The following is a 57,671-nucleotide window of genomic DNA, read 5'->3' as shown; positions in this document are numbered from 1 at the left end:
ATATAAGTTGTGAAAGGGGGCGATACCATGTTGTGTCCAATGAAAGACCTTTTGGAACAAGCGAAAATGGAAAATCGTGCGGTAGGAGCATTCAGCGTAGGGAACATGGAAATGGTGTTAGGTGCTGTAAAAGCAGCAGAAGAATTGAATACACCTATAATTTTACAAATTGCAGAAGTCCGTTTAAAACATTCCCCGCTTGGTTGTATGGGGCCAATGATGGTACAGGCGGCGAAAGAGGCTAAGGTTAAAGTAGCAGTTCATCTGGATCATGGTTTGACCATGGAAACATTACAAAAAGCGCTTGATTTAGGGTTTACATCGGTTATGTTTGATGGTTCCCATTATCCACTGGAAGAAAATATACGAAGAACAAAAGAAGCTGTGGATCTGGCTCGTAAATATGGTGCGACAGCTGAGGCAGAATTAGGTGTAGTTGGTGGAAGTGAAGATGGTAGTGAGGATCACAAGATTAAATATACAGATCCTACAGAAGCTAAGAAATTTGCAGAAGAAACCGGAATTGATGCATTAGCTGTGGCAATTGGTAATGCACATGGCAATTATACTTCAGAGCCCAAGCTTAATTTTGAAGTCCTGCAGAAAATAGAGAATAACGTGAATATTCCATTGGTCTTGCATGGTGGAAGTGGTATATCGGCTCAAGATTTCAGAAAAGGAATAGATTTGGGTATTCGCAAAATTAATATTGCGACCGCAAGTTTTGAAGCTTTGACAAATAAAGCAAAAGAATATTTAGCAACTGAAGGAAAACACAGTTACTTTACATTAAATGAAGATATGATCAAGGGTGTGTATGAAAATGTAAAGAATTGTATTTTGATTTTCAATAATGAGGTGAAACTAGGATGAAATATATAGAATTTGATCAATCAAGGGAAATGGACATTATACTATTGGGACGTGTTACTATTGATTTTAATCCATTAGATTATTATAAATCATTAGTAGAAAGTGAAACCTTCAGAAAATATGTTGGTGGTTCACCGGCTAATATTGCAGTTGGGATGGCTAGATTAGGAAAGAAGTGCGGATTTCTTGGAAAAGTTTCTGATGATCAATTTGGAAGATTTGTCGTAGAATATTTTGAAAAAGAAGGAATTGATACGAGTAGAATTTCAAAATGTGAACATGGTGAAAAATTAGGTCTTACCTTTACAGAAATTTTAAGCCCAACTGAAAGTAGTATTCTCATGTATCGTAATCAGGCAGCAGATTTACAATTATCAGTAGCAGATATTGATGAAGAATATATTAAAAACTCAAAAGCTTTATTAATTTCAGGTACAGCTCTAGCTATGAGTCCTTCAAGAGAAGCTACGTTAAAAGCATTACAATTTGCGAAAAAAAATAATACAAAAGTAATTTTTGATATAGATTATCGCGAATATAATTGGGCAAGTCGTGATGATATGGCTATTTACTATTCCATTGTAGCTCATCAAAGCGATATTATTATTGGTTCAAGAGAAGAATTTGATATTACTGAAGCGTTACTTGATCCGGGCAGAGATGATCATACGACTGCAAAATACTGGTGTGACCAAGGTTCAAGAATCGTAGTTATCAAACATGGTAAAGAAGGCTCAACAGCTTATACTTATGATGGAAATGATTATTCCATTAAACCATTCCCGGTAAAAGCATTGAAAGGATTCGGTGGTGGAGATGGATATGCATCTTCCTTCCTTTATGGTTTGCTAGAGGGATATGAAATCATTGAATGTCTTGAAATGGGCAGTGCTCAGGCAGCGATGCTGATTGCAAGTCATGGATGTAGTGCAGATATGCCGTCTGCAGAAGCAGTAAAAGAATTTATTAGAGAAAGTAAAGAAAAATATGGTGATATGGTTGCAAGAGCTTAATTTTGGGCTACAGACATAGATCAATGAAAAGGTTGACTTCAATAATGGGGTCAGCCTTTTATATTTATAGAAGCACCTATCAATACTTCTCGGAGAGGAATTAGCAAGAATAGAAAGTTTCGTTTCCTGATATTTCTTTTGTATCTATAAAAATCTAGAAAGAATGTTTTTAAAATAACAAGATGATGAATGATATGTTTTAAATAAAATCTTATAATAAACTCATAAAAGATTAACGATTAAAGCAATAACAAGATCAAAAAGATTAGAAAGGATATGAGGATAATGATTAATGGCGAATTAAAGTTAAATCATACAATACGTTGGGCTATGGTTGGGGGAGGAAGAGGCAGTCAGATTGGATATATTCATCGTTCTTCCGCATTAAGAGACAATACATTTCAATTGGTCGCGGGAGCGTTTGATATCGATCCGTTAAGAGGAAAAGAGTTTGGAGTCGGACTTGGATTAGATGAGGAACGGTGTTATCCTGATTATAAGACAATGTTTAAGGAAGAAGCAAAAAGGAGCGATGGTATAGAGGCCGTTTCGATAGCGACTCCAAATGGAACTCATTTTGAAATCTGCAAAGCGGCCCTTGAAGCTAAATTACATGTTGTTTGTGAAAAACCAATGTGTTTTTCTACGAAAGAAGCAGCTGTTTTAAAAGAACTTTCAGAGAAAAACAACCGCGTAGTAGGGATTACTTATGGTTATGCAGGGCATCAATTGATTCAGCAGGCAAGGTCCATGGTTGCGAATGGTGATCTTGGAGAAATTAGAGTAATCAATATGCAATTTGCCTTTGGCAGTTATGCATTTCCGATCGAACAAGAGAATCCCGCAGCAAAATGGCGTCTGGATCCTAATTTTGCCGGTCCAAGTTTTGCTATGGGAGATGTAGGTACCCATCCATTATTCCTGTCCGAGGCAATTTGTCCGGAATTAAAAATAAAGCGCTTGATGTGTTCAAGACAAAGTTTTGTGAAAGATCGTCAGTTAGAGGATAATGCGATTACGATCATGGAATATGAAAATGGAGCGGTAGCAAATGTTTGGTCAAGCGCTATGAATTGCGGTTCTGTACACGGACAAAAGATACGTATTATAGGATCTAAAGCATCTTTAGAATGGTGGGATGAAAGACCTAACCAATTGACGTATGAAGTAGAAGGCAAACCTGTTCAAATTCTAGAAAGAGGCGGCGGTTATTTGTATGAAGAAGCTAGAGAAGAAGACAGAATCAGCTGTGGACATCCGGAAGGGCTCTTTGAAGCCTGGACAAACTTGTATTTAAGATTTGCAATGGCTATGGATAGGATTGATTCTGGCAAGAATATAGAAAGAAAAGATTTCTGGTATCCGGATGTGGAAGCAGGATATCAAGGAGTCAAATGGGTTGAGAAATGTGTAGAATCCGCGGATAATGACTCTAAATGGGTAGAGTATTGAGATGTACTATCTTCTTAAAATGTGATATCCTTTTAAAATAATTTGTAGTAGAAAGGAATATAGTATGAGTACAAATTTTAAAACCAGATATGAAAAATATTTAGAGCAGGATATTCAACTATTGACCGCCTATGAAGCAGGGGGCAGTTATACAAGAATGCCCCGGGTCATGCATATGCATAGTGAGCAAATAGAGATTATTTATATTAAAAAAGGAAATGGTACTCATATTATTGATGGAAAAAGTTATGCAACCAAAGAAGGAGATATTCTGGTATATAACAGCGGGGTATTACACGATGAAAGTTCCGCATCTTCTGTAGGAATGCAGGTATATTATTGTGCGATTAAAAATTTAAAGATTAGAAATCTTCCTCTCAATCATTTAATTCCCAAAGGAAAAGAAACAGTGATTCCTAGTGGGGAACAAAAAGAAACTATAGAATTTTTGTTTCGTTTATTGTGTGAGGCTGTTCAAAATCAGCAGGATAATATAAATGAAATTGGAAATCATATCGCCAGTGTTCTTGTACTTAAGATTTATGAAATGGCCGATACGCTGGGAGGGGAAGTGTCCAAAGTGCAGCAGGACATAGGAAATCGAATAAAAACTTATCTTGATATTCATTATATGGAAGATATGAATTTGCACCAGATTGCTGCTGCATTAAAAATCAGTCCTTATTATTTGGGGCATATATTTAAAGAATATCAGGGAATATCCCCTATGCAATATGTTACCAGGCGAAGGATTGGTGAGGCACAATCTTTATTAATTCATACAGAAAAAGGAATTACTCAAATTGCAATTACTGTTGGATATAATAATTCCAACCATTTTAATACTGTATTTTCAAAAGTGGTCGGGATGTCTCCGGCAAAATATCGTAAGTATTGGAAGAAGAATAAAGAATAGACGAAAGGAAAAATAGTATGAATGTAAAAATTTCAGGAGCACCTTGCTGTTGGGGAGTGGATGACCCAAAGAACCCTTATTTACCGGATTGGAAACTAGTTTTAAGAGAAGCAGGAGAGGCGGGATACAAGGGAATAGAACTAGGACCCTATGGATATCTTCCACTAGATGAAAAAGTAGTAAGTGAAGAATTAATTAAAAATAACCTTACAATGACTGCAGGTACCATTTTCGATGATTTAGTATCAGAAGAAAATATAGATAATTTGAAAAAAGCAGCTCATGATATCTGTGCCCTCATTACGAAACTTCCTCTGAGTGACAGAAAAGAAAAGCAACATTTTCCTACTCCATATTTAGTCATTATAGACTGGGGACATGAGGAAAGAGATTATGAATCCGGACATCCGGATAGAGCACCCAGGTTATCTAGGCAGCAATGGGATGGAATGATGGAGCATATTGTAATATTAGCGAAGATAGCCAAAGAATATGGTGTCAGAGCTGTTATTCATCCTCATGCAGGTGGTTATATTGAGTTTCAAGACGAAATTGAACAATTGGTACAGGATATTCCTTATGAGATTGCAGGATTATGTTTAGATACAGGACATTTGTATTATTCCAAAATGGATCCAGTTGAATTTTTAAAGAAATATATGGACAAATTAGATTATATCCATTTTAAAGATATCGATTTCTCAATATATCAAGAAGTCATGAAGGAAAGAATCCGGTTTTTTGATGCATGTGCAAAAGGAGTAATGTGTCCGATTGGAAAAGGTGTCTTAGATTATGAGGAAATTAATAAGGTGATAAAAGAGATTGATTATGAAGGTCATATTACCATTGAGCAGGAAAGAGATCCAAGAGATGTTGCAGGGAGTTTGGAAGCGGTAATGGAAAGCAGGAAATTTTTAAACAGTATTGGTTTTTAAAAGGAGGTGTAATTATGTGTGGCCGTTATTATATAGATGATGAAACAACGCGTGAAATTGAAAAAATAGTAAATCGAATTGAGAATCGATTGAATCGGCCAGAAAAAGCAAGAGATGTTTATCCATGTGATACAGCACCTACAATTTTGTCAGATAATAAACAAATGGTTATGCAGGAAATGACTTGGGGCTTCCCTCATTTTCAAAAAAAAGGAGTTATATTTAATGCCCGTTCTGAGAGTGTTTTACAAAAGCGGATGTTTCAAGAAAGTACAAAAAACAGAAGATGCGTCATACCAGTCAAAGGATTCTATGAATGGGACCGGGCAAAAAATAAAGTGACTTATGAAAGAGAAGATAAAAACATTATGTTTTTGGCTGGAATATGGAATAGTTATGAAGATAAGAATCGTTTTGTTATTATAACCACTTCAGCGAATCCTTCGGTAAAGGATGTGCACGATCGTATGCCTTTGGTATTAGAAAATAATGAGTTGGAAAATTGGATTTACAATAAGGAAAGTATAGAGTTTCTTCTTCATAAAATTCCGGTACAGTTACAGAATGTCTCAGATTATCATCAACAGTCGCTTCCATTTATACAATAAATTCCCTCTTGAAAACAAACATATGTTCTGTTAAAATTAGTAACAGAGAGGTGGGAACAAATGTTTGAAAAAACTATATTTCATATCGATGTGAACTCCGCTTTCCTATCTTGGGAAGCGGTTTATCGTCTCAAGGTTTTGGGAGGTACCTTAGACCTGCGTGAGATACCCTCGGCCGTAGGTGGGGATATGTCTATGCGTCACGGTATTATACTTGCCAAATCTATTCCGGCAAAAAAGTATGGAATTCATACCGGCCAAAGTATCCCGGAGGCGAAGCAGAAATATCGAAATCTATTGATTGTTCCACCAAATTATGGGCTTTATGAAAAATGTTCGAAAGCATTTATGGATATTTTAAGAGAATATTCCCCGGATGTAGAACAATACTCCATTGACGAATCGTTTCTTGATATGACCGGCACACAAAGTCTTTTTGGTGAGCCTGTAAAGGTGGCGCATGAAATGAAAGACAGAATTTATAATGAACTTGGCTTCACTGTAAATATCGGTATTTCTTCCAACAAAATATTAGCTAAGATGGCTTCAGATTTTAAAAAACCTAACTGCGTGCATACTTTATATCCTGATGAGATAAGAGAGAAAATGTGGCACCTGCCTGTATCGGATCTGTTTTTTTGTGGAAGGGCAACGACGCAGAAATTATTATTAATGGGCATTAAAACAATTGGAGAACTGGCGAATACGAATGTAGAGATTTTAAAGGCAAATTTGAAGAAGCACGGAGAGATTATCTGGGCATTTGCAAATGGAATTGATTTTTCTGTTGTACAATCAGAAACAATTCCGAATAAAGGCTATGGAAATAGCACTACAATCAGTTTTGATGTGACAGATGCATCGACAGCCAAGATGGTTCTCCTTGCATTGGCGGAGACTGTCTGTTCCCGATTAAGGCGAAATTCAGTGAAAGCAGAAGTAGTCAGTATAGGGATCAAAGATTGCAATCTGCATTACACTTCCCATCAAAGGGTACTGATATCTGCGACGAATATAACAAATGAAATCCACAAAATTTCCTGTGAACTTTTTGATGAACTTTGGGACGGGACAGCAATCAGGCATTTAGGCATTCATACAAGCCGCATTCGGGAATTAGATGCGGTTCGTCAATTTAATATGTTTGATCATACGGATTATCAGAAGTGGGAAAGTGTTGATTCAACAATAGACAACATAAGAAATCGGTTTGGGATTGATTCTGTTAAGAGAGCGTCATTTGCATTATCGAAATCAATTGATCATATGTCAGGCGGTATCAGCCGTGAAAAGCGTAGTGTAGATTATACGAAGCTAAAAATTGAATAGAAAGGAACGTTCTTATGGCTTTTGGAATTGGTATAAACACAGAAGTTACGGACAAGGGAGAAATTAGGGGAAGACAGATGGAGGTAGCTGTGGGCTGTTGGTTCACAAGTAAAGGAAACACGATTCCACAAATGGTGAAATGGGAAGATGCAGAAGGGTTTGTTCATACAATTAAAAGTATTAAAGTCTTATACAAAGAACAGAAAAATTATGCCGGGGTCTCTACCATGGAATATATGTGTGAGATTACGGAAGAGGAAATAATAAGACAAGTGAAATTGATTTTTTTTATGGAAGAGAGAAAATGGTGTATGGTCATATAGTGGAAGCAGATAGATTTGACAGAATCTTACTTCTTATTAAAAGTTAAAATTAGATGAAATGAACGAAAGGAAAGTTACGATATTGAAAAGGTAAAATGGGAGTGGAGCAATAATAGCTTAGAGAAGTTTTTAAATAATTTGGTATAGGAAAAATTATTTAAAATATAAGATTTATAAGGTTGTTGGAACTTAATAGTATGATATACTTTAATTATTACAATAAAGATTAAAACATTTCGAATGTTGATAAGTGATCATAGTATTAATTGAAAATAATATTTATATTAGTTAGGAGAAATTAAAATGTGGAAACGTATTATAAATTGGATTAGATATATAGTATTAATCATATTTATTTTTTTCTTGATACCTACATCAGCTACAGTATTAGATTTTGTTATAAGACCAACATTTGTTACCGTGGATAATGTATTACAAGAAGCAAAAGAACTTTTATATAAACAATATCCTTTACTTGAACAATTGCCTGAGAATACTGTTTTTGATAAATATGTACATACTACTTATGATAATCATGATGCTAATTTAGTTATATCTATTTATATTACGGTACCAAAAGAATCTAAAGATGAAGTCATAGCCTTATTTTCAGATGAGAATCAAATAGGACAAGAAAATAAGCTATATGTAAATATTGATGAAAAGTCAGAATTATCAAAAAATACAGTTCATATAATCCTTGGTGGTACAATATATGGTGAATCTTTTGCATATGAATATGCAAAAAATCATCAATCAGGTTCTTCAAAAACGTTTCTTATATGGTTACTATATTTTGGGGGAGTAATTTTAATTATTATTGCATTAGTATTTCCATATGGAAAATTAAGGAAGAAACATTTATGAGTATAAAGAAGCGTTGCTCTATGCATAAAATTAGGAATTGAGCAACGCTTCTTTGATTATTCTAAATTAATTAACTCGTTTATTTTGGTTTCAAAAGCATTTGCATGAGCAAGTCCATAGCTGTTTCCGTCAAATTTACCAAACTTTTCTTCTTGACATAAATCTACCAATGAAATACCTAAACTTTCTCCTTTATTAATTTTTTTTGAAATTTTAGTTTTATAATTATATTGAAACAAGTTATACTCATCTAAGTCACCTGGTTTATCGCATATAAATTTTTTCAAAACATTTGGTTGCTCAAAATAGTTAATTTCTGTTATATCATTTGTAACTTTTATATTTCCGCCGATTTGTAATAAATCACCGGCCCAACCAGCACAAGCATTCACATCATGAACAACAAATATGGTATAGAAAATAATTTAAGAAAAATGTCGATTTAAAATAGTTGAAAATATCACTTCACTATATTACTATCAGTACATTAAGGAGGACAAATTTTTTAATGATTATTATATAAGTGACAAAGTTAATGTTAAAATGCAAGTTAAAAGAAAGGGATTTGACACTACCTGTCATTTTAAGGAAGTTGAAATTATGATAAAAAAATACATTATATTAGGGATAAGAATCGTTTGTTTATTCATATTTGTATTATTTGTTATTCCTTTTTCATTATTTATATTAAGTTTTGAACTAGATGAATCTTTAACTGTAAATACTGTAACAGAAGAAGGAAAAGAACTTTTACAAAAAAAATATCCACTTCTTACGCAATTACCAGAAAATACTATTTATGATAAACTAGTATATGATACACATTTTCCGATTTCAGAATGTTCTATTTTTATTTATATTACGATACCAAGTGATTTTTATGAAGAATTTACTACTGTATTTTCAGACCAAAATGAAGAAAATCATTTTAATGTAACAGTTAAAACGCCTATTAAATCTCAAGAAACAATTAAGATAAAATTGTCTACTGGTGATCGTAAAGATAATTTGAGTGAATTAATGGTTTATGCACAAAACCATCATAATATTAATTGGAGTAATATTATTAAAATTGTTATTTACTTAGTTACTATTATATTGATTATTGTTGCATTAGTGTTTCCCTATGGAAAAATAAAGAAAAAAGGATTTAGATAAATAATTTTGTTCGAGAATTAATATTAGAAGTAATATAATACGAATGCGTAAATTAAAATAGTTAGAACGAAATACACAAAAGTAAATTTGATTTTTTAAAATAACGAAACATTGTTTTAGGTTGTATGTCATCATAAAGCAATGTTTCGTTTTAATTGCATTATTCCATTGTAATTAAATTATTTATTTTTGTTTCAAATGCATCTGCTAGAACACGTCCATAACTGGTCCCATCAAATCCACCAAATTGTTTGTTAAAGGCTATATTTATTGCTTTGTCGCCTTTAGTATATAAATATGCTATATTTGAGAGACTTGTTTCATGATATTCATCTAATAATAGATTTTTAAAAGTAGTGAATCGTTTACGCCAATCTTTATTATAGTATGTTTGTAATATTTCATGAATAGGAATTTCGGCAATATCGTATTTGTTATTCATATTATAGGCATCTATATCTTGACATAAATCAATCCATGAAAATCCTAAACTTTCTCCTTTTTTTAGTTTCTCATTTTTATATTTGTACAGGTTATACTCATCCAATTCTCCTTTTTTATCACCAATTATTTTTTTAAGTAAATCTGGTTGTTTAAAATAATTAACGCCTGTTTGATCATTTGTAACTTTTAAATTTGACCCTATTTGTAATAAATCGCCAGCCCAACCAGCACAAGCATTCATCTCTTGATCAATAAATATGGTATAGTTAATAATTCCTTGTAGAGTGGCAGCCAAATGTGGTGTAGTCATCACAATATTGGTGCCTGGATCAGTAATTGCTATTTTCGAACAATCGTAACTTGGTCGATGTTTCGCTACATATTGATTATATGTGGTATCAATTAATCCTGCAGTAATTGTCCAAGCAAAGCTATTATATTCTATTTGGCGTAAATATCCAAGTACTCGCATATTAGCCATATATATAGTTGGTACATTAGAAAGTTCTTCTATAAAATAATCCTTAACCAAATTGTATAAATCTTCAAAGATTGCAAAGCTTTGTTCGATATCAGGGTGTTTTGGATCTGTGTAAGGAGATAGTGAGGAAGCTAAAACAGCGGAAGCTCTTTGAGAGGTTACGCATTTATCAATTCCAATACCAGCCGCAGTAGTCTCGTTAAATTGATCATAGGCCCAATTAGAAGGCATTTTCTGACCAATATTTCCTGTAAATCCAGATGACATATCTCCTACAAAACTACTCGCAGTTAAGTTTTTGTTTTCTAACGCAGTACATACCATTCTAGGTCCGTATACACCAATCTTGTAGGCTTTTCCCATATTTGCTTTTAAACTTGAAAAGTATGGTATAATACTAGATTCAACTTCAACTGTTAACACATCATAGTCAACGGCAAAATAAATAGTTGTATTAGAAGGAAAACCTAGTTCACGTGCGGCAGTCTTAGCAGTTATGGCATCTTTAGAACCTTGGCTGCTTGTAAAATATTCTACATGATTTCCAATGGTTTGGAATATTGGAAAAACCTTTAAACCAGCATTAGCCATAGCACTGATTTCATCAGCTGTAATTTTCTTATCAAGGGTTCCACCAGCTACATTCACTAAATAACGTCCAACAGTATCATATCCTGCCTTAATTAGTCCCTGTGCGGTTGAAGGTGTAAGGCGAGTAGCGGTATCACAGGCAGATGCTGAACGACTGGTATTTCCGCAGCTTTTTAACAGAGAGGCCCAGGTGTTTTTTCCAGCGACGCCATCAGCACCAATACAAAGGAAATCCTGAAAACTGTAAACGGAGTTATATGTATTGGTATCAAATGCTCCAGAGAAACTTCCAGGATAAAATCCATTTACGGTAAGCGACCATTGAAGTAATCTCTTAGAATTCGTAGATCCACTTGTGGATTTGGATAATGTTGGAGCTTTACTCATTGTGCCAGAACCCCATATACCATCTACACCTGTAATTCCCCATTCTATTTGACAAGATTTAATTAAATTCTTGTGAGCTTTCCGTTCCCAAAGACCACTAGGTGCAGTTAAACCGATTTTAGAACCATAATATTGATTCATACCTCTTTGAACGAGATGCTTATAATGCTTATCAGTTCCGGTATTACCAGTATATTTATACCCGTCTGTATTCATTAACCCCTGTAAAATATATGGTTTGATAATACCGTCAGGAGTGATACCTGCATCCGTTTGAAATTCTTTCACAGCTTCAGCACATTTTGAATTATAGATGCCGTTAAAATAAACGGAATCATATCCCTTACACCATAAAGAACCTTGTACAATATAATGTAAATTAGAGGGTGATGAAGAGTTGCTGACTGGAGAAATATCTGGTAATACATTTAGAGTACCTTTCCCGAAACTTCCATCTACGACAAGAGATGCATGATAGTTTTTATTTAATTCTATTTGCAGTGCCTGTATCAGTCTGAGAAAGGTACCCGCTCCCGTAATTCCATCTAATTGTTTATCTGAAAATCTTTCGTATCCCTTAATTCCATCATAAGTATTGTTAAGCCATTGTTGAGTCGCTAATACCATTCTATCCATTTTTATCATCCTTTCTTAATAACTGTTTTTTAGTTATTGTTATATTGTTTTTAAAGTGTTTTATAAGCGCTTATACTTAATAAAAAGGTTTTTTTTTATTGGATGTAAACAACATTTTTAAAATTTATAACAAAAAATATAATAACGATTATATGATAATACAACGGCTATAAATATTTTACTCTTATGTACATAGATTTTTTGATGATTCAAGGCAAAAATTCTAATTTATTTTAATAAAAAGTAGAATCAAATTAGAATAAATAAGGTTAGAAGCTCCTAGATGTAAGATATCTTACATTAAGGAGCTTTTATTACAATGAAATACTAGGGTTGATTTATTGTTAAATGATCTTTAAGCAAAGAAATATTAGTATTAATTTCATTTAGAATTTCCAATTTCGTTGTTAAATCAGAAATAATAGATTGATATTTTTCTTCCTTTATTGCTTGCTTTTCAGAATTAGTAGCATTAATTTTTATATTATATATAAATAAAAAAATAAATAATACGCCCCAGATTCCTTGAGAGGTTGCTAATTCAAATAATTTATCTTCCATAAATCCCGCCTCCTTTCTAATATTATTAAATTTGCAAATTCATAATATTAAAAAGAATAATTTAAGCTTATTGTAAACTAGTAGATAATACTTTTAATTTGAAATAAAATCTATATCGAATATCTACATAGAATATTAATGATTATCTGATAGCAATACATAAAGTGTAATAGTATAATTAAATAATCAAAAAAAGGTAGGGTATTTGACACTACCGATTAGAAAAAGGATGAAAAAATAATGAAGAAAATAATGATTGTTTTAATACTTTTAGTTACGTTATGCATAGGTAACACACTATCTGTATTTGCCCAAACTGATGCATCTACACATTTGAAGGGGAAAGAAATAAGTTCAGATTCAGTTCCTATATGTGATGATTCTAGTTCTTCAAGAAATTCTAAATTATCGTTAAATGTAACTGCAAGTAATGTTTGGTACGGATGGCAAGTACATGCAGAAGGACGTCTTCTTTGTATTGAAGGTTCTGTAACTGCTAGTGCGAAACACTATACGAGAACATCCATGGAAAAAAAGTCAACAGGTTATGTTTATAAAAGTGCTTATAACACTGGAACAGGAAAAGTATCTGTCAATAAATATGATATAACACCACCATCTGATCCAGGTTCTTACACGGGGCGTGTACACTATGGCTCTCTTTAAAAAAGTTACTTATAAAAAATTAAATTGTTATGTTAGTATATTTCTTATTGGATCAGTCACTTTAATGCTATCAGGTTGTTCTTTTAAGTCAGCAATTTCTAAGAAGGATTCCAGTGATTATGATCAAACCTATGATTTAAGCGATTCACAAACAGAAGAATCTTCTGATCCGGGATATGTGACTTATGATAATAATTATGAAAAATCAAAAAAAAGTGGATATAATTATTTATGTATTTCAGACAGATATGGTATGAGCAATAATATTAGTCTTAACGAGTTTCGCAATCAAGATGATTGTATAGAAAAACTATACTCGTTTCATGAATTAATTAGTAAAAAGTTAGATTATCTGGAATTTTATGAACAATCTGCCCAAAAAATTGGTTATTATGAAGGAGCACTTAATTTTGTCTTAGAAGAAAATGAAGAATATTTAAATCAGGTTGTAACTTCCGAAAATGGGAAAAAAGAATATGTTACGACATTAAACACAATTGAAATTGGTAAAACTCTTAATGAGCAGTTAAAAGATGTTATCTTAGAGGGGCGCTGTTTTAATGATGATGATTTTAATTATCAAAACAACAATGCAATACCTGTTATTTTGGGGGCAGATTATAAAGAATCATATAAAATTGGTGATACTTTATCATTATATTATATCGCTGATACATTCAATTTTAAAGTTGTAGGTTTTTTTCCAGCAGATTATACGTTAAAGCACAATATAGCAATATATTCTCTAAACAATTTTATTTGCATTCCTTTTTTTGATATAGAAGCTATTTCAAGTTGTGGTTTAGATAAGGATTTTTTGTTTTCATATTATCTAGAAAAGAATAATTGTTATGTAGCTTATGATGCTAAAAATAGTGATGATAAAAAAGCAAAAGAAGAAGTAATTAATGATATTATTAAACGAACAAATATTTGTTATGGCATTGATGAAGCTATTTATAGTCAGTTTGAATTTTCAGATTAATTAGGTGTGGCCAAATATTTGGTTCATGTAAAACGATCCGTTAAATTAAAAAAAGGGTACTCTTTAAATTCTGATCAAGTTTTAGAGTACCCTTTTTTTTCTTCCTTTATAAATTTATAATTTCATTTTTATATAGTGTTATAAATATATTCTTTTTCACTCTATTAACATATTGTCTTGATACGTTTAAGTAATTTGCTAATTCTAAATCTGACATTTCTTTAAAAAGTTTTCCTTCTAAAATAATACGTTTATTAGTAGATAAATCCTTTGTTTTTTCTTTAAAATCCGTAAGAAAAATACAGTCTTTTAGATAGTTTTTGGTTTGATATATTTTATCTAGTTCTATATTTGATAAGCTTAAATAAAATGTATCGTATTCAACAGAATCTCTATATAATTTCATAAATTTATATAAGATGGCATTTTTTATATAATTAAAGCATTGCCTTTCATCACTGTACGTATGAATGTTGTTTATAGATTCTATAATTGAAATATAAAATTCTTGTTTAACATCTTCAGGTTCTAAATGAAATAATTTTTTTGTATACTTATTAATCAAAGGATTCATTTTTTTTATTATAGGATAGAGTGCTTCTTTCTCTCCTTTTCTGTATTTGCTTATATTAGTAACTAAATTTCCTATCATGATAAATACTCCTTTTTATTTTTAAAAAAGAAATATTTATTAAAATATGAAACAAATTTTTCCAAACAAAAGGATAAGATTAACGACAAAGGATATGTGCAATAGAGAAATAATTAGTTATGGTATTACACAAAGAGCATCAGCTGAGAATAAAAACTGAAAGAAAATATTTCCAACGTATGTCTCGGAAAGGAAACTGCCATGATAATTCGGTAATGGAAAACTTCTTTGGAATTATGAAATAAGAGATGTATTATGGTTAATATATCTCTTCGTTTTCCCCCATTCTGTATCTGCTTATACTAGTTACAAAAATCCCTAACATCAAATAATACAAACATTTTTCTTTAAGAAATGATAAAATTAACGATTAAAAATAATATGTAAACAAAGTATGTGTTTATTATAAAATAAATTTAAAAAAATTTCAATAAATGAAATTATACATTATAATTAATAGTACCAATACTTATAAGTATTGACATACGGAAAAGTAAAGTGTAGAGTTAGGAAAAACAGAGTTTCAAAACTATATGTCAAAGTAAAGTATTAAAATAAGTTCAATGAGGATGATTTTATGATTTTCAAGAAGCATTTTCAGGAGTAAAAGATGATTTTTTTAAATCATCTAGAAAAGCTTCAGGAAGTAAACAATCCACATTTTAAACATAGGAAGAGGAGATTTTGAATGGCGATAACAATAAAACAAATTGCAGAACTAGCCGGTGTATCAAGAGGCACTGTTGATAGAGCGCTATATGACCGGGGACGTGTCAGCCCAGAAGTGGCAGAACGTATAAAGAAAATAGCAAAAGAGCATGGATATAAACCTAATAGAGCCGGTAGAGCGTTGGCTTTGTCAAAAAATCCTATTAAAATTGGAGTTATCATCCAGTCTGTTAAGACACCATTTATGAAACAGGTATTAGAAGGAATCGGCCGGGTACGGGAAGAGGTCGGTAATTTGGGTTTACAGATAGAGTTGAGACAAATCCCTACCCTAGATGTGAACGAGCAGATAAAAATGATAGATGAGTTGATAGAAGAAGGCATTAAAGGGCTGGCGATATTGCCTGTGGAAGATAATCAATTACAATTGAAAGTCAATGAAATTATTGAAAAAGAAGACATTCCGGTAATTACGTTTAATGCGGATATAGCAGGAACCAAGAGGATGAGTTTTGTAGGACTGGATAATTGCCGAAGTGGTCAAACGGTAGCAGGATTGATGGGAATGATTACAGGGGGCAAAGGAAAAGTTTTGGTTATCACTGGCTATTTGTCAAATCGTTCTCATAATGAAAGAGTAGAAGGTTTTATTACTGAATTACGACAAAGTTATCCTGAAATACAAATGCTTGGCGTCCAAACTTGTTTTGATGAAGATGAAGCAGCGAAAGAGATAGCCATACAAGCTTTGCAAAATGAAGATTTAGCGGGAATTTTTGTAGTTGCCAATGGCGAAGTTGGTGTGTGCCAGGGGCTTAAAGAATTAGGAAAAGAACATCAAGTAAGAGTAATTGCGCATGATACGACACCTGAAAATGAAAAGTATCTAAAAGATGGAACAATTGATTTTATGATAGATCAAAATGCATTTATTCAAGGATATCAACCGGTGAAACTATTGGCTGAATACTTGTTTGAAGATAAGAAGCCTCAAAAAGAAACTTATCATACAGAAATATTGATCAAAACAAAATATAATTATTAAATAGGCAAGCGTCATTCGATGCTTGTTTTTTATTTTTTGCATTTTATTGGTTATTTATGTCAATTTGCTTGATATGTGTATGAATTTAGTTAATATAGAGATAATGGAAGCAAATAAATACTACAATAATCAGAAAGAAGGCTTAACAAAATGAATGATTTATTTGATTTAACAGGAAAAACAGCAGTGGTGACAGGAGCAAGTTCAGGTCTTGGAGCAGAGGCAGCCATTGCATATGCACAAGCAGGAGCAGATGTTGCACTATTAGATATAAAGGTTGATGGACTCATTCAACTCAAAACTGAAATTGAAAATATAGGACGTAAAACGGTTACAATAGAATGCGATGTCACGAAAGAAGAGAGCGTAAAAACAGCCGTGGAGAAGATTCTTGACATGTTTGGGAAGATTGACATTTTATTAAATAATGCGGGGGTTGCAGTGCCCGGAAGTGTAGAGCATATGACAGAAGAAGAATGGGATAAATCCTTTAATACAAATGTAAAAGGAGTTTTTTTAATTAGTAAATATATAATACCGCAAATGAAAGAAAAGAAATATGGTAAAATAGTCAATATAGCTTCCGTGAATGCAGTCGTTGCTGATAAAAATAATAAGTTTATCAGACATTCTTACAATGCATCGAAATCGGCGATAATAGGTTTGACTAAAGGCATGGCTTGTTCTTATGCAAAATATGGGATTACAGTGAATGCTATTGGCCCAGGACTTTTTAAAACAAAGATGACAACAGCTTTATTCGAATCAGAAAAATTTTTGAACGAATATAATGAAATGAATCCTACAGGACGTCCGGGAAAGAAAGATGAATTGAATGGAACGGTTCTGTATTTTTCCAGTGATGCATCCAGTTATGTGCAAGGGCAGTTTGTTATTGTAGACGGAGGAGGAGTTATTGTTTAATTGCAGAACAGATTTTTGAAGCGTGCGTGCAAAAGCGTGCGCTTATTTTTTTTGTTTACAGATAAAAAGTGGAAACAAATGTATGAAAATAATACATAATTGGTATGATACATAATAATATTATGTAATAATGAACAAAAAAGAAACGATTAATTATGAGTATTAAACAAAAAAAACTAATTACCTATTTAAGTGTTGCGTGCACGAGTACATCGAGTTATAATGACTTTAGATTAATAAGTACTTTTTAATTATTTAAAATGGAAGCGGAGGAATTTAAAATGTTAAGAGTTGGTGTTGTGGGATGTGGAGCAATCGGTAAAGAACACATTAAAAGATTGAACAACAAATTACAAGGAGTTACAGTAGTAGTAGTTTCAGATGTTTTTGAGGAAGGTGCAAAAACAGCAGCAGCACTTTGTGATGGAAAAGTATATACCGATGCAAATGCATTAATCAATGATGCAGAAGTGGATGCCATTGTTTGTACTTCTCCGGGGTTTGCGCATGTAGAAACTGTATTAGCTGCTATTAAAGCAGGAAAACCTGTATTCTGTGAAAAACCATTAGCGACAACTGCTGATGATTGTAAGAAAATTGTAGATGCTGAAATAGCATCAGGAAAACATTTGGTCCAAGTTGGTTTTATGCGTCGTTATGACAAAGGGTATATTCAAGTAAAGGAAGCGTTAGATTCGGGCGAATTCGGAGCTCCATTAATGCTTCATTGTACACATAGAAATCCGGAAGTTGGTACCGATTATACAACCCCTATGGCTGTTCATGATACGGCGATTCATGAAATAGATTGTTTACATTGGCTGGTAGATGATGAATATGAGTCAGCGCAAGTGATTATGCCAGGAAGTACGAAGTATACTCATTCTGAGTTAAAAGATCCACAAATCATGCTTCTTCGTACTAAGAAAGGAATCTGCATTGACGTTGAAGTCTTCGTTAATTGTAAATTTGGTTATGATATCAATTGCGAAGTCGTATGTGAAGAAGGGGTTGTCAAAATGCCGGCACCGGCTACTCCGATTATTCGTAAAGAGGGTAGATTATCTACTGGTATTGAAACAAGCTGGATTAATCGTTTCATTGATTCTTATGATGTTGAATTACAAGATTGGGTTAACAGTGTAGCAAAAGGTGAAGTGAATGGACCAACTGCTTGGGATGGTTATGTGGCAGCAGTGACAGCTGATGCTTTAGTAAGAGCACAGCAGTCTGGTAATATTGAAGCGATAGTTACTGGAGAATGTCCGAAATTTTATAAATAATTTTGGACCTTATCTGAAATAATAAGAAAGTAATAGTTACTGCTATAATTTGAGAATCTTCCTATTAAATGGGAAACGAAAAAGTAGCAGTATAATTGGAGGAGAAAAGGTGAAATTAGGTTTTAATGAAGCTACAGCATTAGAATGTAAAGGTCAATCTTTAATGGCTGACTTAGAAGCATGTGAAAAATATGGATTTGATTATATTGATATACGTTTTGATTGTATGAAAGATTATTTAAAAGAACATACTTTAGAAGAATTAGCAGATTGGTTTAAAAATCATAAATTGAAGCCATGGGCATATAACACATTGATTTTCTTTAACCAAAGAGATGAAGCCGGAGTAAAAGAAATTGATGAAGAAACAGAATTTATACAAAAAGTATGTGCTGCCATTGATATGCCAATGTTGATTACCGTTCCTTCTTTTGATGTGAAAGATCTACATGTAAATGAGATTAAGGAAGAAGCAGTTTCAAGACTACGTTATCTGGCAGATAAAGTGGGGAAAGATATTAAAATTTCACTTGAATTTTGTGGAGCTCCCAATTGTTCGATTAATCAATTTGGTACCGCTTACGAGGTAGTAAAAGCAGTTGACCGTGAAAATGTTGGTATTACCGTTGATACATTCCATTTTCATGAAATGTGTTCTAGTCTAGAAGATTTAGAAGCCGCGGATGGAAAGAAAATTTTTGCATATCACTTAAATGACTGTGAAGATCTACCATTAGGTTCTTGTGGTGACGATAAACGTTTATGGCCGGGAGAAGGTGTTGTCAATCATGCTGGTATAGCGGCAGCGCTAAAGAAAATAGGATTTGACGGTGTTTGTACGATTGAAGAATTCCGACCAGAATATTATCAATTATCACATGATGAAAATGTAAAAACAGCTTATGAAAAAACAAAAGCTTTTGTTGATAAGTATTTTTGTTGAAAAGTATTGGTGAAAATATATGAAACTTAATCAATAGATTACACATTTTGTTGTGTAATCTATTGTTGTTAGTGCTCATGTTTCGAAGTTTTCATGGTTAAATTGTTGCCAAATTGGATATACTGTGTTACACTAATAGTGACTTGTAACTGAATATAAAATGTAAGGAGATGTAAGGGAATGAACAAGCTTTTTGGGTATCCTGAGTATGACAACGAGGGAAAAAAAGTTCTTACTACAACAGACGGTCTATATAAAGACATGTTGATGAATATTACCGTTTATCGAATGAAAAACGGAGATGTTCGTGATTTTTATTTAGAAAATGAAGAACTTGCAGTATTGCTTGTAACAGGTGATGTTGAATATCAATGGGACAAAGAAACAAGAAAAGTGAAAAGAGAAGATTGCTTTAAGGAAAGTTTATATTGTTTACATGTTTGTAAAGGTGTAAAAGTTACGATAAAAGCATTTGGAGATACAGAAATTCTTGTACAATCTACAGAAAATGAGAAAGAGTTTTCAGCTGTATTCTACACGCCTGAAGATTGCGTTGACGCATTAGCAGGAAAAGGCTTATGTGAACCTATGGCGCTTCGTACCGTAAGAACTGCATTTGATTATCAGAATGCACCATATTCTAATATGGTTTTAGGTGAGATCATTGGTCATCAAGGTGGTTGGTCAGGATATATACCTCATCACCATCCACAACCGGAGGTATATTACTATCGTTTTGATAAGCCTCAAGGTTTTGGGGCATGCTTTATAGGTGACGATGTATTTAAAATTAAAGACGGAAGTTTCAGTGCTTTGACACCGGGGGCAACACATCCTCAAGTGACTGCACCAGGATATCCGATGTATGTAGTTTGGATGATTCGACATTTAGAAGGTAATCCTTGGACGGATAGAGTAGATGACCCGGATCATACATGGATGGTAGATAGTCCGATTCAATATCGATAACATTAGATTCTATATATTTATATATTAATAAGAATAAAGAGAGTGAGGAAAGAAATATGTTAGATAAAAATAAAGTAAAATTAGGAATTGCTCCAATAGGTTGGACAAATGATGATATGCCGGATTTAGGAAAAGAAAATACTTTTGAGCAATGTGTAAGTGAAATGGCTCTTGCCGGATTTACAGGTTCAGAAATCGGTGGAAAATATCCAACAGATCCTGTGGTTTTGAAAAAAGCATTGGATTTACGTGGTTTAACTATTTGTAATTGCTGGTTCTCAACTTTCTTAACAACAAAACCATATGAAGAGACAGAAGTAGAATTTATAAAACAAGCTAAATTCTTAAAAGATATGGGTGCGAAAGTAATAGGTGTATCGGAACAAGGACATAGTATACAAGGTACTGATAAATCCATTTTTGAAGAAAAATATGTTATGAACGATGAAGAGTGGAAATTATTATGTGATGGATTAAATAAATTGGGAGCAAAAGCGAAAGAGATTGGAATCTCATTAACTTTCCATCATCATATGGGAACTGTTGTGCAAACAGAAGAAGAAGTTGACAGAATGTTAGCAAATACTGATCCTGAGTTGGTAAGTTTATTGTTCGATACAGGACACTTTACTTATAATGGTGCGGATGCTGTTGCAATGTGTAAAAAATATATTAATCGTATTAAGCATGTACATTTAAAAGATGTTAGACCGGAAATGGTTCAAAAAGTAAAAGATGAACACTTAAGTTTCTTACAAGGCGTACGTTTGGGAACATTTACAGTTCCTGGAGATGGATCTGTTGATTTTGAACCGATTTTTGATATCTTAGCAGAAAACAATTATGAAGGTTATGTATTAGTAGAAGCTGAACAGGATCCTGCTATTGCTAATCCTTTAGAATATGCGATCAAAGCTAGAAAATATATTGCTGAAAAAACTGGATTATAATTATAATAATTTATAAAAAAAAGGGGCAACCTTATTGAAAAGGTTGTTCTTTTTATTTGGAAAAAAAGTAAATTTTGTTAATAATGCACAAATCGATAGTCGGGTGTACGTTAATTTAATATCAAGTAATGCATAAAAGTCCATATTTATGGGAAATATGAAAAATGTAAAAAAAGTATGAATAAAGTATGAATGGAAATAATGCACAAAAGGAGGTGCTCAAAAATGCGTGTAAGTGTTTAGAATTACTAAGGTTGGGATTGACAACTTTATAAACATTGTGCTAAAATATGCCCATGAGTTGATTAATGTTGCAACCAATTACTCAAAAGGCAAAAAAATATGGATTTTCAAATCATGAACGAATGCATGCGTAATGATTCAAAAAATTCAAAAGATGTTCAAAACATTTTTTGCTCGTACTGATGACCTTAATAAAAGGAACGACGAAAACTAAGAGTTACTCTTAGCAATTAAAACAAATTTGGGAGGAAACAAAAACATGAAAAATATTAAGAAATTTTTTGTTTTAGGACTTAGTTTAATCATGGTTTCTACATTTGCTTTTGGATGTGGACAAAAAGATAATACTGATACAAAAGAAGATACAAAAAAAGAAGAAACAACAGATGATACAACTCAAACAAAAGAAGATGATGCAACAGGTGATAAAGCTAAAGCTGGTGGAAAAATTCTTTTTACAATGTCATCTCGTGATCAATTTTTAACTTCTATGGAAACAGCTGCTACAAAATATGCAGATGAAAATGGTGTTGAATTAGTAGTAATGGATTCAGAAGATGATATTACAAAACAGTTGTCACATATTCAAACAGCTGTAACTGATGATTATGATGCGATTATTTGTAACTTAGTTAATACAGACAATTCAGCAGAAATCATCTCAAGTGCTGGTGACCTTCCTGTTGTTTTTGTTAATAGAAGTCCTGGAGAAGCAAACTTAAAAGCAGATAAATATGTATATGTTGGTTCAAATGAATCCGATTCAGGAAAATTCCAAGCTGAATATTTAGCAAAATATTTTAAAGATCAAGGCAAAACAGAAATCAACGCAGTTTTACTTCAAGGTGTGTTAGGATTAGAAAACGTTATCAAACGTACAGATTCAGTTAAAAAAGGTCTGGAAGAAGCAGGAATCAAAGTTAATTACGTATTCGAAGACACAGCAAAATGGGATCGTGCAACAGCTCAAGAAATGTTTATCCAATTCTTAGGAACTGGAAAACAATATGATGCAGTAATCTGTAACAATGATGAAATGGCTCTTGGTGTAATCGAAGCTATGGAAATGCAGGGTGTAGATCCTACAAAAGTACCAGTTGTAGGTATTGATGCAACAGCTGTTGGATGTGAAGCTATCCAAGCTGGAAAAATGGCATTCTCTGTATACCAATCAGCTGCTGGTCAAGGAGAAGGTGCTGTTAAAGCTGCACAAGCAATTGTTGGTGGAGAAAGTATCAGCACAATTGAAGGTGCAAATGACGACAAAACTATCGTTTGGATTCCATTTGAACCAGTTGATAAATCTAACGTAGAAAAATATATGAAATAAAGACCAGAGATGGGCTATTCTTCGTAAGAAGTTATGATATAGCCGGCGAGGGCAGCGATAAGTTGCCCTCGGGCTATGTTTTACGAGAAAGAGAGAGGTGAAAATATGAGCGAATATGTATTGGAGATGACTGATATTGTTAAAGAATTTCCAGGTGTGCGTGCGTTAAAAGGTGTTCAGCTAAAACTTCGTCCGGGAACTGTACATGGTTTGATGGGGGAAAATGGTGCTGGTAAATCAACTTTGATGAAATGTTTAATTGGTATCTATCATAAGAACTCAGGGAAGATTTTATTTAGAGGTGAAGAGATCGATTACCCTGATACACATACCGCACTTGAAAGTGGAATCTCTATGATTCATCAGGAATTGAGTCCAATCCCATATCGTAGTGTAAGCGAAAATGTTTGGGTTGGTCGTCAACCTATGAAAGGCATTATTGTAGATCATAAGAAAATGCGAGAGGATACATTAGCATTATTTAAAAGATTAGAAATTAGTATAGATCCAGATGAAATGATGGGTAATTTGACGGTTGCTCAGATGCAGATGGTAGAAATTGCAAAAGCTGTTTCGTATGATTCTGATATCGTAATTATGGATGAACCTACATCTTCTTTAACAGAGACAGAAGTTGGCCATTTATTTAGAATTATCAGACAGTTACGGGAACAGAATGTAGCAATTGTTTATATCTCACATAAATTAGATGAAATTTTTCAGATTTGTGATGAACTTACTACAATGCGTGATGGTGAATACATCGCAACAGATAGGGCAGAAGATATTACCATAGACGAATTGATTCAGAAAATGGTTGGTCGTGAAGTAAATGAAATGTTCCCTAAAGTGGACTGTCCAATAGGTGAAACTGTTCTAAAAGTTGAGAATCTTAGTGCAGGAAAAGCTGTAAAAAATGTTTCATTTGAACTTCGCAAAGGAGAAATTCTTGGTTTTGCAGGTCTTGTTGGAGCAGGACGTACCGAAACGGTAGAAGCAATTTTCGGTATGCGCCATAAAACAAGCGGCAAAATATACAAGGATGGAGTGGAATTGAATATTAAGCATCCAGAAGACGCAATTGGTAATGGAATTGCTCTTCTGACTGAAGATAGACGCGGAAATGGTATTGTTGGTGTTAGAAGTATAGCGGATAATACAATTCTTGCAAATTTAGGTGCGTATGGTTTTCCATTAAATCATAAAAAAATTAGAAAAGATGTAGATGAATATGTTGCAAAATTGAATGTCAAGACACCTAATAACGAACAGTTGATTATGAACCTTTCTGGTGGTAATCAACAAAAAGTACTAGTTGCTCGTTGGTTATTAAAGAATCCGGATATTCTTATAGTAGATGAACCAACTCGTGGTATTGACGTTGGAGCGAAATCAGAAATTCATAGTTTAATTACGAAGTTAGCTGGTGAAGGAAAAGCAATCATTTTAATTTCTTCAGAGTTGCCGGAAGTAATGGGAATGTCTGATCGGATTTTGGTTATGCATGAAGGAGAAATGACAGGTATACTTTCTCGTGATGAGTTTAGCCAAGAAACAATTATGAAATATGCGACAGGTGAAGTGTAAGAAAGGAAGGATAAAATATGTCTAAATCATTTGATTTCAAAAAATTTTTAAGTAAGAATTCTATTTGGATTGTATTAATAGTTATGATTATTGCAATGACCTTTGCGTCACCAGTATTCATGACAAGTGGAAATCTATTCAACATGTTAATAACAGAATCAGTTATTGGTATACTTACAATGGGTATTGTTTTTGCAATTCTTTCAAAAGGAATTGACCTCTCTCCAGGTGCGATTGTAGCTTGGACAGCAGCTGTTGCTGCTTCTTTGGCACAAAATCCGGATTATTCAGATAAAAAGTTTAAAAATTTACCGGATTTACCAGTAATATTAATTGTTTTAATTGCATTAGCAGCAGGTACTGTATTTGGTTTAATGAATGGTCTCTTAATTGCATATACAAAAATTCCAGCATTTATTGCTACATTAGGTACTCAGTTAATCGCACGTTCATTAGCATACATTTATACAAATTCATACCCAATTCCTAATTTGAAAAGTAGTTTCAAAACATTAGGTCAAGCAAAGTTTTTCGGTTTCTTACCTTCGATCGTACTGTTCTTTATCGTTTTTGTATGTATTGCAGGTTTCATGTTAACACAAACTCGTTTTGGTAAAAACGTTTATGCAATCGGTGGAAATGATCAGGCAGCAAGAGTTGCAGGTATTAATGTAGAAAAGAATTTAGTAAAAGTTTATACATGGGGAGCGTTCTGTGCTTCTATGGGTGGTATCTTATTAGTATCTCGTTCCGGAGCAAGTTCTACTACAATGGGTCTTAACTATGAACTTGATGCTATTGCAGCTGCAACCGTTGGTGGTACCTCTCACTCTGGTGGTATTGCTCGTATCTCAGGTGTTATCGCTGGTATCTTAATTCTTGGTATCTTAAAGAATGGTATGTTATTACTTGGTGTAAACTCATACTTACAACAAGCACTTAAAGGTGTTATTATAATCGTAGCCGTTGTATTCGATATGAGAAAGAATGTTAAAAAATCATAAATAGTGTATAGAAAAAGAGTAGAAACTTATGTTTTTACTCTTTTTTTTAAGTATAAGTTTTAATATAAGAAATAAAAAATCTAATTTTTAGGGCTAAGTAAAAATTTACTAAAATATTTATATGAAAAAAGGTTGAAAAAAATTCCTTTATGTGATAAAATCTATACAATTTGAGTACTTGTATGGCAAGAATATTATAAACTAAATCTTGAATGGTAGAAATTAATATTTCTTCTTAAATAAAAAGGAAAAAAGAGGCCTCTCTTTTTTTTTTTAAGGCAAAATATTGATATATTAGGTAAACAAGTATCTAAATTGAATAGATAGAAAGGGTTAGAGTGATAGAATGAAAGCTTTTCTTATACTTGAAGATGGAAATGTATTTACAGGGACCAGCATTGGAGCGCAGAAGGAAGTTATAAGTGAAATTGTATTTAATACTTCAATGACAGGTTATTTAGAAGTTCTGACAGATCCTTCCTATGCAGGACAGGCTGTAGTTATGACATATCCTTTAATTGGAAATTATGGGATATGTAATGAAGATATGGAGTCATTAAAACCTTGGCCGGATGCTTATATTGTTAGAGAATTGTCTAGAATCCCCAGTAATTTTAGGAGCGAAGATAGTATTCAAAATTTCTTAGAAAAGTACGAAATCCCAGGGATCGCAGGGATAGATACCAGAGCCCTTACTAAAATTTTAAGAGAAAAAGGGACCATGAACGGAATGATTACCACGAACGAAGATTATGATTTGAATGAAATTATTCCGAAATTGAAAGAATATATTGCAGTCAGTGTTGTAGAAAAAGTAACATGTAAAGAAAAGAGAATTCTAAAAGGAGCAGGTCTAAATGTGGCACTAATGGATTTTGGTGCGAAAGATAATATTGCACAGTCTTTAAATCGAAGAGGATGTAACGTTACTGTTTATCCAGCCTTAACAACAGCAGATGAAATTATGAAATCAAATCCTGATGGGATAATGCTTTCTAATGGACCTGGAGATCCAAAGGAATGTAAGAGCATAATTAATGAAATCAAAAAGTTGTATCAATCAGATATTCCAATTTTTGCAATTTGTTTAGGTCATCAGCTAATGGCATTGGCTACTGGAGCTGATACTCACAAAATGAAATATGGACATCGTGGCGGGAACCATCCTGTCAAAGATTTGGAAACGAACCGAGTTTATATTTCATCTCAAAATCACGGTTATGTAGTAGATGTTGAAGGACTTGATTCCAATATTGCTGTTCCGGCATTTGTTAATGTGAATGATGGAACCAATGAAGGATTAAAGTATAAAAATAAAAATATTTTTACAGTGCAGTTTCATCCGGAAGCATGTCCCGGTCCACAAGACTCAGGATACTTGTTTGATAGATTTATAGAAATGATGGAGGGATCTAAATAATGCCAAAGAATCCAAATATAAAAAAAGTATTGGTAATCGGTTCTGGTCCAATCGTTATTGGACAAGCGGCAGAGTTTGATTATGCAGGTACTCAGGCTTGTCGATCATTAAAGGAAGAAGGAGTCTGCGTAGTATTAGTAAATTCTAATCCGGCAACGATTATGACGGATAAGGATATTGCAGATAAAGTTTATATAGAACCACTCACAATAAAAGTGATAGAGCAGCTTATTATAAAAGAAAAGCCGGATAGCGTTCTTCCAACACTAGGAGGACAAGCTGCTTTGAATTTGGCTATGGAGTTAGATGAATCCGGATTTTTGAAAAAGAATGATGTTAAATTAATTGGTACAACACCAGAGACAATTAAAAAGGCAGAAGATCGATTAGAATTTAAAACTACTATGGAGAAAATCGGGGAACCTTGTGCGGCGTCTTTAGTGGTAGAGGATGTAGAAGCTGGAATTGCTTTTTCAAATGAAATTGGATATCCGGTCGTTCTAAGACCTGCTTACACATTAGGCGGAAGTGGTGGTGGAATCGCAAATAATGAGAATGAATTAATAGAGATTCTATCGAATGGTTTAAGATTAAGCCGTGTTGGTCAGGTTTTGGTAGAACGCTGTATAGCTGGATGGAAAGAAATTGAATATGAAGTAATGCGTGACGGAAATGGAAATTGTATTACCGTATGTAATATGGAAAATATTGATCCTGTAGGAGTTCATACAGGAGATAGTATCGTTGTAGCACCATCTCAGACGCTCGGTGATAAAGAATATCAGATGCTTCGTACTTCAGCATTAAATATCATTAATGAATTAAAAATTACAGGTGGCTGTAATGTTCAATACGCATTACATCCAACAAGTTTCGAATATTGTGTAATTGAAGTAAATCCTCGTGTAAGCCGTTCTTCAGCGTTGGCTTCGAAAGCGACCGGTTATCCGATTGCTAAGGTTGCGGCCAAAATTGCACTTGGTTATACCTTGGATGAAATTAAGAATGCAATTACAGGTAAGACATATGCAAGTTTTGAACCCATGCTTGATTATTGTGTTGTTAAAATACCGAGACTACCATTCGATAAATTTATAACGGCAAAAAGAACCCTTACGACTCAAATGAAGGCGACCGGTGAAGTTATGAGTATCTGTCCGAACTTTGAAGGCGGACTTATGAAAGCATTAAGATCCTTAGAGCAGCATGTAGACAGTTTGATGTCCGTTGATTATACAGGGTGTACAGAGGAAGAAATTATACAAATGCTTTATCGGGTAGATGATCGAAGAATTTTTGTAATCGCAGAAGCTGTACGTCGCGGAATTACCTATGAAGAAATCCATAATATTACAATGATAGATATTTGGTTCATTGATAAGATCGCAATACTTGTTGAGATGGAAAATCGCTTAAAATCAGAAGAATTAACAGTAGAATTATTAGCAGAAGCAAAAAGAATCGAGTTTCCAGATCATGTGATTTCGCAGTTGACAGGAAAGTCAGTGAATGAAATTAAAACAATGAGGAAAGAGAATGGAATTGTTGCAGCTTTTAAGATGGTAGATACCTGTGCAGCTGAATTTGAAGCTTCTACACCATACTATTATTCTTGCTTTGGCGGAGAAAATGAAGCAATTCAAACTAAGGATAAAAAGAAAGTATTAGTTCTGGGTTCCGGTCCGATACGTATCGGTCAGGGAATCGAATTTGATTATTGTTCGGTACATTGTACATGGGCGTTTAGCAAGGAAGGCTATGAGACTATTATTATTAATAATAATCCAGAAACAGTAAGTACAGACTTTGACATTGCAGATAAGCTTTATTTTGAACCATTGACCCCTGAAGATGTAGAAAGTATTGTTGACATTGAAAAACCTGACGGAGCAGTTGTTCAGTTCGGTGGACAGACTGCTATAAAATTAACACAAAGTTTAATGGAAATGGGTGTCCCAATTCTTGGTACCTCTGCTGAAAATGTAGATGCAGCAGAAGACCGTGAGCTATTTGATAAAATTCTCGAAGAGTGTAGAATTCCAAGACCATCAGGTGGAACTGTATATACAGCTGAAGAGGCGAAGAAGGTTGCGAACGAACTTGGTTATCCTGTTCTTGTACGGCCTTCCTATGTACTAGGTGGTCAAGGCATGCAAATTGCCATTTCAGATGATGAGATAGAAGAGTTTATGGAGATTATCAACCGCATTGCACAGGATCATCCAATTCTTGTTGATAAATATTTAGTTGGAAAAGAAATTGAAGTGGATGCTGTATGTGATGGAACAGATATTTTAATACCGGGAATCATGGAACATATAGAAAGAGCCGGAGTCCACTCTGGAGATAGTATTTCTGTATATCCGGCTCAAAGTATTAGTGAAAATGTAAAGGAAATTATTACTGAATATACTAGAAGATTAGCGAAAGCTCTACATGTAATCGGTTTAATAAATATTCAATTTATCGTATGCGGGGAAGAGGTTTATGTAATTGAAGTAAATCCACGTTCCAGCCGTACAGTTCCTTATATCAGTAAAGTAACAGGAATTCCGATTGTAGATTTAGCGACCAAAGTAATCATAGGCAATACAATCAAAGGCTTGGGCTATAACCCTGGGCTTCAACCGGAAGCGGATTACATCGCAATTAAAATGCCTGTATTTTCATTTGAAAAATTACGTGGTGCTGATATCAGTTTAGGACCAGAAATGAAATCCACTGGTGAAGTTCTGGGAATTGCTAAGACGTTCCATGAAGCATTGTATAAAGCATTTGCAGGTGCCGGTATGAATTTGCCAAAACATAAGCAGATGATTATGACAGTAAAAGATGCAGATAAAGAAGAAGCAATCGAAATAGGCAGAAGATTTGAAGCCTTAGGGTATAAAATCTATGCTACCAGAAGTACTGCAAAAGTATTAAATGAAAATGGAGTAAATGCATATCGTGTCAATAAAATCTCACAAGAGTCTCCTAATGTTATGGACTTAATTCTGGGACATAAGATTGATTTGGTGATCAATACGCCAACGCAAGGACGAGATAAGGCAAGAGATGGATTTTTAATTCGCCGAAATGCGATTGAGACAGGTGTTCATTGCTTGACTTCATTAGATACTGCCAATGCATTATTAACCAGTTTAGAACATTGCAATGATAATTTGACTTTGGTTGATATTGCGACAGTGAAAAATGTATAAACTTTAACTATATTCCCATAAAATGCTTTGTTTCAACGATTATGCCAAACATTACAATGAGCCTTAAAGCAAAACGAATATCAGGAGTGCCTTCTATTCGTTTTAAGTCTCATTTTCATGGCATAAGAGTTTCAACAAATCATTTTATGGGAATTTAAACGGAAGGTTATGGTTCCGTATAGAGAGCATGTTTTTACAAAGAGAAAATGGTGGGGAACTTATTATTATTTCATTTAACTTCATTTAAAAAGAACTGTCTATGAAAAGTAGTCTGATAATTAAGTTGATTCGTTTAAATATTTAATCTTGGAAGATGTTAACAAGTTTGTTATAATATTGACGAGGGAATAAAGGACTAGGGGTAAGTCTGAGTTTATATAAGGAAACTCTGTTTATTTTAAGATTTATATAAAAATATCAAAACCTTACATAACTGTTTCCAACAGTTATGTATTTTTATTTTGGAGGGAAAAATTAAATGGAACAATCAATGGAAACAGAAAAAAATTCATTACAAATAAATTTGAATCATTTAACATCAAATAAAACAGCAAGTACTGCAATCCTTACAAAAATGCAGGAGCAACGTGGGAAATTAGTTGCACAAATGAACTTAATCTCAAATTTGCAAGAAGATGTCAGGCAATACGATATGAGCAAAAATGATTACTGGCAGGGGCAGAAAGAAGAGATGGCGGAAAATTTACAGAAAGTATTGGAAACGAATCTAACTGATTATTATGATGCTTGTGATACCTTAAAAAGCCAGATAGATTCCGCAATTTCAAGAGCAAATAATTCTATTACAAATATACAGGCACAGATAGATACAACAACGACGCAATTGGCATCCATAGAAAAAAATCAAAATTAGGGGGAGACATTATGAGCAGTAAAACAAGCGGCAATGAAACGAAAATTGATAAAGAGTCTTATCTATTAATTGTAAATGAGATTGAATCTGCTGCAGAGGAACTTTTAGCAGAAATCATAAATGATAAAATAAAGTCTCCGGGCACACAAACCGTACAAAAATACATAGAAGCCCATAAGCATATGATACAGATTATAAAAAAATACAAAATGCATATGAAAAAAGTTGTTTCGGTTATGGAAAAATCGGAAGCGAGGATAAGAAAAATCGATGAGGAAGCATCTGTAGCAGCGGCAAATGTTGAATAGTACATACATTAGATAGTGTTAAATGATGTATGAAAACTATAATTACTTAAATAAGGGGATATAGAATGCTTTATATAGAGGAAAAAAAGGTAAGAAAATATTTCGAAAATTATAGTACAGATTGTACTACTATTAATAAAAAAATAGGAAAGCTACAGACAGCATTGGAAAAATTCATTGCTTTTGATGAGTATTCAGGAAAAGAAGCAGAAAGTGCCAAAGCATTCATAAAAAAAGTAGAAAAGCCAATGGCAGAAGACATTAAAGTGGCGTTGAAAGAACTTAAAAAAATGCAGAATACTCTCTTAGAGGAATTTAATGAAGAAGTAGATTCTTCTAAGAGGGCAGTCATTTATACGGATAAATTGGATATCATTAAACAAGACTTTGAAGATTTCGCGGAAGATTTCAACACTTATAATCAAGAGGTGGAAGCAGTTTATGAAATATTAGAAAATGATTGTTCTAAATTTGGAACTTTTTCAAAACCGGATGAGACACAAGCGAAAAAGACTTTTTTTACATTAAATGCTTCGTCAGACAGTTTTTCGTTCGCACTGCCAATCGGGCTTGTTTCTTCTCACAAAAAAGATCTTCAATCATTTGAATATCAACATAGTAATGATATTTCAGGGACATATTTCGAAACTATATGTAACAGCTTAGAAACATGTATCGATACCTGTAATGCTCATTTAGATAGTGATGAACCGGTATCTTCTATTTATAACTCATTAAATAAAGTCTATTATAATAGTGATATGGAAGAGTTAGACAAGTATGATGCATCCAAGGTAAAAGATTATATTAATTGGTTAGATTCTCTTACGGACGGAAAATTAAAGAAAGTAATTTATAAACTTTGCGACGGCTTAGTAAGTTCGGGGCTAATAGAAGATTTTATAAAGTTATACGAAGGTTTACCGGAAGGAATGCGTGGAAATACGCAGGCAGTCATAAATTTGTTAGTTGCTTTTTATGCAAAACATGAGGAAGAACTTTACAATCTTCCTATATGGCATGAGGTTTTAGCAGAATTATTGGGATTCGTTTATGATCCGGAAACAAAGTGCTATCATACCAAAGAAGGATCACTCCAAAATGCGATGGGATTTGGAGATGGGTTCGACAAAATAGGTCCACTACTTGGTATGGATTTGGCAGAGACTCCTGTAATATTTGAATATAATAATAGATTTTATCTTTTCGAGCCATGGGTAGGAAAATATGGATATGGAACCTGTAGTGGTGGAGAAATTGGGATTTATAGTTTAAGTAGAGAAGAATATCAAGAATTCCAAAAAAATGGTGATATGGTATTTTATCAATGTGCAAAAGAATACGAACAATTTAAAATGCAATATGTAATTCGAAATAAGAATACAAAAGAAGTAATCAGTAGCAAAGACTCATCCCAAGGGAATGGAGATGGTACAGATTTCTGGGGCTTGGCAATTAAGACAAATGATCATACCGATAAAGATGATTTGGAAATGGTGGGAACTATTAGTCATGATGATGTTGAGTATTTGAATGAGTTGTGTAAGAATATGAATCAAGATAAAATTAATGCTAAGCTTAATGAAAAAAAGAAAACAATATCGTTTACGTATACTTATAGTGAGAATAGTAGGAGGTAATAATGAAACGAATTAAAGTAGTACTAAGTTGTATAGTGCTTACGGTCTTCATGGCAGGGTGCAGCAGCATAGGTAAAATGGTTCATGAAGGAACCAAGATAGTGCAGAGTGTTAATGGAGAAAGTGAAGAGGAGAAAGAATTGCGAATGAAAGAAATTACATTAAAAAGTTCTATTATTTTTGGTTGTTTAGAACAAGTAAAAGAAGAATTGGATAAGGGTGTTGATATCAATATGACAAATGTTTCAAAAGATCGTTTAAACCCTGAAAAAAGTCCTATCTGGATGGCTATATATAGTTCAAGATATAAGATAGTAGAATATTTAATCAATCGTGGAGCAGATTTAAATTATAGCAAAAATATTAAAGGGGAAACAGTATTTACGAAAATGATGGATGATCAATACTGCTATGTAAAAAAGTTTTTACCAATGCTTATTGAACATGGGGCAGACATCAATGCTACTTCAGATGGAGATTGGACTCCTTTAGAAACCCTAATTGTTTCAGATAGAATACCGGATATTTATAAGATAGAGTTAACTGATGAATTAATAAAAAATGGAGCAGAAGTCCGAATGGAAGCGCTGGAATCTTTAGTGGATTCTATGTCGGGAAAAGCTGGAGATACTATTGGAGGTACTGGCTGTATGGGTAGCAAAATTATTCCCTATATAGAACAGATTGTGAAAAAACAAAATGACCTTTCGATATCAAATATAATGCAGGTTGCAATAGAAGGAAATTCCAAAAAGGTATTATCTTTAGTGAAAAGAGGAGAATATGAAAGAGAAGATCAGGATAACCAATGGAAGCTTTGTGGAGCTGTTGCTGGATATTGCAATATAGATGTATTGAAGGCATGTATAGAAAAAAGTAAGTTTAATGAATATCAGATGAATTCTCTTCTGCTTATTGCATCACGTGGAAATCAATTGGAAAATGTAAAGTATCTTATTGAAAAAGGGGCGGATATTAATTATTTAGTTGATGAAAAAATTTCCCCTCTTGTATTAGCATTGTTAAATAATAATACAGAAATTGCGGATTATTTATTGGATAGCGATGCCAAGATAGTGAATAGTCAATGGTCAGATGCAATTTCACAAGGTAAAAGTGAGGCATGTGCGGCAGCCTTAAATGAAAATAAAGAGATGTTAGAACGCATTTTAAAAGAAAATGAAGGATTGCCAAAAGATGAGCAAGAAGCTATTATTAGCCAGGTATTTCATTTATGTGCTTATTTTAATAAAGAAGAATTTGCAGAATATTTGTTCGAGAAGGGATACGGAAATAAGGTAAGAAAAGGAATTTTATCGGATATTTGTTGTGAGGAGAACTTAAAGATAACGCAGATGTTTGTGGAGCATGGAATAGATATAGAGGGAGATGGTGGTGAAAGTTCAGCATTGAAAACGGCGATTAAGTTTAGTACTCCAGAGGTAGTAAAAGTTCTTGTAGATAATGGAGCTAAAATAGATTATGGTTCTGTTTTGTACGCTATTTGGAGAGGAGAAATGGATAAGATTAAGTGTTTGGTAGAGGCAGGAGCCGATTTGACCATGATTGATGAAGAGGGAAAGACTTTATTGGAGAAATCAAAAGAATATAGTGAGAATGTGAAACAGTATTTAATTGAACATGGTGCGAAGTAAAAAATTTAAATAAGATCAATTATATTTATATAAGTAGCTCTAATTTTTCTTTCCGCTTGAAATCAATATGCGCTGACAAGAAAGCTAATATATTAAACGTTGCAGTTACTAGGGCTAAGTTTCGCTGTTTAGTTATTGGTGATAAACAATTATGGGAGAATATTAATAACTTTAACACTGCTCTAAAACTTTTAGACAAATATTAAAATTTGTATTATTATATCTTTAATAGAATTAATAGGTTTTCAAGTATAAAAAAATAGTATTAAGTAATATATGAAAATACATAATAGATACTGAAAAATAAAAATTCTGCCAATTAAAAAAAGTCCAACAGCCACTACCAGCAAGTTCCCCTTCTGTTTTACTCGCCTACTTGAATGTATCTAGGGAATCTTAGTTCTGGCTCTGGATGCTTTTGTCTGGAAATCCCACCTGTTTGAGAGCAGCATGCTCGAGTTTGGGAGTTCCAGACACGCTTTTTGCATCCAGAGCCAGAACTTAGAATCCCTTAATATATGAAAACAAGAGAAAAACAGAAGGGGAACTTGCCCCCCTACTGGGGAGTAAACGTCTGAACCTCTAAATCCCCATCAGTTGAAATATAATAAATAGGAGTATCTTGTCTAAATTTTTGAAAAAAAATCATTTTAGAAGTCACATTAATATTAGTAAAAACCCCTTTTTTAATAAGGATAGGATTGGCCCCATCTTTTTCGCAACGGTAAAGTCCATAATTATTTTTTTCAGCAGTTTGATAATAAATATTGTTATTGCAGATATTATAACAGTCAACTCGGTCTGATGTTAGTTGTTGTACTTCTTTTGTATTTATATTATAGCGACAAAGAGTATAATTCTGATTACAATTTATAAAATAGATAAACTCACCATCCGGTACTATAAAAAATGAGTTTTCTGAATAAAGCTTTGAAGTATCTTCAGTAATTGGATTGTAAAGAAACATGTGAAGGTTTTCTATTACGTTATTATAATAAAGTCCATTTTTAGAGATTCCGGTGGGAATTACGGGCTCTTTCAATAATTGCTTTTTTTCAGTTCCATCTATTTTGACCTGGTAAAGCGAAGCAATATTTGATTTGTCAAAATGCTGATAATATAGATAGTTTCCAATCAGTGCCGGATATTGTGTAGGCTCAGAATCTAAGACATTTAAATTTTTACCATCTAAATTGGTTCGACAAAGACTTTTTGTATTTATTTGTAGAAATGAAAAATCAGACTTATTACCTTGGTTATTTCGAGAATAAAATATATAATTACCATATACATTGATTCCAGAAACTTGATCAGAGTTAAGAATGGTAACATTGGAACCATCGCTATTCATTACATATAAAGCATTATTATCATATGGATTACTGAAATAAATCTTATTCTTATATTCACAAAATAATCCTTTATTGTTTAAATTGCCGGGTGTATTTCCTAAGGAATCTTTAGGATTGAAATGTGTTCTATTAAAAAAAACAACTGTTATTATCAAACCACCTAAAATCAAAATAATGGAAAATAGAATAGTAAGAGTTGATTTTAAGGAAAATTTTTTTTTCTTCATAACTGCTCCTCTCAAAATTATCTGTTAGTTTTTTACTAATTTAATTATAGAAGGATAAATCAGAATATGCAAGTATTCTATTCTAAGTTGAACATTTAATTAAAACTTGCGGTCATACAGCATTTTGTTATATATTATAAGTAATGACAAAGATACAGTGAGTTTGGTAAGGTGCAACTGGTTTTTAGAAACGTTACAAGAGAAAGCGGGAGGAAATACATCATGTTAGATTTGCAAGAAATAAGAAACGAGATCGATCAAGTTGATCGTGAAATAGTAGCTTTGTATGAAAAGCGAATGGAAATGTGTAAAAATGTTGCTGAATATAAAATACAGACAGGTAAAAAAGTATTCGATAACGAGAGAGAATTGATAAAAATACAAAAAGTTAGAGAATTGGCGAATAATGACTTTAATCGTCATGGAGTGGAAGAATTATTTGAGCAGATTATGGCTATGAGTCGGAAACTTCAATATAAACTACTGGCAGATCAGGGGGTAACAGGAAAACTTCCTTTTATAGCAGTTGATTCAATCCAAGATGAAAAATCAAGAATTGTCTTTCAGGGAACAGAAGGGGCATATAGTCAGCAGGCAATGAAAACATATTTTGGTGAGGACATTAATAGTTTTCATGTCGAAACATTCCGAGATGCTATGGAAGCGATAGAAGAAGGTGCCGCAGATTTTGCAGTTCTTCCAATTGAGAACTCATCTGCGGGAGTCGTTTGTGAAGTTTATGATTTATTGGTAGAGTTCGAAAATTATATCATAGGAGAACAGATAATAAAAGTAGAACACTCTCTTTTGGGAGTTCCGGGTGCCAAAATCGAAGAGATAGAGACGGTTTATTCACATCCACAAGCATTGATGCAGAGTACTAAATTTTTAAATCAGCATAGAAACTGGAAACAGATCAGCATTCAAAATACTGCAGTTGCTGCGCAAAAAGTTTTACAAGAAGGCGATAAGACACAGGCTGCAATTGCCAGTAGTTATGCTGCCAGTCTATATGGGTTAGAAGTATTAGAAGAAAAAATTAATTTTAGCAGCAATAATTCAACTCGTTTTATTATTGTAACGAATCAGAAAATCTTTTTAAAGAATGCCAAGAAGATAAGTATATGCTTTGAAGTACCTCATGAAAGTGGATCACTATACCATATGCTTTCTCATTTTATTTATAATAATCTGAATATGAATAAAATTGAATCAAGACCTTTAGCCGATCATAATTGGGAATACCGCTTTTTTATTGACTTTGATGGAAATTTAGCAGATGGAGCAGTGAAAAATGCATTACGCGGCTTAAGGGATGAAGCTAGAAATATGAAAATTCTAGGCAATTACTAATAAAAGAAAAGTAGAGGTGGATATAGAGTGACAACTTTTGTAGCGATAGAGATAGGATCATACGAAATCAGTATGAAAGTATTTGAATTATCGAAAAAAAATGGTATGAAAGAGATAGATTATATCCGTCATCGAATTGAACTTGGAAAAGAAGTTTATGCAGTCGGTGCAATCGGTCATGAGCAGATTGATGAATTATGTGATGTGTTATATGAATTTACTCAAATTATGAAGGGATATCAGATTGACGCTTATCAGGCACATGCAACAAGTGCAATTCGTGAAGCATCCAATATGTTAATCGTTTTGAATCGTATTAAACTTAGAACGAATCTGGATGTTCATGTTTTGAGTAATTCTGAACAACGTTTCTTACGATATAAAGCAATTGCATCTAAGGAAAATGAATTTAATAAGATGATTAAAAATGGAACAGCTATTGTAGATATTGGTGGAGGCAGTTTACAGATCTCACTTTTTGACAATGACAGTTTGTTTACAACGCAAAACCTTCGTTTAGGAACATTAAGAATCAGAGAAGCACTTGTTGATATCGAAAGTGAAACGATTGACTTAAGTTATCAAATAGAAGAATTAATTAATTATGAGCTCTTTGCATTTAAGAAAATGTACTTAAAAGACTGTGAAATAAAAAATATAATTGCAGGAGGAGATGTGGTTACTGAAATAATTCGAAAGATTACAAGAGGAGAGGAACAAGATTTCATTACAAGGAAACAATTGATGGAATATTGGGAACGATTGAATTATCACAGTAAAAAAGATTTAGTAGAGAAATTAGAAATTTCATCAGAGTCGGCTTCGTTAATTTTACCTGCGGCAATTATTTTTAGAAGAATTATTGAAGAAATGAATGCAGAAGTGATATGGATCCCGGGAGGAGCCTTAACGGATGGAAGTGCATATGATTATGCACAGCAAAATAAAATTATTCAAACACAACATAACTTTGAGAATGATATTTTAGCAGCGGCAAAACAGATTGCGAAAAGATATATGAGTACAAAAAGTTATATTAATGAGATAGAAAAATTGGCATTGACTTTGTTTGATGGAATGAAGAAAATACATGGATTGGGCAAAAGAGATCGTTTGTTGCTGCAGATTGCAGCTTTGCTGAATGAATGCGGGAAATATATCAGTTTGTCTTATTCTGCAGAATGTTCTTATAACATTATTATATCGACAGAGATTATAGGATTATCACATTTGGAAAGAGAAATGATTGCTAATATTGTAAAGTATAATACCTTGCCATTACCGCCACAAAAGGAATTGGCTAATAAACTAGATTCAGTAAGCTATCTGCGTGTAGCAAAGTTAACAGCAATTTTAAGGGTATCAAAAGCTTTGGATAAAAGTCATAAAGAAAAATTTAAGAACTGTAAGGTGGTATTAAAGGATAAGACATTACAAATTGTTGTAGATACGATGGAAGATATAAAACTTGAACGTACATGGTTAAAGAAAAAAGCAGAATTTTTTGAAGAAGTTTTCAGTCTACAGCCTATTATTAAACGAAAGAAAAAAATGTAGTTAAATACTTCATTACAAAGGGGGTAATCTGATGGAAGAGATGTTGAATTTTACAAAGGAAGAATATTATACAAATCGTGAAATAAGTTGGATAGGGTTTAATGATAGAGTATTAGGTGAAGCCAGGGATAAGAATAATCCACTATTTGAGAGAATTAAATTCTTAAGTATAACGGCTTCAAATTTAGATGAATTTTTTATGATACGTGTTGCTTCTTTAAAAGATATGGTACATGCAAAATATACAAAAAAGGATATATCCGGCTTAACGGCCAGTCAACAACTGGAACAGATAAATAAAAAAACTCATGAATTGGTTTCAACTCAGTATTCCACATACAATCGTTCTTTGTTACCTTTATTAAAGCAGAACGGATTACATGTATTAAGTGAGCACGAACAATTAAATGAAGAACAGGCAAAATATGCAGATAAGTTTTTCAAAGAAAACGTTTATCCCGTATTAACGCCTATGGCAGTAGATTCATCAAGACCGTTTCCTCTAATAAGAAATAAATCTCTTAATATCGGTGCTCTGCTATCAAAGAAGAATAAGAAAGAAGAATTTGAGTTCGCTACCGTTCAAGTACCATCTGTTTTAGACAGAATTGTCTTGCTGCCAAGTAAAAAGGATGAAGGTAAGACAATTATTTTACTAGAGGAAATTATAGAACGAAATATTCAAAAATTGTTTTTAAATTATAATGTAGTCTGTGCCCATCCATATCGTATTATGAGAAATGCAGACTTAACAATTGATGAAGATGAAGCGGCTGATTTATTAAAAGAAATTCAGAAACAATTGAAGAAAAGGCAGTGGGGCGAAGTAATTCGTTTAGAAGTGGAAGATAAAATAGATAAACGGCTACTGAAGGTCTTAAGGAAGGAACTGGAAATTCGTGATGAGGATATATACAAAATTAATGGTCCTTTGGATTTGACATTCTTAATGAAAATGTATGGAATGCAAGGGTTTGAAACATGGAAAATGCCAGAATATATCCCTAGACCAGTACCTGAAATACAGCCGGGAGATGATGTGTTCCAGCAGATTCGCAAAGGAGACATCCTGTTACATCATCCATATCAATCTTTTAATCCGGTAGTGGATTTTGTAAGACAGGCGTCAATGGATAAAGATGTTCTGGCAATCAAGCAAACACTTTATCGGGTTAGTGGAAATTCACCTATTATTGCAGCACTTGCGCAGGCAGCTGAGAATGGAAAGCAAGTTTCCGTATTGGTTGAATTAAAGGCTCGTTTCGATGAACAGAATAATATTGTTTGGGCAAAAATGCTTGAAAAGGCAGGATGTCATGTTATTTATGGTCTAGTGGGCTTAAAAACTCATAGTAAAATAACGTTAGTTGTAAGAAAAGAGGAAGATGGAATCAGGCGTTATGTTCATCTGGGTACGGGAAACTATAATGATAATACAGCCAAAATTTATACAGATTTAGGTCTATTGACTTGTTCAGCAGCTATTGGTGAAGATGCCACTGCAGCTTTTAATATGTTATCCGGTTATTCAGAACCATTATCATGGAATAAACTATCGGTTGCACCTTTGTGGCTAAAAAAACGATTTCTAAGAATGATACAAAGAGAAACAGAGAATGCGAAACAAGGAAAGAAAGCACATATTATTGCAAAAGCAAATTCTATATGTGATAGTTCTATCATAGCAGCACTGTATGAAGCTTCTTCAGCAGGTGTAAAAATTGAGTTGATTATCCGAGGCATTTGTAGTTTAAAAGTTGGTATTCCCGGTATCAGTGATAATATTGAAGTTCGCTCAATTGTAGGTAATTTTTTAGAACATGCCCGAATTTTTTATTTTTATAATGATGGACAGGAAGAAATTTATTTGGGAAGTGCAGATTGGATGCCAAGAAATTTAGAACGCAGGGTAGAAATCATGTTTCCGGTTGAAGATGATAAATTAAAAAAGAAAGTGATCCATATTTTAAAAGTACAGCTGAAAGATAACGTAAAGGCACATATTTTGCAGCCTGATGGGACTTATCAAAAACTTGATAAGCGGGGAAAACAGCTTATTAATGCTCAGGAAGTGTTTTGTTTGGAAGCGGATGAGATAGTGGAATCAGAAGAAACGTTATCTAATGATAGAGTTTTTGTCCCTTCTGAACACCATGATATTTAACAAATAGCTGCTTTTATATTATCTAGTACTTCGTAAGGAATTTTTAATCCTCCTGTACCAGAACCAAGATCAATATCCGGTTTATTGGAGCCGTGAAAGTCAGAGCCTCCTGAGATAAGTAGATCGTAATCTCTTGCCAGTTGTCTCATATTACTTTCATCAAAGCCTTTATTTCTAGAATAAATGGCTTCCAGCCCCATTAATCCGGATTCTTTTAAAGAAGATACAAGAATTCTTAATTCGTTCTTACTTAGACTGTAAAGCAGTGGATGAGCCAAGATAGGAATTCCTTTCGCTTTTTGTATCAATGCGATTCCCTGTTGTGGGGTGACTTTTTCACGAGGAATGAAATATTTGCAGTTATCTCCGATATACTTATGAAATGCCTGTTCCATGCTTTTGATGTATCCATGTTCTAAGAGATAACGTGCTACATGAGCTCTGGTAAGTACAACATCTGAACCAAATCTTTCTTTCATTTGTTTTAAGGAAATATCAAATCCGGCTTCTTGGTTTAATTTTAAAATCATTTTTTCATTACGTAAATCTCTAGAATTCTGAAATTGTTTCAAAGATTTCAGAAAATCAGGATCTTCCCAATTGATAAACAATCCAAGGATATGGACATCTTTTCCTTTATATTCTGTCGAAAGTTCTATGCCTGAAACCAGTTCCATATCATATTTAGAAGCAGCAGCAAAAGCACTTGACAGACCATCGACGGTGTCGTGGTCTGTCAAGGCAAGAGCTTTCAAGTTTTTCTTTTTTCCATAAACGATAATCTCTTCAGGAGAATAAGTTCCATCGGAGGCATTTGAATGTACATGTAAATCGATATAATTCATTTGAAAACTCCTATCGTTATTATTAATCAAGATTTAGCTTATTTTTCATAATATATTTGCTGATGAAGTAATAAATACCACTTAATATAATAGAAAATACTAAGGAAACAGGTATCGTTATTTGATAAACTTTTAAAACTTCAGCATTACTTATTTGACTCATATTAGATGTTATAGAACCAATAGCGACCATACCGACTGTAGATATTGTTTGAATTATCATGTAAATACCAACATATGCTAATATAGCTCCTAATACTTTATGTTTTGACATAAGCTGTCCGATACAAATACTTACTGTAAACATTAAAATTGCTGATAATATGCATACAAAAATATAAAAGATAATAAAGAGAACGCCCCCAAAGCCTGAAAAACCAAGGACTTTGTCTAAGCCATTATTCAAATTCGGAATTAATTCTGCAATACTATCCATTGTTTTTTCGTTAAATACTAAAATAAATACCGAAAGTATAACTGATACCGTATTAATTAAACACCAAATAAAAGCTACTCCAATTTTTGAAATTAATAGCTGATTTGTAGTTACAGGTAAAGTAAAAGTTAAATATCCCTCATCTGAAAATAAACTTTTATAAAATCTTACAACTATTATTACAAAAGTTATAATAGATGTAGCTATTATTAAAATGGTATAAAAAGTCATAGACAGTATAGCTAGTGCGACAAAAGCTTCATTTTCCAATAGACCTGTACTTAATAGGATTTTCCCCATAACCGTAACAACAAGTAAAATTAAGTGTAAAGGAAGCAGCCATCTGGATGTAGCCTTCCATTCAGCTTGAAATAATTTTCCTAACATTTGAATACCTCCCTAAAGATTGAATCTATCGATTTTCCTTGTTTTTCTCGCAAATCTTCTACAGAAGAAGTAAGTCTGATATGCCCGTTTTGAATAAATACTACTTCATCTAAAATATTTTCAATATCAGAGATAAGATGAGTAGAGAGCAGGATAGTAGCCTCTTCATCGTAATTGCTGATGATGGTATTCAAAATGTAATCCCTGGCTGCAGGGTCGACTCCGGCAATTGGTTCATCTAAAATATAAAGATCGGCTTTACGGCTCATTACAAGAATCAGCTGCACCTTTTCTTTAGTACCCTTTGACATCGTTTTTAATTTATCAGTAGGATTAATTCCTAGTTTACCTAACATTGAATAGGCTTTTGTAGGATTAAAATCCTCATAAAATGTTTTGAAAAATTCAATGATATCATTAACTTTCATCCATTCGTTCAAATAAGTTCTTTCTGGAAGATACGATACTATTTTCTTTGTTCCAACACCAGGTGTCATTCCGGATACGGTAAGTGTGCCGCTATTTGGAGTTAATAAGCCGTTAATAATCTTGATCAGTGTTGTCTTTCCACTACCATTAGGACCTAATAATCCAATGATACGTCCTTTTTCTAAAGTTAAATTGATATGGTCCAAAGCAGTTTTGGTACCATACATTTTAGTTAAATCTTTGCATTCAACTAAAGTATTCATAACTATTTCCCCTCCTTGATTCTCTGTTCCAATAGAGCAATTGTTTCTTCTTTTTTAAAGCCTAATTGTTCCATATGTTTAAAAAATTCATTGATTTGCTCAGCAGCTAATGAGTTCTTTAAATCATTTATCATTGTAATATCCTCCGTTATAAATCTACCACTGGTTCTTTGAGAATAAATTAAACCGGTTCGTTCTAATTCAGATAGAGCTTTTTGCATTGTATTTGGATTAACAGATGCGGTTGATGCAAATTCCCTTACAGAAGGGAGTTTGGTACCTGGCTCATAAACACCGGAAATTATATCCATTTGAATATGTTCAATAATTTGTGAATAAATTGGTCTGTCAGAATTTAAATTCCAACTCATAGGTATCACCTCTCATTTCTTGTATCACTGTATTAATTGTATAATACAATAATACGCAAAAAAAAGTGTTTTGTCAATAACTTTTCATAAAATTAATTAATATTTTCTAAAAAAGAGATTAACTTATCATTATCTTCAGGATTCATAATACAGAATCGGATAAATTTATTATCTAAAAATGGAAATGTAGAACAGTCTCGAATCATAAATCCTTTACGAATTGCTTTTTCAAATAAATCCTGAGAGGTTATATCATTATCTAAAATTTGCAGTAAAATAAAGTTTCCGGTAGGGGGGTAGACTTTATAGTGAGGGTTTTTTGACAGATGTTCAAAGATTAATTTACGTTCTGAGGATATTAATTTTTTGGTCTGCTGAATGTAATCGAAGTCGGTAAACATCAGCTCACCGGCAGCTTCAGCCAGACTGTTGATCGTCCATGGATTTTTTCGTTGATTGATAGCTCGTATCAAATCTTCGTTACCACATATCGCATATCCTAAACGAAGTCCAGGGGCAGCAAAAAACTTAGAAACTCCACGTAGTATTATAATATTATTATAATATCTTGTAAGCGGAATTGCAGTGATATCCTGCCAATTATCAGCAAATTCTACATAAGTTTCATCAACCATGACATAGATGTCATATTGTTTACAGGCATCTAATATAGCTCTCATATCTTTTTGAGAGACTGAACTGGAAGTAGGATTATTAGGATTGCATATTACAATTAAATCGATACTATCATTTAATTGTTCTATGAAATGAGATACATTTAATCGGAAATCATCTGATTCCTTTAATGGATAATAAAGTGAAACACCTCCGCCAAGGGAGACTTCACGCTCATATTCAGAATAAGTAGGACCTAAAATAAGCGCCTTTTTGGGACATCTTATTTGTATAAAGATTGAGATCAATTCTGTGGATCCGTTACCTACTATAATATAATCTTTATCTATACCGACATATTCTCCAATACAAGTTCGTAAATTTGTATAGTCTCTGTCCGGGTAGGTGGAAATTACATCAATTTTTTTAGATAAAGCTCGTTTTAATTTTGGAGAAATACCTAAGGGATTTACATTAGCACTAAAACTAACGATCTGCTCTTTTGGAATCCCATAAATCTGCTCTATTTTTTCTAAATCGCTTCCGTGAAAGTTCGCTGTTTGTGTCATAATACTTACCTCTATTTCTGTAAACTTAACTCAATACTTTAAATGGTTGCACTTGTATTAAAATTAGTGTTATAATTCATTATAAGTATTTTCGGGAAAAAAGCAACTCAATTATAGAATATAAAGTGGGTGGAGACTTTGTACAGAAGTATCAAAGAATTGGCAAATGGGATATTTCAATATGAAAAACCTAGAATCAAATTATCAGATAATCAAATCATCTTAAATATTCCTTCCGGTAGTGTCGGAAAAGGGAAAGTTCAGATTCAGGAAGCCGGAGGAAATAAAATCAAAGGAATCATTTATTCATCCAATCCGAGGATGATTTGTTTGGTGACCCGGTTTGAAGGAGAAAATGTTGAGATACCCTATGAATATGATACCAAAGGATTAGTCGGTGGAGATGTTCAAAAGGGAAAATTTTATATTGTCTCAAATGGAGGAGAATATACGATCCCATATGAAATAATGGTTGAATCTGTATTTGAAGTATCTTCTATTGGAGAAGTAAAGAATCTTTTCCATTTTGCTAATTTAGCCCAGACGAATTGGGATGAAGCATTTCGTGTATTCTATTCGAAAGAATTTGCCCAAATTTTTGAGAAGAATGAGAGAGAATATAAATTATTGTATGAGAGTTTTTCATCCAGTGCAAAAAACGAACAGAATATGGAAGCATTTCTAATAGCGATAAATAAGAAATCTAAAGTAGAATTTCAATTAGATAATGCCAATCCGGAAATAATGTTTGAGAATTTGGAAGAAAATATTTCTGAAAAAATAGTGATAACGAAAAACAATTGGGGATATTTGTATTTAGAAGTGAAAACAGATATGCCTTTTATCCAAATCAGTAAAAGTGTAATACAAACAAATGATTTTGTTGGTAAGAGCTGCATATTTGAATATATTATAGAGTTTGATAAATTACATGCAGGAAAAAACTTTGGGAAGATTACATTCTCCTCAGCCCATCAGTCAATTTCTTATACCATTTGCGTAAAAAAGGAAAAAGATGAAGCAGAACGTACGAAAACGAAAGAAAACAGTATAAATTTACGCAAGCTTCTAAACAGATATATTCAATTCCGTATGAAAAGCATCTCAGCTGCAACATGGGCAAAGGACTCTCTTACTTATTTAGAGCGTCTACATAATTTAGAGGAAGATAATCATTGGTATGAGTTGTTTCAAGCACAGGTCAGAATTATCAATCAACAGGTAGATGATGCCAGATGGTTATTAGAGCGTTATGCACTTGAAAATGAGAAGAATGAACAGAATCCGGACCAATATGGTTACTTTTTATATTTAACGACTTTATGCAATCCGGAAAAAGAATATATTAATAAAATCACACAGGAAGTGCAGATGCTGTATCAAAGAAATAGAAGCAGCTGGCGTTTATTATGGATTTTATTATATTTAGATGAAGAGTTAGAAAATAATAGAAATAAGAAACTCCAGGAAATTGAACAACAAATCGAAATGGGATGCAGCAGTCCGGTATTATATATAGAAGCATATTATGTACTATTGCAAGACTCTTATATGTTAAATCGTTTAGGAAAGGCTCAATTAAAAATAATTTCTTGGATTATCAAACAAGGTGCATTAAATCAGGAAATGGCCGGACAGCTTTTTCATCTAGCTTCTAGAGAAAAGAAGTTTTCTCCTTTGTTTTATCGAATTTTGGATATTGCTTGTGAGAAATATGGGAATAAAGAACACGTAGGAATTTTGTGTGGATATCTGATAAAAAATGATATGTGTCATAGTAAATATTTTAAGTGGTATGCAAAAGCCGTTGAATATGATTTGAGGATTACTCGTTTATACGAATATTTTATGATGTCTCTGGTAGAGAATGAGGAAATTGAAATACCACAAATAGTACTTATGTATTTTCAGTATAACAATCAATTAGATTATAGAAGAAAAGCTTTTTTATATGCCTATATTATCAAAAATAAAGAACGACATGAAGAAATATACCGAAATTATCGTCCTATTATTGAGAGATTTACAATTGATCAAATATTAGAACAGCATTTAAATGAGAATTTGGGCTACCTTTATAAAAACATACTTACTGATAAGATGTTGACAGTAGAGTTAGCAACAGCTTTGTCACATTTGCTATTTATGCACAAGATAATTTGTACCAATAATAATATGAAATATATTGTCGTGAGTCATTCTGCTTTAGAGAAAGAACAAGTCGTTCCATTAATTGATGGAAAAGCATATATTAGTATATTTACAGACGATTATGAGATTATGTTTCAGGATAAGTATAATCGCAGATATGGAAAAGAAATTAGTTATCAATCAGAAAGTTTATTGCCAAGAGATTCTTTATATCAGGAGTGTTTAAAGCTTTATCCATATTCCGTTGAATTGGCACTTTATTATTTTGAGCAGAAAAAAACTTTTAAAATACAAGAAGAAAATAATTTAAATATACTCTTTTTTATAGAAAAGTCGTCCTTGATAAAGGACAAATTCAAGAAAGATATCAGAACAGAAATCATTCAATATTATTATCAAAATTATGGTGAGTATACAGAGAGAGCAGAAGAATTTTTCTTACAATTAGATGATAGCAAATTGGATATTAGTGAAAGAGCAAAAGTAATTGAAATATTAATTATGAATCGACAGTATGAAAAAGCAATGGAAAAGATCAGTCAAAATGGATGGCATAGAATTTCTGCCAAATTACTTCTTCGATTGTGTACAAATTTTATTATAACTGAAGAAGAACAGTCCAATGAAAATGAATTTCTTGTTACGCTTGTATATGCTTGTGTGAAGAAAGGGAAATATAACGATATTATTCTTAAGTATTTAGTGAAATATTTTCAGGGAACTTTAAGTCAGATGATTGAAATCTGGGAACTCGCCAAACAATTTGAAACGGAAACCATAGAACTGTCACAAAGAATTATAATACAAATTCTTTTTACGAAAGAGTATACATCTAAAACGGATAAAATTTTTGAAGACTACTATCATAATGGAGCTGGAAAAGTAATTAAAATTGCCTATTTTGCCTATTTTTCTTATGAATATTTTGTACGGCAAAAGCGATTACCGGAAAATTTTGATAACTATTTGCTAAAAGAATATTTAAGAAAAGAAGAGTTAAATGAAATATGTAAGTTATGTCTTTTAAAATCTCTATCAGAAAAACAATTGAATGAACAAGAAGAAAATGTTGTAAAGGAGCTTTTGGAAGAATATATTGGAAGAGATCTGTATTTTAAGTTTTATCAAAATTTTCCTATAAATATAACGAATCGTTATCAATTAAATGATAAACTATTTATAGAGTATTCAACAAATCCAAAAAGCAGAGTAGAAATACATTATATGCTACATAGTCAGGAAAATAAAAATAGTTCTTTTATTGTGGAAGACATGCCTCTTATGTATGAAGGGATTTTTGTTAAAATGATCACTATGTTTTTTGGAGAAAATTTACAGTATTATATAACTGAAATATCAGATAAAGAAGAAGTGATTTCGGAATGTACAAGCATAAATAAAAGTGATCTGCCTGTTGAGCAAAAAGAAAGCAAATATGATTTGTTAAATGAAATCATTTTAAGTGTTACATTGCAAGATGACCATACTATGATTCATATGATGGAACGGTTCATGGAGAGAGAGTTCATGTCAAAGCATGTATTTAACATTAGGTAATCAGGAGGAATAAACATGCATTCTTCACGGGAAGAAAATCAATTATATATTGGATATGATCTGAATGACAGCTATGTTCAAATCAGTTATTTGGATCTTCGTATTAAGGAACCAAAATCTCTTAGTACTGTAATTGGAGGGGAGCAGTTACTGATACCTTCCGTTCTATGCAAGCGAAAAGGAATTGGGCAGTGGTATCATGGAGAAGAGGCAAAACGGGTTGCAAAAAGTGGAGAAGGAATCTTAGTAGAGCGTTTGGTTGATTTATGCAGGCAGACAAAAACGATTGAGATTGATGGCGAAACATTTGAAACGATAAAACTTTTGTCTTTGTTTGTGAAAAAGACTTTGAAGCTTTTGAATACGGTAGGGAAGATTTCTCAAATACAAAAATTTGTTTTTACGGTTGAAGAGCTGGATGATAAAACATTTCAAATAATGGAAGAGCTGCAGGAAAATATTCAAATTTCAAAAGAATGTTTTCACATACAGGATTATAAGGAAAGTTTTTATTATTATACATATAGTCAGTCTACACAGATTTGGAACAATGATGTAGAACTATTTGACATGCAAGATAAGAAATTAGTTTCTTATAGTATGAGAAGGAATAATAGGACGATACCTCAAGTAGTTACAGTTGAGGAGAACGTTTTTGGTGAACTCACTGCATTAGATTTAGGAGAAGAAAGCCTAAGTGAAGAAGAAATAAACGAAAAAAAGGGCAAAATATTTGAAAGAATTATTAATACGGTCTTTCAAAAAAGAGTAATTTCATCAGTATATTTAATCGGAGATCAGTTTGAACAGCCATGGGCACAAAATTCACTTCGGTTGTTATGCAAAGGCAGAAGGGTTTTCCAAGGTCAAAATCTATATACAAAAGGTGCTTGTTATGCAGCGTATTTTTTAACACAAAAAGTTTCCTGGAACAAAGTATACCTAGGAAAAAACAAGGTACGATCTAATATTGGAATGATGGTAAATAATAAAGGGAACTGGGAATACTTATCATTAATTAGTGCAGGTATTGACTGGTATGAGGCATTTGGTTCCTGCTTTATTATTTTAGATGAAATATCAGAGGTTGAGATTCAAATTCATCCGATACAAAGTACGGAAAAAGATACGAAAATATTTGAGTTAGACGGTCTGCCGAAACGACCGAACAAAACAACCAGACTAAAAATAGAAGTAAGTTTCAAAGAATGGAATGTTTTATCTGTAATTATAAAAGATATGGGATTTGGAGATTTTTATCCAAGTTCAAATAGAGTATGGAGTTTTACAGAGACGTTATAGAACCGATATCATATTAGAAAAGAGGGATGTTTTTTGGAGGGATTAATATACTGTAGTCAGACATTAGCTAAGAATCCTTATTACATACAAAACATTTCAATGAATATATATTCCATTGAAGAGCTCTGTTATTATTTGTGCAATAATTTATATCTGATAGATCAAAATATTAAAAGTGAAATGCTTTGCCAATGGATTGAAAATGAAATTGGAATGAAAAAATTAGCCGCAAAATTACGTCAATTAGTATTTGGATATGGAACAGACAGCATGTTTGTTGGTTATATCTTACGCTCTATACAATATTGTGAAGAAGAAAAGATTAAAGAAATAGAAGAAATATTAGAACAATTAAATAATAAATCAGAACACGAGAAACGAAAAATAAGGGCTGACAGACTTTTTCAAAATGGTAAATATATAAAAGCATTGATTGAATATAGAAAAATACTTGATGAACCAAAAGAACGAAATACACCCAAAGAATTATATGGAAAAATTTATCACAATATAGGAACTGTTTATGGAAAAATGTTTTTATATCAAGAGGCAATGGAATCTTTTAAGAAGGCCAATGAAGTTTTGAATGATGAAGAATCTAATTATGCTATGAATTGGTGTTTATATTATTTGGAGATGCAGGGGAATACTGTTATTGAGGAAGAGGATGAAAGTAAAAACGATAAAATAAAGCAGTTAATCAGGCAGAAAAGACAGGAATTGATGATGGAATTAAGAAGTACCCAGGAATATCTTCAATTGGAGAATCTAAAAAGTCTTAAGACGCAAGGAAGAGTGAATCAATACCAGGAAGCTGTGATAAATATTTTAGAACAATGGAAGAATGAATATCGTAAAAATACAGATTAAAAGGATAGATGTATGAAATTTTGGAAACGTATCTTTAAAAAAAATAAAAAACAGTTAAATAATGAACCTATAGATCAGATGGAACAACAGGTTGAACACTATGCTTTAGACAGTCTTGAGCAAATCATTGAATTTGTTAGTGAATTGGATGAAGTGAGCTTAGAATATGAAAACGTGACTTCTTACTTGAATGATATGCAGATTATTGATCAGATACCGGAGGAAATGCGAGTAGAAATCAATTGTGTTGCGGAAGAAATCATTAAAATAAAAGATAAACGTAAGGAATTTCAAAATTCTACAAATAAACTTACTCAAATGCAGTATATGGAAATTGAAAAGTTCGAAGATGAAATGCCTGCGTCCATAAAGAAATTAAGAGATAATGAATCTTATTTGTCGGCAGTAAAACGGGATATGCATCATGTAGAAGGTGAGAAAGGTGCCTGGGATTATGAAAGAAAGTATCTTTTAGATGAACAAAAGCTGTTGCAAAAATTGTTGTTTTTTATCAGTAGTATGTTTATTGTAGTATGTGCAGTAGCTTTCCTATTACAGACTTCATATTATATGGATTTGAATATGGTTTATCTTAGTGCTTGCTTTGTAGCAGTTATAACTGGCTTTTATATATTTTTAAGAATTCAAAAAAATTCATTGAAAATTCAACAGGTCCAGGTCAATTTAAACCATGCAATTGTAGTTTTGAATCGTATTAAAACAAAGTATGTAAATTTTACAAATGTAGTTGAATATACTTGTGAAAAGTATTCCGTTCATAATGCTCATGAGTTACAATATTTATGGGATCAATACATGTTGATGAAAGAACAAAGAAAAGCTTATAGCCGAACATCAGGAGATTTAGAAAAGTTAAATCAAAAGCTGATCAGGTCACTGCGTCAATACAATATCAATGATACCGGAGTATGGTTATATCAAGTCGAAGCATTGGTAGATAATAAAGAAATGGTTGAGATACGTCATAACTTAATTCTTCGCAGACAGAAGTTAAGAGCCAGAATCGAAAGTATCAATAAAAAACTGACAGAATTAAAAGAAGAAGTAATACAGTTTGTAAAAGAAAATCCATCCTATCGAAAAGAGGTAGAAGAAATTCTGAGTTCCATTGACAGTTTTGAAGGGATATGATAGTATAATATAGCGATTTACTTAGGTAAATTAGTAGTGTAAAAGAGTCATACACACTTAGGAGGATTATATGAAGAAAATAGTTGTTTTAGGACTGGCACTTATTATGGTTGTGTCATGTTTAGGCGGGTGTGGGAAAAGTAATAAGAAGGCAGTATCAGAGGATACTTTGATTGTAGGATTCGATTCCAATTTTCCACCTTATGGTTATAAAGATGATAAAGGCGAATATGTTGGGTTTGACTTAGATTTAGCAGCAGAAGTTGCCAAAAGAAGAGGCTGGGAATTAAAATTACAACCCATTGACTGGAATTCGAAGGATATGGAACTGAATTCTGGAACGATAAACTGTATCTGGAATGGATTTACTCTTAGTGATGAAAATAAAGATAAATACACATGGTCTAAACCATATGTAAATAACAGCCAGGTATTTGTGGTAAAGGCAGATTCAGGAATTAAAGAATTTAAAGATTTAGCTGGAAAAGCTGTTGCAGTTCAGACGGCATCTTCCGCATTGGAAGCTTTAGAGAGTGATGATAATAAAGAATTAACTGCATCATTTAGAGAGTTAGTTAAAGTTGGAGATTATAATAATGCATTTATGAATTTGGAATCCGGTACTGTAGATGCAATTGCTGTTGATATAGGAGTTGCTAAGTATCAGGTTGAAAATAGAGATAATAAATATGTAATTTTAGACAAGGTATTATCACCTGAACTTTATGCAATCGGGTTCAAACTTGGAAATACTGAATTAAAAGATAAAGTGGAAGATACTTTACTTGAGATGGTAAAAGATGGTACATTTGATGAGATTGCAAAGAAATGGGATCTGACAGAGAGTGTTATACTTGGCAAATAGTAAGAAAAAGGAGCTGTTATTGACTTAGCAGCTCTCTTATATTGCAGAAACGATTGAAGAATGTTTATGGGAGGAAGTTTCATGGATTTAAATACGATTCTACTAGAACTTGCAAAAGGAATGCAGGTTTCTATAGAAATTTTTGCTTTTACGCTAATATTTTCATTGCCTTTGGGTCTGGTTATTTCATTTGGAAGAATGGCAAAGAATCCGATTATTAGTACGGTAACCAAATTTTATATTTCAATTATGAGAGGAACACCACTCATGCTTCAGTTAATGGTGGTTTACTTTGGTCCGCATTATTTATTTGGAATGCAATTAAGTTTGTCATATCGATTCGTAGCTGCTATTATAGGATTTTCTTTGAATTATGCAGCGTACTTTGCAGAAATATATAGAAGCGGGATCGAATCAATGCCAATTGGACAATATGAGGCAGCAAAGTTGTTAGGATACAGCAGGCAGCAGACATTTATAAAAATAATTTTACCCCAAGTAATTAAACGTATTCTTCCTTCTATAACGAACGAAGTAATCACACTAGTAAAAGATACATCCTTAGTCATAGTTATCTCAGTTATGGAAATGTTCAGTTATGCTAGAGAAATTGCATCGGCGCAAGGTATCATTACTCCATTTATAATTGCAGGTGCATTCTATTATTTATTTAATTTATTCGTAGCTTTTATTATGGAGAAAATTGAGAAGAAGCTAAGTTATTACCGTTAGGAGGATATTTATGAATTTGTTAGAAATGAATCATGTACAAAAAAGTTTTGATGGTCTAAACGTACTAAAGGATATCTCCCTATCGGTAAAAGAGGGTGAAGTTTTATCCATCATAGGCCCTTCCGGTTCAGGCAAGACAACATTATTAAGATGTGCTACTATGCTAGAAACTATGGATGCGGGTGAGTTGAATTATCTTGGGAACAAAGCTGTATGGAATAATGAACATGGAAAAGCAGTTTACGCTACAAACGAACAGTTAAAAAAGATAAAAGAATATTATGGATTAGTATTTCAAAGTTTTCATTTATTTCCGCATTATTCTGTAATTAAAAATATAACAGATGCGCCGATTCATGTACAAAAGAAAAGTAAAGAGGAAGCGTATAGAACGGCGAGAGAATTATTGAAGAAAATGGGATTAGAAGAGAAAGAAAATGCATACCCATATCAACTTTCCGGGGGACAGCAGCAAAGAGTAGCGATTGCAAGAGCCTTGGCATTAAATCCAAAAATCTTATTTTTTGATGAACCAACATCGGCCTTAGATCCGGAACTTACCGGTGAAGTCTTAAAGGTGATTCGTTCATTGGCTGATATGCATATGACAATGGTAATTGTAACTCATGAGATGGCATTTGCACGCAGCGTATCGAACAGAATCATTTTTATGGATCAGGGTGTAATTGCAGAACAGGGTACTCCTGAGGAATTATTCAATTCTAAAAACATACGTATGAAAGAGTTTTTAGGCAAGTTAAATGAAGATAATTAATAAAAAAATGGAAGGCAACTATTCTGAAAAAATTTCAAAGAATAGTTGCCTTATTTTTATATATAATTGATAGAAAAAATTCATAACATAATCAAGTGAATTTTGCTTGTTTTGTCGAAATTTGTCTGTTAGTATGAGAGTGTGTGAATATATAAGAATCATTAGATTAAGAAAGAGGTGTTGTTATTGAAAAAAGACAGAATTTTTAAAAAGACAAAAAGGTTATTTGCTTTGTTTACATGTTTTTTAATGATTGTAACAAATTGTATGGTATCTTTTGCAGCAGATACGATAAAAGCAAGTAATACTCCGGTCGAAGATTATGGGATTTTGACATCTGTTAAGATAACGACAGATTCAGAGGGTAAAAACGAAGTAGTGAACGGTCAGAAGGTGCATATTTATGGTTCCGTATATGTAAATTATACATGGAAGTTGAATGGGCATACTTCGGGAGATATTGTAACATTTGATTTGCCCGATTCTCTTAGCGCAGGAAGTAAGGCGATTAGTTTTTATCTCTATGCCCCGGATGGAGTGACAAAAGTAGGATTGGTAGAGGTACCAAAAGATTCAAATCATGCAACAGTCACGTTTTTAGACGATCCTGACAAAGATGGTGATTATTTAAAAGATCATACAGGGATAACGGGGACAATGCAGTTTGCAGCAGTTTGGAAATCAGGAATTGAAACAGGGAAAAAAGAAATTACTTTTGTTTATGATACAACAAGTAAATCCTATAACATTGATATTTATAATGACCAGGGAGATGATGCTCCAATTTTAGAAAATATTAATAAATGGGGATTTTATTATAATGATGACGGAAATAAATATGTGTCTTGGGAAGTTGACATTAACAGTGCACTCAAATCCAATGTTGATTTTTCAAAAGGTACTTTTACAGAACAATTAGGACCTGGACAAAAATTAATTGAAGATTCGATAAAAATTGTAAGGCGATATTGGGATAGTAGTTCATCCTCCTATAAGTTTGAAAGATTGCGTATGGATGGTAAAGATTATCCGGCATTTACCCAATACATAAAAAGTTTTACAATGACGCGTGATGCCAACAATAATGCGACAGGTTTCTATATTGAATTTGTTGATGGTCCTATTAACGGTGAGTTTATGTTTGGCTTTGATTCAGTGACTTTAGATGGTGTCAAATTAGGTCCAACAGAATATACGAATTATGCTAAGTTTACGAAAAATGATAGCGAGGTATATGAAGTAAATGTAAATTCCATTGATCGTTCCGGCAGAGGGGATGCAGTGGGGTATATGACTAATGTTAAACTCAAGAAGATAGATGAAGCAAATCATAGTGCATTGGCAGGAGCCGAATTTAAATTAGTCAAAGGAACCACAGAAGACGGTGAAATTGTTCGTGATCATTTAATCACAGATACAAATGGCGAAATTAAAATAAATTCATTGAGTGAAGGCACTTACAGTTTGGTGGAAACGAAAGCACCTATAGGTTATAAACTGGATACAACGCCTCAGACATTTGAAATTGATTATAACAAGGCAGACAGTAATCGTAATCTGTATATTGATTTGTTCATGACAAATGCTTTACTGGATAATTCCATTCAAATAACAAAGAATTATGAAGAGTCTGATGAAAAATTAGAAGAGGAAGATTTAGCAGAATTTACCATTTTTAGAGAAGATGGAACTGTTGTAGGTAAAATGAATCGAACTGGGAATGTTTATACTTATAAAAATATTGTTGCAGGTTCCTATTATATAGAAGAGACAAAAGTTCCGGCTACTTATGTAAAAGCAGAAAAGTTATATTTCATTGTAAATCCGGATCGTTCTATTCAGATTACATATGCTGGTACATCAGCAACAAATGTCACACAAGGCAGTCAATATGATGTCAGTGCAATAATCGAAAATAAAATTCATCGTGGACGAATTACTTTAGTAAAACATGAATTCAAGAACCGGGATAAAGAATTACAGGGAGCGATATTTAAATTACAGAAAAAAGAGTTGGGGACCTATGTGGATGTAGAAGGAAAAACAAACCTGATTACTGATAAAAACGGAAAAATCGTAGTGGAAGATTTACTTCCGGGTGAATACCAATTTATAGAAACAAAGGCTCCGGAAGGTTATCTTTTGGATAAAACGCCGATCGTATTTCAAATCGGTCCAAATAGTTATGAAGTAGTTACATATAAAAGCAATAGGAAAAAATTAGTACCAAAAGTAAAAGGATCTAAGGAGTTAAATCCAAATATAAAAGAGACGAAGACAACTAAAACGACCAGTCAACTTAAGGCAGCTACAACAGGAAATAAAGTTACTGCACCAAAAACAATGGACAATGTAAATACATCGGTATGGATTGTTTTATTCGTATTTAGTTCTGGGTGTTTATGTTTACTTAGAAAGAAGAAAAAAATATAAAAATTTGCATAAGGAGGTTTTATGCAGCAAGATATAAAAAGAAATTATTCACAAATTTCTATGGTATCAGGTATTTTAAGTATTGGTTTCTCTTGTACCGGTTTCAATATTATTTTAGGTATTATAGCTATTGTTTTAGGCATATTAGGAAGAAGAACAGTAGATAATAAATTAGATGGAAGATCAATTGTTGGAATTATTACCGGAGTTATAGGAATACTGTTGACTTTTGTTACTATATTTATTTTTATTAAATTAATAAATAATCCTTTAGCTGGGCTGCCGAAATATTGGATTAAATAAAATTATAATATTTATTAAAAAAGGGGCTGTGAAAAA

At 32.8% G+C, this 57,671-nt stretch carries 49 protein-coding genes; 39 read left to right on the top strand and 10 right to left on the bottom strand.

Annotated features, from left to right (window positions below):
• Positions 1–27 precede the first annotated feature (27 nt).
• From DWV06_RS13730 to DWV06_RS13690, 9 genes are all read left to right on the top strand, one after another.
• Positions 28–873: a class II fructose-bisphosphate aldolase gene (locus DWV06_RS13730; protein ID WP_235828970.1), complete on the top strand. Its 846-nt coding sequence runs from the start codon at positions 28–30 to the stop codon at positions 871–873.
• Entirely contained in the window at positions 870–1,886 is a 1,017-nt protein-coding gene (gene iolC, locus DWV06_RS13725; RefSeq protein ID WP_115482762.1) for a 5-dehydro-2-deoxygluconokinase, read from the top strand. The genes DWV06_RS13730 and iolC overlap by 4 nt, the downstream gene beginning before the upstream one ends.
• Positions 1,887–2,171: 285 nt before the next feature.
• Complete coding sequence (locus tag DWV06_RS13720; protein WP_115482761.1) at positions 2,172–3,338, top strand: Gfo/Idh/MocA family protein; 1,167 nt, start codon at positions 2,172–2,174, stop codon at positions 3,336–3,338.
• A 64-nt stretch (positions 3,339–3,402) separates the two neighbouring features.
• Entirely contained in the window at positions 3,403–4,254 is an 852-nt protein-coding gene (locus DWV06_RS13715) for an AraC family transcriptional regulator (protein WP_115482760.1), read from the top strand.
• A gap of 17 nt (positions 4,255–4,271) precedes the next feature.
• Positions 4,272–5,192: a sugar phosphate isomerase/epimerase family protein gene (locus DWV06_RS13710; RefSeq protein ID WP_115482759.1), complete on the top strand. Its 921-nt coding sequence runs from the start codon at positions 4,272–4,274 to the stop codon at positions 5,190–5,192.
• Between the two features lie 14 nt (positions 5,193–5,206).
• Positions 5,207–5,800 carry an SOS response-associated peptidase gene (locus DWV06_RS13705; RefSeq protein ID WP_115482758.1) on the top strand — a complete coding sequence of 198 codons (594 nt, stop codon included), beginning with the start codon at positions 5,207–5,209 and terminating at the stop codon, positions 5,798–5,800.
• Between the two features lie 60 nt (positions 5,801–5,860).
• Positions 5,861–7,129, top strand: coding sequence for a DNA polymerase Y family protein (locus DWV06_RS13700; protein WP_115482757.1), 1,269 nt, complete (start codon positions 5,861–5,863; stop codon positions 7,127–7,129).
• A gap of 14 nt (positions 7,130–7,143) precedes the next feature.
• A complete protein-coding gene (locus DWV06_RS13695; protein ID WP_115482756.1) occupies positions 7,144–7,452 on the top strand; it encodes a hypothetical protein in 309 nt (102 codons plus the stop codon).
• Between the two features lie 303 nt (positions 7,453–7,755).
• Positions 7,756–8,319: a hypothetical protein gene (locus DWV06_RS13690; protein WP_115482755.1), complete on the top strand. Its 564-nt coding sequence runs from the start codon at positions 7,756–7,758 to the stop codon at positions 8,317–8,319.
• A 56-nt stretch (positions 8,320–8,375) separates the two neighbouring features.
• Here DWV06_RS13690 and DWV06_RS13685 read toward each other — a convergent pair whose 3' ends face one another.
• On the bottom strand, positions 8,376–8,711 hold the full coding sequence (locus DWV06_RS13685) for a hypothetical protein (RefSeq protein WP_115482754.1): 336 nt from the start codon (positions 8,709–8,711) through the stop codon (positions 8,376–8,378).
• Between the two features lie 208 nt (positions 8,712–8,919).
• Here DWV06_RS13685 and DWV06_RS13680 point away from each other — a divergent pair, with 208 nt between their 5' ends.
• Positions 8,920–9,477 carry a hypothetical protein gene (locus DWV06_RS13680; protein WP_115482753.1) on the top strand — a complete coding sequence of 186 codons (558 nt, stop codon included), beginning with the start codon at positions 8,920–8,922 and terminating at the stop codon, positions 9,475–9,477.
• A gap of 160 nt (positions 9,478–9,637) precedes the next feature.
• Here DWV06_RS13680 and DWV06_RS13675 read toward each other — a convergent pair whose 3' ends face one another.
• Positions 9,638–12,016: a glycoside hydrolase domain-containing protein gene (locus tag DWV06_RS13675; RefSeq protein WP_162300645.1), complete on the bottom strand. Its 2,379-nt coding sequence runs from the start codon at positions 12,014–12,016 to the stop codon at positions 9,638–9,640.
• A gap of 327 nt (positions 12,017–12,343) precedes the next feature.
• The gene (locus DWV06_RS13670; protein WP_115482751.1) at positions 12,344–12,577 is read right to left on the bottom strand and encodes a BhlA/UviB family holin-like peptide; all 234 of its coding nucleotides are present in this window, start codon (positions 12,575–12,577) and stop codon (positions 12,344–12,346) included.
• A 240-nt stretch (positions 12,578–12,817) separates the two neighbouring features.
• On the opposite strand from DWV06_RS13670, the gene DWV06_RS13665 reads away from it, so the two are divergent.
• Positions 12,818–13,243: a hypothetical protein gene (locus DWV06_RS13665; RefSeq protein WP_115482750.1), complete on the top strand. Its 426-nt coding sequence runs from the start codon at positions 12,818–12,820 to the stop codon at positions 13,241–13,243.
• The gene (locus DWV06_RS13660; protein WP_115482749.1) at positions 13,230–14,228 is read left to right on the top strand and encodes a hypothetical protein; all 999 of its coding nucleotides are present in this window, start codon (positions 13,230–13,232) and stop codon (positions 14,226–14,228) included. The genes DWV06_RS13665 and DWV06_RS13660 overlap by 14 nt, the downstream gene beginning before the upstream one ends.
• Before the next feature lie 106 nt (positions 14,229–14,334).
• On the opposite strand, the gene DWV06_RS13655 is transcribed toward DWV06_RS13660, so the two are convergent.
• On the bottom strand, positions 14,335–14,880 hold the full coding sequence (locus tag DWV06_RS13655; protein ID WP_115482748.1) for a hypothetical protein: 546 nt from the start codon (positions 14,878–14,880) through the stop codon (positions 14,335–14,337).
• Positions 14,881–15,568: 688 nt separating this feature from the next.
• Between DWV06_RS13655 and DWV06_RS13650 the strand changes: the two genes are divergently transcribed.
• From DWV06_RS13650 to DWV06_RS13580, 15 genes are all read left to right on the top strand, one after another.
• On the top strand, positions 15,569–16,594 hold the full coding sequence (locus DWV06_RS13650) for a LacI family DNA-binding transcriptional regulator (protein ID WP_115482747.1): 1,026 nt from the start codon (positions 15,569–15,571) through the stop codon (positions 16,592–16,594).
• Between the two features lie 150 nt (positions 16,595–16,744).
• Positions 16,745–17,518 carry an SDR family NAD(P)-dependent oxidoreductase gene (locus DWV06_RS13645; protein ID WP_115482746.1) on the top strand — a complete coding sequence of 258 codons (774 nt, stop codon included), beginning with the start codon at positions 16,745–16,747 and terminating at the stop codon, positions 17,516–17,518.
• Positions 17,519–17,799: 281 nt separating this feature from the next.
• Positions 17,800–18,801, top strand: a complete 1,002-nt coding sequence (locus DWV06_RS13640) for a Gfo/Idh/MocA family protein (RefSeq protein ID WP_115482745.1) — start codon at positions 17,800–17,802, stop codon at positions 18,799–18,801.
• 109 nt (positions 18,802–18,910) lie between these two features.
• Positions 18,911–19,744 (top strand): sugar phosphate isomerase/epimerase family protein, encoded by an 834-nt coding sequence (locus tag DWV06_RS13635; protein WP_115482744.1) that lies wholly within the window; start codon positions 18,911–18,913, stop codon positions 19,742–19,744.
• 180 nt (positions 19,745–19,924) lie between these two features.
• Entirely contained in the window at positions 19,925–20,713 is a 789-nt protein-coding gene (locus DWV06_RS13630; RefSeq protein ID WP_115482743.1) for a 5-deoxy-glucuronate isomerase, read from the top strand.
• Between the two features lie 56 nt (positions 20,714–20,769).
• Complete coding sequence (gene iolE / locus DWV06_RS13625; RefSeq protein WP_115482742.1) at positions 20,770–21,663, top strand: myo-inosose-2 dehydratase; 894 nt, start codon at positions 20,770–20,772, stop codon at positions 21,661–21,663.
• Positions 21,664–22,165: 502 nt separating this feature from the next.
• Positions 22,166–23,236: a substrate-binding domain-containing protein gene (locus DWV06_RS13620; RefSeq protein WP_115482741.1), complete on the top strand. Its 1,071-nt coding sequence runs from the start codon at positions 22,166–22,168 to the stop codon at positions 23,234–23,236.
• A gap of 105 nt (positions 23,237–23,341) precedes the next feature.
• Positions 23,342–24,823 (top strand): sugar ABC transporter ATP-binding protein, encoded by a 1,482-nt coding sequence (locus DWV06_RS13615; protein ID WP_115482740.1) that lies wholly within the window; start codon positions 23,342–23,344, stop codon positions 24,821–24,823.
• 17 nt (positions 24,824–24,840) lie between these two features.
• Positions 24,841–25,827: an ABC transporter permease subunit gene (locus DWV06_RS13610; RefSeq protein ID WP_115482739.1), complete on the top strand. Its 987-nt coding sequence runs from the start codon at positions 24,841–24,843 to the stop codon at positions 25,825–25,827.
• A gap of 346 nt (positions 25,828–26,173) precedes the next feature.
• Entirely contained in the window at positions 26,174–27,247 is a 1,074-nt protein-coding gene (locus DWV06_RS13605; protein WP_115482738.1) for a carbamoyl phosphate synthase small subunit, read from the top strand.
• On the top strand, positions 27,247–30,450 hold the full coding sequence (gene carB / locus DWV06_RS13600; RefSeq protein ID WP_115482737.1) for a carbamoyl-phosphate synthase large subunit: 3,204 nt from the start codon (positions 27,247–27,249) through the stop codon (positions 30,448–30,450). The genes DWV06_RS13605 and carB overlap by 1 nt, the downstream gene beginning before the upstream one ends.
• Positions 30,451–30,928: 478 nt before the next feature.
• Positions 30,929–31,324 (top strand): YwqH-like family protein, encoded by a 396-nt coding sequence (locus DWV06_RS13595; RefSeq protein WP_115482736.1) that lies wholly within the window; start codon positions 30,929–30,931, stop codon positions 31,322–31,324.
• 11 nt (positions 31,325–31,335) lie between these two features.
• The gene (locus DWV06_RS13590) at positions 31,336–31,632 is read left to right on the top strand and encodes a hypothetical protein (protein ID WP_115482735.1); all 297 of its coding nucleotides are present in this window, start codon (positions 31,336–31,338) and stop codon (positions 31,630–31,632) included.
• Between the two features lie 65 nt (positions 31,633–31,697).
• Positions 31,698–33,272, top strand: coding sequence for a DUF4474 domain-containing protein (locus DWV06_RS13585; RefSeq protein WP_115482734.1), 1,575 nt, complete (start codon positions 31,698–31,700; stop codon positions 33,270–33,272).
• 2 nt (positions 33,273–33,274) lie between these two features.
• A complete protein-coding gene (locus DWV06_RS13580; protein ID WP_115482733.1) occupies positions 33,275–34,927 on the top strand; it encodes an ankyrin repeat domain-containing protein in 1,653 nt (550 codons plus the stop codon).
• A gap of 556 nt (positions 34,928–35,483) precedes the next feature.
• Here DWV06_RS13580 and DWV06_RS13575 read toward each other — a convergent pair.
• Positions 35,484–36,506 (bottom strand): DUF5050 domain-containing protein, encoded by a 1,023-nt coding sequence (locus DWV06_RS13575; RefSeq protein ID WP_115482732.1) that lies wholly within the window; start codon positions 36,504–36,506, stop codon positions 35,484–35,486.
• A 222-nt stretch (positions 36,507–36,728) separates the two neighbouring features.
• Between DWV06_RS13575 and pheA the strand changes: the two genes are divergently transcribed.
• From pheA to DWV06_RS13560, 3 genes are read left to right on the top strand one after another with little or no spacing between them, the layout of a single operon-like run.
• Complete coding sequence (gene pheA, locus DWV06_RS13570) at positions 36,729–37,859, top strand: prephenate dehydratase (RefSeq protein ID WP_115482731.1); 1,131 nt, start codon at positions 36,729–36,731, stop codon at positions 37,857–37,859.
• A 27-nt stretch (positions 37,860–37,886) separates the two neighbouring features.
• A complete protein-coding gene (locus tag DWV06_RS13565) occupies positions 37,887–39,416 on the top strand; it encodes a Ppx/GppA phosphatase family protein (RefSeq protein ID WP_235828969.1) in 1,530 nt (509 codons plus the stop codon).
• Between the two features lie 31 nt (positions 39,417–39,447).
• The gene (locus tag DWV06_RS13560; protein ID WP_115482730.1) at positions 39,448–41,580 is read left to right on the top strand and encodes an RNA degradosome polyphosphate kinase; all 2,133 of its coding nucleotides are present in this window, start codon (positions 39,448–39,450) and stop codon (positions 41,578–41,580) included.
• Here DWV06_RS13560 and DWV06_RS13555 read toward each other — a convergent pair.
• The 5 genes from DWV06_RS13555 to DWV06_RS13535 all read right to left on the bottom strand — a co-directional run bounded on the left by DWV06_RS13555 (position 41,577) and on the right by DWV06_RS13535 (position 45,495).
• Complete coding sequence (locus DWV06_RS13555; protein WP_115482729.1) at positions 41,577–42,425, bottom strand: PHP domain-containing protein; 849 nt, start codon at positions 42,423–42,425, stop codon at positions 41,577–41,579. The genes DWV06_RS13560 and DWV06_RS13555 overlap by 4 nt on opposite strands.
• A 22-nt stretch (positions 42,426–42,447) precedes the next feature.
• Positions 42,448–43,248, bottom strand: a complete 801-nt coding sequence (locus tag DWV06_RS13550; protein ID WP_115482728.1) for a hypothetical protein — start codon at positions 43,246–43,248, stop codon at positions 42,448–42,450.
• Positions 43,242–43,940 (bottom strand): ABC transporter ATP-binding protein, encoded by a 699-nt coding sequence (locus tag DWV06_RS13545; protein ID WP_115482727.1) that lies wholly within the window; start codon positions 43,938–43,940, stop codon positions 43,242–43,244. Before DWV06_RS13545 ends, DWV06_RS13550 begins: the two co-directional genes overlap by 7 nt.
• A gap of 2 nt (positions 43,941–43,942) precedes the next feature.
• On the bottom strand, positions 43,943–44,311 hold the full coding sequence (locus DWV06_RS13540) for a GntR family transcriptional regulator (protein WP_115482726.1): 369 nt from the start codon (positions 44,309–44,311) through the stop codon (positions 43,943–43,945).
• Between the two features lie 92 nt (positions 44,312–44,403).
• Positions 44,404–45,495, bottom strand: coding sequence for a pyridoxal phosphate-dependent aminotransferase (locus DWV06_RS13535; protein WP_115482725.1), 1,092 nt, complete (start codon positions 45,493–45,495; stop codon positions 44,404–44,406).
• A gap of 138 nt (positions 45,496–45,633) precedes the next feature.
• Between DWV06_RS13535 and DWV06_RS13530 the strand changes: the two genes are divergently transcribed.
• The 9 genes from DWV06_RS13530 to DWV06_RS13490 all read left to right on the top strand — a co-directional run bounded on the left by DWV06_RS13530 (position 45,634) and on the right by DWV06_RS13490 (position 57,635).
• The gene (locus DWV06_RS13530; RefSeq protein ID WP_115482724.1) at positions 45,634–49,203 is read left to right on the top strand and encodes a DUF5717 family protein; all 3,570 of its coding nucleotides are present in this window, start codon (positions 45,634–45,636) and stop codon (positions 49,201–49,203) included.
• Between the two features lie 15 nt (positions 49,204–49,218).
• Positions 49,219–50,505 carry a DUF5716 family protein gene (locus DWV06_RS13525; protein ID WP_115482723.1) on the top strand — a complete coding sequence of 429 codons (1,287 nt, stop codon included), beginning with the start codon at positions 49,219–49,221 and terminating at the stop codon, positions 50,503–50,505.
• A gap of 33 nt (positions 50,506–50,538) precedes the next feature.
• On the top strand, positions 50,539–51,375 hold the full coding sequence (locus DWV06_RS13520; RefSeq protein WP_115482722.1) for a hypothetical protein: 837 nt from the start codon (positions 50,539–50,541) through the stop codon (positions 51,373–51,375).
• A gap of 12 nt (positions 51,376–51,387) precedes the next feature.
• Positions 51,388–52,527 (top strand): hypothetical protein, encoded by a 1,140-nt coding sequence (locus tag DWV06_RS13515; RefSeq protein ID WP_115482721.1) that lies wholly within the window; start codon positions 51,388–51,390, stop codon positions 52,525–52,527.
• Between the two features lie 70 nt (positions 52,528–52,597).
• Positions 52,598–53,392 carry an amino acid ABC transporter substrate-binding protein gene (locus DWV06_RS13510; protein WP_115482720.1) on the top strand — a complete coding sequence of 265 codons (795 nt, stop codon included), beginning with the start codon at positions 52,598–52,600 and terminating at the stop codon, positions 53,390–53,392.
• Between the two features lie 81 nt (positions 53,393–53,473).
• A complete protein-coding gene (locus tag DWV06_RS13505) occupies positions 53,474–54,124 on the top strand; it encodes an amino acid ABC transporter permease (RefSeq protein WP_115482719.1) in 651 nt (216 codons plus the stop codon).
• 10 nt (positions 54,125–54,134) lie between these two features.
• Positions 54,135–54,899 carry an amino acid ABC transporter ATP-binding protein gene (locus DWV06_RS13500; protein ID WP_115482718.1) on the top strand — a complete coding sequence of 255 codons (765 nt, stop codon included), beginning with the start codon at positions 54,135–54,137 and terminating at the stop codon, positions 54,897–54,899.
• A gap of 186 nt (positions 54,900–55,085) precedes the next feature.
• A complete protein-coding gene (locus DWV06_RS13495) occupies positions 55,086–57,332 on the top strand; it encodes a SpaA isopeptide-forming pilin-related protein (RefSeq protein WP_115482717.1) in 2,247 nt (748 codons plus the stop codon).
• Between the two features lie 21 nt (positions 57,333–57,353).
• Positions 57,354–57,635, top strand: coding sequence for a DUF4190 domain-containing protein (locus DWV06_RS13490; RefSeq protein WP_115482716.1), 282 nt, complete (start codon positions 57,354–57,356; stop codon positions 57,633–57,635).
• The last annotated feature ends 36 nt before the right edge of the window (positions 57,636–57,671 follow it).

The sequence above is a fragment of the Anaerosacchariphilus polymeriproducens genome (genome assembly GCF_003363435.1).
GTDB classification, from domain to species: Bacteria; Bacillota; Clostridia; order Lachnospirales; family Lachnospiraceae; genus Anaerosacchariphilus; species Anaerosacchariphilus polymeriproducens.
This window is presented reverse-complemented; position numbering and strand designations above follow the sequence as displayed.

What these genes read in the sequence shown, in the direction of transcription:
- DWV06_RS13730 (WP_235828970.1), top strand. Translation starts at nt 28, where the DNA reads ATGTTGTGTCCAATGAAAGACCTTTTGGAACAAGCGAAAATGGAAAAT.
- iolC (WP_115482762.1), top strand. Translation starts at nt 870, where the DNA reads ATGAAATATATAGAATTTGATCAATCAAGGGAAATGGACATTATACTA.
- DWV06_RS13720 (WP_115482761.1), top strand. Translation starts at nt 2,172, where the DNA reads ATGATTAATGGCGAATTAAAGTTAAATCATACAATACGTTGGGCTATG.
- DWV06_RS13715 (WP_115482760.1), top strand. Translation starts at nt 3,403, where the DNA reads ATGAGTACAAATTTTAAAACCAGATATGAAAAATATTTAGAGCAGGAT.
- DWV06_RS13710 (WP_115482759.1), top strand. Translation starts at nt 4,272, where the DNA reads ATGAATGTAAAAATTTCAGGAGCACCTTGCTGTTGGGGAGTGGATGAC.
- DWV06_RS13705 (WP_115482758.1), top strand. Translation starts at nt 5,207, where the DNA reads ATGTGTGGCCGTTATTATATAGATGATGAAACAACGCGTGAAATTGAA.
- DWV06_RS13700 (WP_115482757.1), top strand. Translation starts at nt 5,861, where the DNA reads ATGTTTGAAAAAACTATATTTCATATCGATGTGAACTCCGCTTTCCTA.
- DWV06_RS13695 (WP_115482756.1), top strand. Translation starts at nt 7,144, where the DNA reads ATGGCTTTTGGAATTGGTATAAACACAGAAGTTACGGACAAGGGAGAA.
- DWV06_RS13690 (WP_115482755.1), top strand. Translation starts at nt 7,756, where the DNA reads ATGTGGAAACGTATTATAAATTGGATTAGATATATAGTATTAATCATA.
- DWV06_RS13680 (WP_115482753.1), top strand. Translation starts at nt 8,920, where the DNA reads ATGATAAAAAAATACATTATATTAGGGATAAGAATCGTTTGTTTATTC.
- DWV06_RS13675 (WP_162300645.1), bottom strand. Translation starts at nt 12,016, where the DNA reads ATGGATAGAATGGTATTAGCGACTCAACAATGGCTTAACAATACTTAT.
- DWV06_RS13670 (WP_115482751.1), bottom strand. Translation starts at nt 12,577, where the DNA reads ATGGAAGATAAATTATTTGAATTAGCAACCTCTCAAGGAATCTGGGGC.
- DWV06_RS13665 (WP_115482750.1), top strand. Translation starts at nt 12,818, where the DNA reads ATGAAGAAAATAATGATTGTTTTAATACTTTTAGTTACGTTATGCATA.
- DWV06_RS13660 (WP_115482749.1), top strand. Translation starts at nt 13,230, where the DNA reads ATGGCTCTCTTTAAAAAAGTTACTTATAAAAAATTAAATTGTTATGTT.
- DWV06_RS13655 (WP_115482748.1), bottom strand. Translation starts at nt 14,880, where the DNA reads ATGATAGGAAATTTAGTTACTAATATAAGCAAATACAGAAAAGGAGAG.
- DWV06_RS13650 (WP_115482747.1), top strand. Translation starts at nt 15,569, where the DNA reads ATGGCGATAACAATAAAACAAATTGCAGAACTAGCCGGTGTATCAAGA.
- DWV06_RS13645 (WP_115482746.1), top strand. Translation starts at nt 16,745, where the DNA reads ATGAATGATTTATTTGATTTAACAGGAAAAACAGCAGTGGTGACAGGA.
- DWV06_RS13640 (WP_115482745.1), top strand. Translation starts at nt 17,800, where the DNA reads ATGTTAAGAGTTGGTGTTGTGGGATGTGGAGCAATCGGTAAAGAACAC.
- DWV06_RS13630 (WP_115482743.1), top strand. Translation starts at nt 19,925, where the DNA reads ATGAACAAGCTTTTTGGGTATCCTGAGTATGACAACGAGGGAAAAAAA.
- iolE (WP_115482742.1), top strand. Translation starts at nt 20,770, where the DNA reads ATGTTAGATAAAAATAAAGTAAAATTAGGAATTGCTCCAATAGGTTGG.
- DWV06_RS13620 (WP_115482741.1), top strand. Translation starts at nt 22,166, where the DNA reads ATGAAAAATATTAAGAAATTTTTTGTTTTAGGACTTAGTTTAATCATG.
- DWV06_RS13615 (WP_115482740.1), top strand. Translation starts at nt 23,342, where the DNA reads ATGAGCGAATATGTATTGGAGATGACTGATATTGTTAAAGAATTTCCA.
- DWV06_RS13610 (WP_115482739.1), top strand. Translation starts at nt 24,841, where the DNA reads ATGTCTAAATCATTTGATTTCAAAAAATTTTTAAGTAAGAATTCTATT.
- DWV06_RS13605 (WP_115482738.1), top strand. Translation starts at nt 26,174, where the DNA reads ATGAAAGCTTTTCTTATACTTGAAGATGGAAATGTATTTACAGGGACC.
- carB (WP_115482737.1), top strand. Translation starts at nt 27,247, where the DNA reads ATGCCAAAGAATCCAAATATAAAAAAAGTATTGGTAATCGGTTCTGGT.
- DWV06_RS13595 (WP_115482736.1), top strand. Translation starts at nt 30,929, where the DNA reads ATGGAACAATCAATGGAAACAGAAAAAAATTCATTACAAATAAATTTG.
- DWV06_RS13590 (WP_115482735.1), top strand. Translation starts at nt 31,336, where the DNA reads ATGAGCAGTAAAACAAGCGGCAATGAAACGAAAATTGATAAAGAGTCT.
- DWV06_RS13585 (WP_115482734.1), top strand. Translation starts at nt 31,698, where the DNA reads ATGCTTTATATAGAGGAAAAAAAGGTAAGAAAATATTTCGAAAATTAT.
- DWV06_RS13580 (WP_115482733.1), top strand. Translation starts at nt 33,275, where the DNA reads ATGAAACGAATTAAAGTAGTACTAAGTTGTATAGTGCTTACGGTCTTC.
- DWV06_RS13575 (WP_115482732.1), bottom strand. Translation starts at nt 36,506, where the DNA reads ATGAAGAAAAAAAAATTTTCCTTAAAATCAACTCTTACTATTCTATTT.
- pheA (WP_115482731.1), top strand. Translation starts at nt 36,729, where the DNA reads ATGTTAGATTTGCAAGAAATAAGAAACGAGATCGATCAAGTTGATCGT.
- DWV06_RS13560 (WP_115482730.1), top strand. Translation starts at nt 39,448, where the DNA reads ATGGAAGAGATGTTGAATTTTACAAAGGAAGAATATTATACAAATCGT.
- DWV06_RS13555 (WP_115482729.1), bottom strand. Translation starts at nt 42,425, where the DNA reads ATGAATTATATCGATTTACATGTACATTCAAATGCCTCCGATGGAACT.
- DWV06_RS13550 (WP_115482728.1), bottom strand. Translation starts at nt 43,248, where the DNA reads ATGTTAGGAAAATTATTTCAAGCTGAATGGAAGGCTACATCCAGATGG.
- DWV06_RS13545 (WP_115482727.1), bottom strand. Translation starts at nt 43,940, where the DNA reads ATGAATACTTTAGTTGAATGCAAAGATTTAACTAAAATGTATGGTACC.
- DWV06_RS13540 (WP_115482726.1), bottom strand. Translation starts at nt 44,311, where the DNA reads ATGAGTTGGAATTTAAATTCTGACAGACCAATTTATTCACAAATTATT.
- DWV06_RS13535 (WP_115482725.1), bottom strand. Translation starts at nt 45,495, where the DNA reads ATGACACAAACAGCGAACTTTCACGGAAGCGATTTAGAAAAAATAGAG.
- DWV06_RS13525 (WP_115482723.1), top strand. Translation starts at nt 49,219, where the DNA reads ATGCATTCTTCACGGGAAGAAAATCAATTATATATTGGATATGATCTG.
- DWV06_RS13515 (WP_115482721.1), top strand. Translation starts at nt 51,388, where the DNA reads ATGAAATTTTGGAAACGTATCTTTAAAAAAAATAAAAAACAGTTAAAT.
- DWV06_RS13510 (WP_115482720.1), top strand. Translation starts at nt 52,598, where the DNA reads ATGAAGAAAATAGTTGTTTTAGGACTGGCACTTATTATGGTTGTGTCA.
- DWV06_RS13505 (WP_115482719.1), top strand. Translation starts at nt 53,474, where the DNA reads ATGGATTTAAATACGATTCTACTAGAACTTGCAAAAGGAATGCAGGTT.
- DWV06_RS13500 (WP_115482718.1), top strand. Translation starts at nt 54,135, where the DNA reads ATGAATTTGTTAGAAATGAATCATGTACAAAAAAGTTTTGATGGTCTA.
- DWV06_RS13490 (WP_115482716.1), top strand. Translation starts at nt 57,354, where the DNA reads ATGCAGCAAGATATAAAAAGAAATTATTCACAAATTTCTATGGTATCA.